Here is a 57,671-nt window from a genome sequence, read left to right on the forward strand (position 1 = left end):
GTGAAGGCGGCCGTACTGTAGGCGCTGGTGTTGTTGCTAACGTATTGAACTAAGATTTAAGTCTCAGTAATGAGCTTATGAGTTAGTCATAAAAAAGGCCATCCTATTTAGGGTGGCCTTTTTTTGTGGAGGGAAGTGAAACATTACTAAAATAGAATAAGAGCTTTAGCGAAATAATAACTCACGATATGTGAGATAGAGATAATTATTTGTTAGATAGCATATTGTAATCTACGCCATAGCTTGTTATATTGTCGCTGCACTTAACGCTAGCAGTTATTTTAGATTGCAGTAGTGCAAAATCAGGTAAAATTAATAATTTTACCGTCAAGGGCTTGCATTCTATGCTAAATATTGTATAATGCTGTCCTTTACACCCATAGGCGATTGGCTCAATTGGTAGAGCATCGGTCTCCAAAACCGAGGGTTGTAGGTTCGAGTCCTACATCGCCTGCCATCTTCTTATCACATCTTTGTTGTACCCCACCATCTCCGAAGCGAGTTCTTTATGAGCAATGATCAAGATAACCTCGAGACTAAGTTATCTGATGCCAAGGCGGTTGCTGGTGGAATGCTGTCTAAAAATAAGCATGTTTCAGCTAGCGGTACTACTGCTGTTGAAGTGGCTAAGACTGGCTCAATAAAAGATTTGATTTTGTGGCTACTTGCCGCAGCTGTATTAATCGGTGCGACTCTAGTAAATCAATACTTACCAGGCTATTGGCAACCTGCCAACGATGTCTGGGTACGTATTGGTATTATTGTCGCACTTGTTGTATTTGCATTAGTCTGTTTGGCGCTAACGCATCAAGGCCGTGCTTTTAAAATATTGCTAAAAGACGCTGCCGTTGAGCTTCGCCGAGTGACATGGCCAGGTAAAGACGAAACCTTTCAATATACATGGCAAGTGATTGTTGTGATTGCGATTGCTGGTTTCTTTATTTGGTTATTGGATAACTTTTTTAATTGGTTCGTTGGTATCTTCATCGGTTAATAGCACGTATTAGTGACTATTAGCGAGACATTTACTCATAACAACTTATTTATAATGATCAGGAGCGTGATATGCGTTGGTATATTGTCCAAGCGTTTTCAGGATATGAAAAACAAGTACAACGTTCATTAACTGATCGTATTAATCGTAGTGACTTTGCTGAGTCATTCGGCGATGTATTGGTTCCTACTGAAGAAGTCGTCGAAATGAAAGACGGCAAAAAACGTAAGAGTGAGCGCAAGTTCTTTCCTGGATATGTATTGATCCAAATGGAAATGAACGATAATACTTGGCACATTGTAAAAGATTGCCCACGTATTATGGGCTTCATCGGTGGTACGCCTGAGATGCCTGCACCGATTACGCAAGTAGAAGCTGATCGCATTTTAAACCGTTTGAACCAGACTGAAACTGACCCACGTCCTAAGACTCTATTTGAGCCGGGCGAAGAGTTGTTGGTTATCGATGGTCCATTTACTGACTTTAAAGGGTTGGTAGAAAAAGTGGATTATGAGAAGTCTAAACTACATCTAACGGTAAACGTATTTAATCGACCTACACAGGTTGAGCTTGAATTTAGTAAAGTTGAAAAACTGGACTAAATTAGCAAAAAATTCATCAACCGGGGAGCTGTTAGTCAATTAGGTATATACCACGTTGATTTGGCGCTATTACCCATTTAGGAGAGTATCATGGCTAAGAAGATTGATGGTTACATCAAACTGCAAGTGCCTGCAGGCAAAGCAAATCCTTCACCACCTATTGGTCCAGCTTTGGGTCAAAAAGGCGTGAACATCATGGCGTTCTGTAAAGAATTTAATGCTGCGACCTCAGGCCAAGAGCCAGGTCTACCGATCCCAACTGAGATCACAGTATACAGTGACAAATCTTTTACCTTCATCATGAAGTCACCACCAGCTGCATACTTACTACGTAAGGCTTCTGGTATTGCTAAAGGTTCAGGTACACCGAACACTGCTAAAGTTGGTAAAGTTGACCGTGCACAACTAGAAGACATCGTTAAGACTAAAAATGCAGATTTAACTGCTGCTGATCTTGACGCTGCTGTCCGTACCATCGCTGGTACTGCACGTTCAATGGGTATTACCGTGGAGGGTGTATAATGTCTAAGCTAACCAAACGTCAAAAAGAAATTCAAAGCCGTATTGATAACGAAAAACAATACACTATTGAAGAAGCGGTTCAAATCCTAAACGATTTGCCAGCGCTAAAGTTCAAAGAGTCTATCGATATCGCAGTAAACTTGGGCGTTGACCCACGTAAATCTGACCAAGTAGTTCGTGGCGCAACCAACCTACCTGCTGGTACTGGTAAAACCAAACGCGTTGCTGTATTTGCTCAAGGCGCTGCTGCTGAAGCCGCTAAAGAAGCTGGTGCGGACATCGTTGGTTTTGAAGACCTAGCAGAGCAAATCAAAGCCGGTAACATGGACTTTGATGTTGTTATCGCAGCTCCAGATGCTATGCGTGTTGTTGGTCAATTAGGTACTATCCTAGGCCCACGTGGTCTAATGCCTAACCCTAAAGTTGGTACGGTAACGCCAAACGTTGCTGAAGCTGTGACTAATGCGAAAGCTGGTCAGGCTCAGTACCGTGTTGATAAAGCTGGTATCATCCATGCAACTATCGGCCAAGTTGGTTTCACTGCTGATCAAATCGAGCAAAACGCGCAAGCGATTCTTTCTGATCTAAAGCGTGCTAAGCCTGCTACTTCTAAAGGTACTTTCATTAAGAAAATCACCTTGTCTAGCACGATGGGTCCAGGTCTAACGATCGATGCTGTTCCTTATCGTACTGCTAAATAATTAAAGTTTTTATCTTCAAATATTTTGAATGATAAACACAAACAGTTTTTAAAGAATTAGGTCAGCGTAGTATTTGCTACGCTGTCTAAGACCGTAGGTAGAGAGTAGTTTAAAGTCATATTTAGCGATCTTCGGATAGTTGCTTATGATAATAAGTCACTTTTGTTAATCGACGACAGATGAAAATCTTAGTTGTCCTACGCAGACGGTGGCCCACACAGTTTAAGACACGAGCGAATAGGGCGATAGGATTATTTATAATCTTCAAACTATTACTCAACGTCATTCTGATAACGGTGCCGTAATCAGTCGTTGCCAGTAGATGCTTTTTTTATTAATTGAATCCGCTGGTAATGTGTCGTATCAAGTCAGTCTTAGCTTACAGTTTGAGCGCATAAAAACCTTGTTTTTGGCACTTTTATTATAAGTCGATTGATAAGATTAAAGGAGTCAACTTATGGCATTAACGCTAGAACAAAAACAACAAGTTGTGGCTGAAGTGTCTGAAGTTGCTGCTAATGCTTACTCAGCAGTAGCTGCCGAATATCACGGTATTGGTGTTGCACAGCTTACTAAGCTGCGCGAACAAGCTCGTGATAAAGGTGTTGTTTTGAAAGTGGTAAAAAATACACTAGCAAAACGCGCTTTTGAAGGCACTAAGTTTGAGAGCATGTCAGACCGTATGACTGGTCCACTACTTTTGGCTTTCTCTATGGAAGATTTGGGATCTGCTGCTCGAGTCGTTTTCGACTTCAGCAAAGATAACAAAGCTTTAGAGACCAAATTAGTATCAGTCGGTGGTGAAGTTTATGGTCCAGAAGAGCTAGAGAGCGTATCGAAGCTACCAACTCGCGACGAAGCAATCTCTATCTTGATGGCTACTATGAATGCACCAGTGACCAAGCTTGTCCAGACTATGAACGCTGTTCCTGGCAAGTTCGTTCGCACTGTAGCGGCAATCAAAGACGCAAAAGAAGCTGCTTAATTGCTTGTTTTAACGTAACTTTAACATCGCTAATTTTGGTTGCATTTTATTGTCACATTAGGCAAGCAATCAAGGCGATATTAGAATCAATTAATTTTTATCAGATAACGGAGAGTTCTCATGGCACTATCTAAAGATGACGTGTTAAATGCAATCGCTGAAATGTCAGTAATGGATATCGTTGAGTTAATCAGCGACATGGAAGAAAAATTCGGCGTAACAGCTGCTGTTGCTGCTGCACCTGCTGCTGCTGGTCCTGCTGCTGCTGCTGCTGAAGAAAAAGACGAGTTTGACGTAGTTCTTGCCAGCTTTGGCGAGAAGAAAGTTGGCGTAATTAAAGCCGTACGTGAAGCTACTGGTCTTGGCCTAAAAGAAGCGAAAGATTTGGTTGAAAGCGCTCCAGCTCCAATCAAAGAAGGCGCATCTAAAGCTGAAGCTGAAGAGTTGAAAAAGAAACTTGAAGAAGCTGGTGCAACTGTTGAACTAAAATAAGTTTAACACTGTACGAAAAAAAAGCTGGTAATGCCTTGCATTGCCAGCTTTTTTTTACTATAATTCGTAGCTTGACCTTTTGTGTCTGCCAACATACGTATGCAACATCACGGTGGATACCCATCAAAAGGACAGACGATATACATGCAAGCACACATGCCAGTTTTTGAAATCAGTTAATATGAGCTAAACGTCTGTAGATGTTTGGCATTTTTTTGTGTCTGCATGCTTTCCTATCAACACTATAGTTTATACTGATTCTAAAAGTTATAGTTACCCCGATTATTAATCCTGAAAAAAGCGGTATTCTTAAAAAAGCTGTTGATCATAAGTTGCCTACTTGGTTTGGCATGACTGTCGATATTTAGTCTTATAGACAGTTTGTATGTGTAGGGAACATAGTTCGGTAATAAGTAGTCTAGATGGCAAGTGGTATGGATGCAATCTTAATAGACATTATTCCCCAGCAATGTATTTGTAAATTATGCCTGATAGGCAATGCGTTATAGATTATATAATATTGAATTTTTTGGTTGCAACAGTCATATAACTGATTCACTTACCATGAATTTAGCAAGCAACGATGAGATTAAGTGAAGTGTGCTAGGTAAGCACTGAAGAGTAAAGTAGTAATTGACAGAAAAGACATGAACTGAACACGAAGACCTGTTTTATATTATCGTTTACGTCGCCACGTTTGCATCGTATTTATGCATACTGGCCACGCTTTTAATTTGTTTCCACGTTTACTGTAAGGACTCTCGATGGCATATTCTTATACTGAAAAAAAGCGTATTCGCAAAAGTTTTGCTGAATTGCCCACTGTAATGGACATTCCCTATTTACTGTCTATTCAAGTAGATTCTTATGAGCAATTTTTGCAAGAGCATAAAAAGCCGAAAGCTCGTGAGAATACTGGTTTGCAAGCTGCGTATTCCTCTATTTTCCCAATTGAGAGTCACTCTGGTAACGCAGAGCTACAATTTGTTGAGTACTATTTAGGCACGCCTGAATTTGATGAGCGTGAGTGTATCTTACGTGGTTCAACGTTTGCTGCGCCTATGCGTGTCAAAATCCGTTTGATTATCAAAGACAAAGACAGCAAAGACAAAGATAGCAAAGCTGCTATCAAAGATATCCGTGAGCAAAGCGTTTACATGGGCGAGATGCCTTTGATGACGGCTAACGGTACTTTCATTATCAATGGTACTGAGCGTGTTATCGTATCTCAGCTACATCGTTCACCTGGTGTGTTCTTTGATCATGATAAAGGTAAGTCGCACTCAAGTGGTAAAGTGCTTTATAACGCACGTATCATCCCTTACCGTGGTTCATGGTTAGACTTTGAATTTGATGCAAAAGATTTAGTATTTGCTCGTATTGATCGTCGCCGTAAGCTACTTGCGTCAATCATCCTACGCGCACTTGGTCTAACAACTTCTGAAATCTTAGATTTATTCTTTGATAAAGTTGCTGTTTATAAAGGCGAAGAGACGTTTGAAATTGATTTAGTTGCTGATCGTCTACGTGGCGAAATGGCTCAGTTTGATATCGTATCACCTGAAGGTGACGTTATCGTAGAGCAGGGCAAACGCATCAACGCACGCCGTATACGTCAGCTTGAAGAAGCAGGTATGACGAAAATTGCTGTGCCTGATGAGTATCTATACGAGCGTATCTTAGCAGAAGACATCGTCGTTAACGACGAAATCATCGCTAAAGCAAACACGCCAATCGACCATGAATTATTGGTTAAATTGAACTCATTTGAAGCCAGTGGTGCCATCAAAGAGTTCAGCATTCTATTCACGAATGATATCGACCAAGGTAGTTATATTGCCGATACGCTACGTGCTGATAGTACCTCAAGCCGTGAAGAAGCGTTGATCGAAATCTACAAAGTAATGCGTCCAGGTGAGCCACCAACGGTTGAAACTGCTGAGAAACTGTTTGAGAGCATGTTCTTTAATGCAGATCGTTATGACTTATCAAACGTCGGTCGTATGAAGTTCAACCGTCGTCTTGGTTTAGAATTTGATAACACTGATGATCCTGATATCCAGCGCGAACGCAGTGTATTGACCAACGATGATATCGTTAACGTTCTAAAAGAGCTTATCGAGATTCGTAATGGTCGAGGCGATGTCGATGATATTGACCATCTTGGTAACCGTCGTATTCGTTCAGTAGGTGAGATGGCAGAAAACCAATTCCGTGTTGGTCTAGTACGTGTTGAGCGTGCCGTAAAAGAGCGTTTAAGCTCAGCAGAATCAGACAACTTGTCGCCACAAGATTTGATTAACTCTAAGCCAGTAGCGGCTGCGGTTAAAGAATTCTTTGGTTCAAGCCAGTTGTCACAGTTTATGGATCAGAACAACCCGTTGTCTGAAGTTACCCATAAGCGCCGTGTATCAGCGTTAGGACCTGGTGGTCTAACTCGTGAACGTGCAGGCTTTGAAGTACGTGACGTACATGATACCCATTATGGCCGTGTATGTCCTATTGAGACTCCTGAAGGTCCAAACATTGGTCTAATTAACTCACTAGCAACATTTGCTAAAACCAACAGCTTTGGCTTCTTAGAAACGCCATATCGCCGTGTGGTTGATGGTAAAGTGACTGACGTTATTGAGTATCTATCAGCAATCGAAGAAGTAGGTACTGTCATTGCACAGGCTGATTCTCCGATGACTGAAGATGGCGCGTTATCTGATGAGATGGTCAGTGTACGTAGCTATGGTGAATTTGTTCGTATGCCGCCAGAAAAAGTGACGCATATGGATGTATCACCAAGTCAGGTAGTATCGGTTGCAGCAGGTCTGATTCCGTTCCTAGAGCATGATGATGCTAACCGTGCCTTGATGGGCTCGAACATGCAGCGTCAGGCTGTTCCTACGCTACGTGCTGATAAGCCGTTAGTAGGTACTGGTATGGAGCGTCACGTTGCTCGTGACTCTGGTGTTTGTGTTATCGCTAAGCGTGGCGGTGTGATTGAAGATGTTGATGCATCACGTATCGTTGTTCGTGTAAACGAAGACGAGATGACTGCTGGTGAAGCGGGTATCGATATCTATAACTTGATCAAATACACGCGCTCTAACCAAAACACTTGTATCAACCAACGTATCATTGTTAACCAAGGTGACGAGATTGCTTTGGGTGACATCTTGGCTGATGGTCCTTCAACGGATCTTGGTGAGCTAGCACTAGGCCAGAACATCCGCATCGCATTTATGCCGTGGAATGGTTACAACTTCGAAGATTCAATCTTGTTATCTGAAAAAGTAGTTAAAGAAGATCGTTTCACTACTATTCATATCCAAGAATTGACTTGTGTGGCTCGTGATACCAAGCTAGGTACAGAAGAGATCACTGCTGATATTCCAAACGTTGGTGAAGCAGCATTATCAAGTCTTGATGAAGCAGGTATCGTCTATATCGGTGCTGAAGTTGACGCTGGTGATATCCTAGTTGGTAAAGTGACGCCAAAAGGTGAAACGCAACTAACGCCAGAAGAGAAACTACTACGGGCTATCTTTGGCGAAAAAGCGGCTGACGTGAAAGACACTTCACTACGCGTACCAACTTCAAGTAAAGGTACGGTTATTGATGTACAGGTCTTCACCCGTGATGGCGTTGAAAAAGACGCACGCGCAAGAGCGATTGAAAAATCGCAGCTTGATAGCTATCGCAAAGATTTGAAAGAAGAGCTACGTATCTTTGAAGAAGCAGCACGTGGCCGTATTGGTAATCTACTAGATGGCCAAAAAGTCAGCGGCGGCGCTGGTCTAAAAGCTGGTACAGTTATGGCATTGGCTGATATGAAAGATATGAGCCTTGAGACATTGCTTGATATTCAACCAGTAGAAGAAGAAATCTCTGAGCGTCTAACGCAAATCGCTGATTACTTGGTTGATAAGCAAAAAGACATCGATGTGAAGTTTGCTGAGAAAAAACGCAAATTGACTGCTGGTGATGACTTACAACATGGCGTACAAAAAATCGTTAAAGTATATCTAGCGGTTAAGCGTCGTATTCAGCCTGGTGATAAAATGGCTGGTCGTCATGGTAACAAAGGTGTTGTATCGCGCATCATGCCAGTTGAAGACATGCCTTATGATGAAAATGGAAATACCGTTGACATCGTATTGAACCCGCTTGGTGTACCATCTCGTATGAACATCGGTCAGGTTCTAGAGACGCATTTGGGTATGGCAGCGAAAGGGTTGGGCGAGAAGATTGACGGTATGCTCAAATCTCAAGCAGCAATCAAAGAGCTACGTGACTTCTTGGACAAAATCTATAACCAAGTAGGCGGTGAGCAAGTTGATCTTGATAGCTTAAGTGATGATGACATCATGGCGCTAGCAGACAACTTACGTGGCGGTGTACCGATGGGCACAGCAGTATTTGACGGCGCAAGAGAAAGCCAAGTTAAAGACTTGCTCGAGCTTGCTGGTATGGATCGCGATGGTCAGCAGACGTTATATGATGGTCGTACAGGTCAGAAGTTTGACCGTAAAGTAACTGTCGGCTACATGTACATGCTTAAGCTTAACCATTTGGTTGATGACAAAATGCATGCGCGTTCAACAGGTTCTTATTCTCTAGTGACGCAGCAGCCATTGGGTGGTAAAGCTCAGTTTGGTGGTCAGCGCTTCGGTGAGATGGAAGTGTGGGCACTAGAAGCATACGGCGCGACTTACACGTTGCAAGAAATGCTAACGGTGAAGTCGGATGACGTTGAAGGCCGTACTCGTATGTACAAAAACATCGTTGATGGTGAGCAGTATATGGATCCAGGCATGCCTGAGTCGTTTAACGTACTGACCAAAGAAATCAAATCACTGGGTATTAATATTGAGTTAAAACAAAGCAACTAGCCCGTTGTTTAACTTAGTTGTCCACTAAAGGCAGTCTGCTTTATTGCTGCTGCTTTTAGTGATTTGTCTCAACCCTATTCATTGCCTTCATTCATCTTATCTGCGTCAATGGTACGCTGTCAGATGATTATAAAGATAACGGAGAAGCAACTTGAAAGATTTACTCGATATCATGCAAAGCCCTACCGGCAACGGTAACCAAGAGTTTGATAGCATTCAAATTACTTTAGCCTCACCTGACGTCATCAAGTCATGGTCGCACGGCGAAGTGAAAAAGCCTGAAACCATCAACTATCGCACGTTCAAGCCTGAGCGTGATGGTCTTTTTTGTGCCAAAATCTTTGGCCCAGTAAAAGACTTCGAATGTTTATGTGGTAAGTATAAGCGCCGTAAGTTCCAAGGCGTTATCTGCGAAAAATGTGGTGTTGAAGTTACCACTGCTAAAGTTCGTCGTGATCGCATGGGTCATATCGACCTAGCCAGTCCAGTTGCGCATATTTGGTTCTTAAAATCATTACCAAGCCGTATCGGTCTATTGCTAGACATGACGCTACGTGATATCGAGCGCGTTCTATATTTCGAAAGCTATATCGTTACTGAGCCTGGTCTAACTAGCTTAGAAAAGTACCAGTTACTTGATGATGAAGATTATTATAAAGCGCTTGAAGAGTTTGGTGACGAATTCACAGCCAAGATGGGTGCTGAAGCCGTTCAAGACCTATTAAAAGACATCGATATCGATCTTGAAATTGATGAGCTACGTGAAGCGATTCCACAAACTGGTTCTGAGACTAAGCTTAAGAAGATGTCTAAGCGTCTCAAATTATTAGAAGCATTCCGTGATTCTAATAACAAGCCTGAGTGGATGGTAATGAACATCTTGCCAGTACTACCACCAGATTTGCGTCCTCTAGTACCGCTAGAAGGCGGCCGTTTTGCGACGTCAGATCTAAACGATCTATATCGCCGCGTAATCAACCGTAACAACCGTCTTAAGCGCCTGCTTGAGCTAAGTGCTCCTGATATCATCGTACGTAATGAAAAGCGTATGTTGCAAGAGTCAGTCGATGCGTTGCTTGATAACGGTCGTCGCGGTCGTGCCATCACTGGTAGTAACAAACGTCCATTGAAATCTTTGGCAGATATGATCAAAGGTAAGCAAGGTCGTTTCCGTCAGAACTTACTTGGCAAGCGTGTCGATTACTCTGGTCGTTCGGTTATCGTTGTAGGTCCAACACTACGTCTACATCAGTGTGGTCTACCTAAGAAAATGGCACTAGAATTATTCAAGCCATTTACTTATAACAAACTATTGTCTCATGGTTTAGCGACTACGATTAAAGCTGCCAAAAAGATGGTAGAGCGTGAAGAGCCACAAGTGTGGGATATGCTGGCCATGGTTATCCGTGAGCATCCAGTACTTCTTAACCGTGCGCCAACACTTCACCGTTTGGGTCTACAGGCATTTGAGCCAGTATTGATCGAAGGTAAAGCCATCCAGTTGCATCCGCTTGTTTGTACTGCATTCAACGCCGATTTCGATGGTGACCAAATGGCCGTTCACGTGCCATTGACGCTAGAAGCACAGCTTGAATCACGTGCCCTGATGATGTCTACCAACAACATCTTGTCACCTGCGAACGGTGATCCGATCATCGTACCATCTCAGGATGTTGTACTAGGTCTATATTACATCAGTCGCTCGTCGATCAATGCCAAAGGCGAGAGCATGATTTTTGCTACCGTTAATGAAGCATTGCGTGCAATTGGTTCAAACGATCTACATGTAAACGCTAAGATCAAAGTGCGTGTTACTGAGACGCAAATTGACGAAGACGGTAACGAGACTAAAGAAATCAGTATCAAAGATACGGTTGCTGGTCGTCTACTTATCTGGAACATCATGCCTAAAGGTATGACGTTTGATGAGTGTAACCAGGAGATGACGAAGAAAAATATCTCTCGTTTGATTAACTCTTGCTACCGTAAAGTTGGCGTAAAAGAAAGTGTTATGTTTGCTGACCAATTGATGTATCTTGGTTTTGCTCAAGCAACACTATCTGGCGTGTCTATCGGTATCGACGACATGGTCATTCCACCACTTAAGAAGCAAATCATCGAAGTGGCAGAAGGCGAAGTTCGCGAAATCGAAGATCAGTTCGAGCAAGGTTTCGTAACTGCTGGTGAGCGCTATAACAAAGTAGTTGATATCTGGTCACGTACCAACGACAAAGTCGCTAAAGCGATGATGGACAACTTGGCAACAGATAAAGTTATCAACGCACAAGGTGAAGAAGACGAGCAGAAGTCATTCAACTCGATCTTTATCATGTCAGATTCTGGTGCTCGTGGTAGTGCGGCACAGATTCGTCAGTTGGCTGGTATGCGTGGTTTGATGGCGAAACCAGATGGCTCAATCATTGAGACACCGATTAAAGCTAACTTCCGTGAAGGTTTGACCGTACTACAGTACTTCATTTCAACTCACGGTGCACGTAAAGGTCTAGCGGATACGGCACTGAAAACAGCTAACTCGGGTTACCTAACTCGTCGTCTGGTTGATGTGGCACAAGATTTGGTTATCACTAGCGATGATTGTGGTACTGAAGAAGGCCTACTCATGAAACCACATATCCAAGGTGGTGAAATCATTGAGAAGCTAGGTGAGCTAGTACTGGGTCGTGTGACTGCTCGTGACGTTACTTACAATGACGATGCTGATAAAGTATTGATTCCAGCTGGTACATTGATCGATGAGTACTGGGTTAACGTCCTTGATAACAACGCAATCGATGATATCTGGGTACGTTCAGTAATTACGTGTGATATCGAGCATGGCGTATGTTCACAGTGTTATGGTCGTGACCTTGCACGTGGTCATAAAGTGAACATCGGCGAATCAGTCGGTGTTATGGCAGCTCAGTCTATTGGTGAGCCAGGTACTCAGTTAACCATGCGTACGTTCCACGTGGGCGGGGCAGCGAGCTCAGCCTCTGTAGATAACAGCATCTCTGTACGTAATGCTGGTCAAGCGCACTTTGAAAACATGAAAACAGTACAGCATACCGATGGTCACTTAGTCATCGTATCGCGTTCAGCTGAAATCGCATTGACCGATGAGCTTGGCCGTGAGCGTGAACGCTATAAAGTACCATATGGTTCAAGCGTACTTGTGAAAGACGAAGAGCAGGTTGAAGGCGGTCAAACTATCGCTAAGTGGGATCCGCATACGCATCCAATCATCACAGAATTTGCTGGTACAGCACGCTTCAGTGACATCACTGATGGTATGACTGCAACAGTGAAGGTTGATGATGCGACTGGTATGAGCTCATTTGAGATTCTAGCCACTCGTGACCGTTCAAGCTCGGCAAAAGACTTACGTCCTGCGATTATCTTGAACACTGACGAAGGCAAAGAAGTGGTTTACTTCTTACCAGCTGAAACTATTATCCGCGTAAGCGATGGTGAGAAAGTAGCAGCAGGTTCGATTCTAGGCCGTGTACCACAAGCGTCTTCTGGTACGAAAGATATTACCGGTGGTCTACCACGTGTTGCTGATCTATTCGAAGCACGTCGTCCAAAAGATCACGCCATCATGGCAGAAATGACTGGTGTGGTAAGCTTTGGTAAAGAGACTAAAGGTAAGAACCGCTTCATTATTACTAATGAAGATGGCGAAGTACATGAAGAGCTAATCCCGAAATGGCGTCAAATAAACGTCTTTGAAAACGAGACGGTAGCACGTGGTGAAGTGATCGCTGATGGTCCACAGAACCCACATGATATCTTGCGTTTGAAAGGTCAGACTGCACTTGCTGATTACATCGTCAACGAAGTACAGGACGTTTATCGCTTGCAGGGTGTAAAAATCAACGACAAGCACATCGAAGTTATCATTCGTCAGATGCTGCGTAAAGTTGAAATCACTGACGGCGGCGACTCAAGTCACTTCAAAGGTGATCAGGTCGAGTATGCAGATATCAAAGCATTGAATGCTAAGCTAGAAGCGGAAGATAAATTCCCAGTACAGTTTGAGCGTCAATTACTAGGTATCACCAAGGCAAGTCTAGCAACTGAAAGCTTTATCTCAGCGGCTTCTTTCCAGGAAACAACCCGTGTACTAACTGCGGCTGCTGTGACTGGTAAAGTAGATGAGCTACGTGGTCTAAAAGAAAACGTGGTTGTTGGTCGCTTGATTCCTGCAGGTACTGGTCTTGCTTATCATAAAGCACGTAAAGAAAAAGCAGATCAGAAGCTACAAGATAAAGATTTGAATGCAGCGTTTGATATGACTGCAAGCACTGATAGCAAAGACTTTGCAAGCTTTGATGAAGCATTTGCTCAAGAGTTAAATCAAGATAATTAATAGCATTAAGTATCCTGATTCATTCTTAATTTGATAAAAAAGCCAGCCTAAGTTGCTGGCTTTTTTGTGCGTATAAAAAGCTGAGAAAGGCATGGTGCTATTATCTAAAAAAATAGTACACTGGAAATAGGCTCTAATTCACTACTCATAGAAGGATAATTAGCAAATGGCAGGTAAAACTCGCGTCGCCAAATATCAAGCAGATCGAACCAATCAAAAGTTATATTTCTGTCGTTTATCTTGCCAATCTGCAGGAAGTACCAATGATAAGCAGTTATATCAAGCACATTGTGAGACTGCTATTTTTCACTTGCATGGTGCGCTGCTGGCATTTATTCAGGAGTTGGGTCATTTCTATAGCTTAAACATGACGGCGCCAACTTTGCTCGATATTGAACAAGCATTGAGCGAGCGTACGCAAGTATCTCCTGAGATTCAGCGTCTGCAGCAATTACAGCAGCAAGGTTTTATTGCCAATATAGAACGTGCTTATCAGCGTTGTCTGTATGCAGTACCGCCAGATACTATCGTTGATGAAGCACCAAGTAGCCAATCAGCGTCGCCAGACTTGATTGTCAATGTTGTCACTTTATCTAATCAATGGCTGCCTGATGAGACTACAATACGAGAATGGCGCAATCAGCTTTTAGAGCTGATTGAACAACTGCGTGCAGGTATGGTTGAATTCTAATAGGAAGTAAACCAGAAGATTTATTCTGTGCTTGCTATTTATTGAACCATTTGAAAGTATGATTAAGTAGGGTAGGTCATAGTCTACAGCGCATAAAAAAGGCTTATTCAGTCATTGCTGAATAAGCCTTTTTCTTATTAACTAAAAATAGTGTTGTTTGTTATTCTGGCATCGGAGGCATACTTTCAACGGGCGTCACTGTTAATGGATTTTCCGGTACGCTGTCATCACTACGATTGCTGCTTGGTTTCGTTGATGTTGGAGTGCTAGTATCTTCAGTAGGCTCTGGAACCGAAGGCTTACGCTGCTGGGTTTGAGTCTTGACTGGCTTGGCTGATTTATTAGCGTCATCGTTAACTAGGACGCCATCATCAGTCATCTCTATGATGCTTTGCTGTTGCTTTCTGGATTTTGAGCGGTTATTGATAGATACCCATTGGCTTGGCGTGTCTTTGAGCTGTGCTTTCATAAAGTCCATCCATACTGGCAGCGCTGCCACACCACCATATTCACGGCGACCCATAGTAGATGGTTGATCAAATCCCATCCATACTACTGTCGCATTGGTAGGATGGAACCCAGCAAACCACGCATCTTTGGCCTGATTGGTAGTACCAGTTTTGCCACCGATATCATTGCGACCTAATGCCTTTGCTCTTACCGCTGTACCGCGTTGGACTACATCGCGTAGTATATCTGCCATCTCAAAAGCGACTCTAGGTTGCAGTATGCGCGGTGCTTGTTTGGCTCTTACATATTGTACGGCAGGCGCTTTTAGGCGGTCTGACTGTGGACCTGCGTTATATACCGTTAAATCAAGCTTTTTATCTGTTGTTTCGCTATTATCATTGCTTTCTGATAATGAATTATTGGCAGTTATTTCATTAGTGCTATCATCAAGCGCTTCAATTGACTTCTCATACTCTTCAACTAAGCTGCTATTAACCTTTTCAAGTTTTTCGTTAAAGCATAGTGCACATGCTTGACGTGGATTAGCCTGAAACAACAGCTCGTTTTTATAATTATAAATTTGTTCAATAAAGTAAGGTTGGACACGATGACCACCATTCGCGAAAGTTGAGTAAGCCGTGGCCATTTGTAATGGTGTGGCTTGTCCTGCTCCAAGTGCTAATGACAAGGTTGTCGGCAGCTTTTCTTTATCAAGACCAAATTCATCTAATAGGTTGCGCGTACTTGAGATACCGATAGCTTGCAACAAGCGAATAGATACGAGGTTACGAGACAAATATAAACCACGACGTAAAGTGATATCACCTAAGAAACGTTCATCAGAGTTTTTGGGTTTCCAGTCACCTACTTGGATAGCTCGGTCAGACACGATGGTATCTGGGCGATAACCTTTTTCTAAAGCGGCCGTATAAACAAGTGGCTTAATGGTAGAGCCAGGTTGACGCCATCCTTGCAAGGCACGGTTGAATTTACTGTGGTTGAAATCAAAGCCACCGACCAATGCATTGACAGCACCAGTCTCTGGATTCAACGAGACCAAGCTGCCTTGGATTTTAGGTATTTGACCTAGTTGCCAGTTGCCATTTGAAGTAGGTATCACACGAACGATATCGTTTTTCTTAACGACTTGACTGGCATTGCTAGGGTAATAACCAATACGGTCGGCAGAAATATATTTGCGCGCCCATTTCATACCAGACCAATTAACGGTCACTTCTTCACCGGATTGAAGGACTGCATTAAAACTACGAGAATTGACTTTAGTCACTTTGGCAGGAGACATATTGCTGTAGCGTCGGAAGTTTTCGAGAGGTTCATCATTTGCTTCAGCACCGCGCCAACCATGGCGATGCTCATAGGCAATTAAGCCTGTTATTACTGCTGCTTCTGCATCTGTTTGCGCTTTACTATCTACTGTGAGACGTACGCGCCACCCACCGTGCATGACTTGATCGCCATAACGTTCGACCAAAGAAGCTCGCGTCATTTCTGCCAAATAAGGCATATTTACATCGAGCTTTTCTTTATATAGGTTGATACCTATAGGGGAGTTGACCGCTTCATCATACTGAGCTTTGGTAATATAGCCAAGCTCATGCATGCGTCCAACGATCCAGTTACGGCGAGTCAATGCACGGCTAGGATTGGCAACAGGATTGTATTTAGAAGGGGCTTTTGGTAGACCTGCTAACATGGCCATTTCAGCAATGGTTAGATGGTCTAATGACTTACTATAATATTTTTTGGCCGCAGCGCGGATGCCATAGGCGCCTTCACCCAGATAAATCTTATTGACATATAGTGTCAAGATGTCATTTTTGCTCAGTTCGTCTTCGATCTTCCGCGCCAAAAACAACTCTGTTAGTTTGCGGTTTAAAGTACGTTCTGGACTTAAGAAGTAATTTTTGGCGACCTGCATCGTAATGGTAGAGCCACCGGTTTGACCATCGTCATCAGTGACTGCTTCGGTGACAGCGCGACCAAGACCTTTAATGCTAATTCCACTATGCTGAAAGAAAGAAGCATCTTCGGCTGCTAAAAAAGCATGAGTTAAATCTTCAGGAATCTCATCAAAACTAACTGGCAACGATAAACGATTGCCATATTGGCCAATTAATTTATCATCACTACTATAAATCTGTAATGGCATTTCTAGTTTAGCTGTTTTAATCTCTTGCGTACTAGGTAGGGTCGGCGATAGATACATGGCCATCCCATAAAAACCAATAGGTACAGCAAGTGCTAGAACAACTGCCAATGCTAGGCAAGCGATAAAGAGTCCCACCAAAAAGCGAATGAGACGAGCGGTAGCATTTGTTTTGGCCATAATAAGACTTATTAGTTAGAATTTGTAGCAGACAATATTATTATACATTGAACAAAATAGGCAGGTCATAATAAATGTGTAAGTTGGTCTTAATATATTTTTAAATGCTTGAATCTATCAATTAAGTAAAGTATTGTATTGAATTATTACAAATAACTACCAGATTGTACACTTAATATAAGGTATAGAGCTAGTGAGGCTATTTACTTCCAAAAGTCGACATTTGATTGGCGTGGATATTTGTGCCACCTCAGTAAAGTTGGTTGACATACAGCGTCAGCAAGGCATGTTCCACCTAAAATCTTATGGTATTGAAAGACTACCGGAAGGTATCGTGGTTGATAAGATTCTAGTAGATACAGAAGCTGCCGGTAATATTATAACGAGCTTGGCACGACGCTGCCAAGTCGCGGGTAGCAATGCTGCGACCGCTGTTTCTGGCTCTGCAGTGATTACTAAAATCATTGATATGGATATGACACTCAGCGATGTAGAGCGTGAGGCGCAAATACGTTTAGATGCTGATCAGTATGTGCCTTATCCATTAGAAGACGTCAATCTAGATTTTGAAGTATTAGGACCGTCTTTGGTTAGTGAAGATATGGTTCAGGTATTGCTTGCTGCTTCTCGTTCAGAAAACGTCGACCAACGTGTTGATGCTTTAGCCTTTGGTGGACTACAAACGAAAGTCATGGATATCGAATCTCATGCAATCGAGCGTGCGTTTGGATTGATGGTAGATAGCCTACCAAATGTACCAGAACTAGTAGCATTGGTAGATATCGGCCATAATCAGACCACATTATATATTGCCAAGAATGGTGAGTTTATTTATAGTCGTGAGCAGTTATTTGGTGGTACTCAGCTGACCGAGGCAATACAAAATCGCTATGGCCTATCAGCAGAAGAAGCGACACTAAGTAAACGCGAACGTACCTTGCCTGATGACTACTATCCTGAAGTACTAACCCCTTTTATAGAAAATACCATTCAACAAATCACTCGCTCTTTACAGTTTTATTTTTCATCAAGTCAATATAGCAGTATCGATCATGTGGTGCTTGCAGGGGGCAGTAGTTCTATTGCAGGTCTCGCTGGTATGGCACAACAAAAGCTGGGTGTAACTGTCAGTGTTGCCAACCCTTTTACCAATATGACTATTGCACCAAATATTGACAATGAGCAACTGGCGGTTGATGCGCCAAGCTTAATGGCTGCATGCGGTCTTGCGTTAAGGAGCTTTGACTAATGGCTCGTATTAACCTTTTACCTTGGCGACAAGAAGAGCGTGAACGTCGTAACAAAGAGTTTATGACATTGATAGTGGCAGTAACGTTACTGACCCTATTAGCAGCTTTTGCTTCATGGAGTTATTTCAATAATGAACTTGATGAGCAGCTTGATGCCAACGCATTGATCGAACAAGAAAACACTCGCTTAGACACTGCATTGACCGAAATTGACAGTTTAGAACAGCGCCGTGAAGACATTATTTCACGCATGCAAGTCATTCAAGATTTGCAGGGACGACGTCCTGTGCCTGTACGTTTATGGGATGATCTCGCTAAAGCTATTCCACCAGCACTTTATCTAAATAACCTCAAACGTGAAGGTGATACGCTAACTTTGACAGGCTTAGCGGACAATCCAAATATTGTGTCCAGCCTGATTCGTAACCTTGATAACAGTAAATGGATGGGCAACTCAGCAGTAAGTAACATTCAACAGAATATTAGCGCTTATGAGGCTGCTCCAGTACTCAATAATACGGTTAATACTGGTGAGCAAGTGCGCCCCGTTTATCCTGAAGACAGTTACGTACAGTTTGTAGTAACGACTAGAGTACAATCGGAAACTCAGACTGCTGCTGATACCGATACTGGTCTAGGAGGTGCATTATGAAGCTTATCCGCAAAAAGAGCCTCTCTAAAACCAAAAAATCTGCTTTAAAGCCAAAAAAGCAATTCGATTTAAATGAGTTTCGTCGTAGTTTTGAGTCGCTAGATTCAGAAAACTATGGCAGTTGGCCATTACCTGTAAAGGTGACAGTGATTGGTCTTATCATCACTTTTATCGCAGCATTGTCATGGGCATTACCCATCAGTAGCAAAATCGATGAGATCAATGCGGCTGAAAGCCAGCAGCAGACCTTGCTTGATAGCTACCGTGAAAAAGAATCTCGCGCACGTCATTTAAAAGCATATCAAGCGCAAGTTGTCCAAATGGAAACTGAATTTAATACTTTGTTAGATCAGTTGCCGAAAGATACGCGTGTGTCAGAATTGGTGGAAGGCATAAACATGACAGGCGTTGGTAGTAATATTCGTTTTCAGGATATTTCAGTAGAGCCTGAAATTGAAAATGAATTCTTTATTGAGCAGCCAATACGTATTGCTGCTTTGGGTGAATACCATCAGTTTGGTAGCTTTATCAGTGGTCTGGCTGCACTGCCTCGAATTATCACGATGCATGATTTTGAAGTCAGTAACCCGCAGCCTACATTAGATGTTTTGCCAGAGCTTAACTTAGTCTTGCAAACTAAGACTTATCGCTCTAAAGAAGCGGCTCCTGAAGGTGATGAAGCCGCTGCTACTGATGCAAATGCAGGAGGCAACTAATGAGTATTCAAAGAATGCCCATGCTATTGGTTTTAAGTGTCGCTGTTTTATCTATGACTGGGTGTAGTGACCGTATAGGTATGGCAGAACAGGCAATGACCGATATCCGTAATCAGCCTGCACAGCCTATTGAGCCGCCGCCTAAAGCCGAGCTGGTAGAGGATTTTGTATATAGCGCTAGTTCGCAGCGTAGTCCATTTTTACCACCGAGTTTAGTCAATGTACAAGGCCCGACCACTCCTATAGATGGTGTACGACCAGATATCAACAGAATCAAAGAACCGCTTGAGCAGTATGAATTGTCGCAATTGGTCTTCCGAGGTGTGGTGATTTCGCCCGAAGGTCAGCGATATGCATTGATACAACGTCCTGATGGTTCGGTTGCCAGTGTTAAAGTAGGCGATTATCTTGGATTGAATGACGGCCGTATTGTTGAAATCACGCCGACCCAGGTTAACTTGATTGAAATTGTGCCAGATAGCCGCGCAGGGTTTGTAGAAAAACCCCAGTCGCTGGTATCCCCTATAAGCTAAGTCGGCAGATTTTTTGAGGAATAAATAATGACAGTACGCAATAACAAGGTAATGATGATGAGCAACCGCATGTCTTCTGCTTTTGCCATTTCAGCACTGGCAGTCAGTATGGTGGCTGTGACTAATAGTGCTCATGCTGCACAGCGCATCGATAATGTCTCTGTAGTACAGACCGCACCTGCAGTGACGCAAATGCGTTTGGGGTTTACAGGATTGCCAGTATTGCCTGCAGCCTATCAGCTTGATGATCCTAGTCGCTTAGTCTTAGATTTCGAACAAGTACAGAATGGGCTTGCTAGCCGCTTCAACGAATATAACATTGGTGCGATTAATGACGTTACGACGCTAAGTAGTGACAGTACCACGCGCCTCATTGTTGGTTTGAAAGAGTCAGGAAATTATACGACGGCGATTGAAGGCAATGATTTATTGCTAACCATCACTGATCCTAATCGTCCCGTCATTACCAGCGACCCGATTCAAGATGTGCTCAATAACAATAATAGTATGACAACGACCGCAATTGTTACGCCTATTGTTGAGAGCTCCACTGTACCAGTAGCACCTGTACGTACTACGAGCAAGGTTGTGGTGAAGAACGAAGTACCAGCTGATACGATGGTGGTCAGAGTCAATCCGCTTTTGAATCCTCAATTGGCAGCTTCGCAAGTAAGCAAGCAGTATAGTTATGATGGGCTAAGCGCAGTCAATTTTTCAGCAGGCAGTGATGGTGGCGGCAATGTCAGCATGGTACTCGCCAACGAAGCCATTCCAGTAGATGTGCAGCGTCAAGGCAATAAACTTGTCGTACGTTTGACTGGTAGTACGGTTCCGAGAAACTTACTACGCCGATTGAATATTAATAGTGGTCTTGTTGGTAGTATTGATACCAAAAACCAAGGACAGAATGGCGTCGTCACCATTAACATGAATGACGATTATGAGTATCAAGCTTACCAATCAGGTAACCAGTTGAATATTGGTATTAAAAAGCCTGAGCTGTTACGTGAGCCGACGCTGGAAGAAAGAGTCTATAGTGGCGAACCGCTATCTATGGAATTCCAAGATGTTGAGGTTCGTAGTGTCTTAGATATTTTGGCGCAGTTTACTGAGATGAATATCGTGGCAAGTGATTCCGTTGCTGGTAACATCACTTTGCGTTTGATTAACGTTCCTTGGGATCAAGCCCTCGATATTATTTTGAAAAGCAAAAACTTGGGTAAGCGTGAGAATGGTAATGTGATTTTGGTTGCGCCTTCTACTGAGCTCGCTGAGCAAGAAGCACGTGAATTAGAAGCGCAGCAAGCTGTTCAATCTTACGCACCTTTGCGTACTGAGTACATTCGTTTAAGCTATGCAAAAGCACAAGATGTCTTAACGCTTATTTCGCAAGGTAGCGGCGCGACCGGTAATAATAGTGGCCTATCAAATCGTGAGGATAATAATACGTTGTTATCCAATCGTGGTACGGTAACGGTTGATGAACGTACTAATACTTTGATTATTAAAGACGTTGCTGACAGTATCGAAAATATCCATAAACTAATCAGCAAAATTGATATTCCTGTTCGTCAAGTCATGATTGAAGCACGTATCGTCAGTGCAACTGATAGCTTCAGTAAAGAGATCGGTGTTCGTTGGGGTATCTTGTCAAATGGTGCAGCCAACAACCGTAGCTTATTGGTTGGCGGTAGCGATCAAACCTTATGGGATTTGAAAGATTTTGATGTAGAGACGACGACGGTAAATGGTCAAACCGTTTCTTATCCTTCTTATGACATTAGTCGTCCTGATAACCTAAACGTTGATTTAGGCGTTTCTAACCCAGCTGGCAGTATCGCTTTTGGTTTGCTCAGTATGTCTGATGTAATGCTTGATCTTGAGTTGTCAGCACTACAGGCGGACAACCGTGGTGAAGTTATTTCTACACCAAAGATTTTGACGGCGGACAAGCAGACAGCGAAAGTTTCTTCTGGTACTCAGATTCCGTATCAAGAAGCATCAGCCAGTGGTGCCACGACAACCAGTTTTAGAGAGGCTGCATTAAGTCTAGAAGCGACACCAAACATCACGCCTGATGGTAAAATTGGTTTGCAATTGGTCATTACCAACGGCACGCCAACTATTATCAATAATCAGGTTGCTATCTCTGAGGACTCTATATCAACCAATGTCATCATTGAAGATGGACAGACAGTGGTGTTAGGCGGCGTCTTTAAAAACCGCACTAGTAATGGCGTAGATAAAGTACCGTTCTTAGGGGACTTGCCTTATATCGGTCGTGCATTCCGTCGTGATGTACGTAGTAATAGTAAGGAAGAGCTACTTATTTTCGTAACTCCAAAGCTTATTAATGATGGTACGAGTCGTCTAAACTAATCATAAATTGTTTAGCTAGTTACTAAAAAAAGTAAGCCATAGTGCTTGCTTTTTTTATGCGCGAAATTAGTGGTTTTAGTGTTGTAATATCTATGTATGTACTGATGAATGGTGTGCTCTAAACTTTACTCACAATAATCACGGCTCATTACTAGCCAGAATAACAATGACGTTGTATCATACCTAATTTAGCTGAGTAAGTATTATGGGGCAGGAATTACCGTCGGTGTTTTTAGTGGGTCCGATGGGAGCAGGGAAGACGACAATCGGGAAACTGCTTGCCAAGCAGTTAGGTCGCACTTTTGTAGACAGTGATTGGTATATTGAATCGCAGACAGGTGCCGACATTGCTTGGATATTTGCCAAAGAAGGTGAAGCAGGTTTCCGTGAGCGTGAAACGCGTGCCATTGATGAATTGACCCAAAACTCTCAAATCGTATTAGCGACCGGTGGCGGTGCAGTTATGTGTGCTGAAAACCGAGAGTTCCTAAAACAGCGTGGCATCGTCGTTTATCTTAACGCACCTGTCGAGGTGCAGCTAGCACGCACCTCTAAAGACAAGTCTCGACCACTATTGCAGCAGCCTAATCCTAGAAAAATATTGCAAGAGTTATACAGTGCGCGCGATCCGCTCTATCGCCAAGTCGCCCATATTATTATGCCTACTGGTCACACGTACCCACGCCATATGGTCAATCAATTGATGCAGCAGCTAGAATCATTTGTTGATTGCACTACGGACTCATCGGCGCACCAAGAAGACTAGTAATAGACTGGTAACTACGTTTGATATGCAGACTCAATTACTTTTACCTCACCGAAAATGCTTTAGGAGTATCACATGGTAATGCCGTTTCATGATGGCCTAATAGTTCATACGCAAAGTCATGATTATCCTATTGTCATTACTGAAAAATCTACGACTGAACATAGCAGTATGGCGAAGCAAATCGCGCCTTATGTCAGTGGTCGTCAGGTTTTGATCGTTACTAATGACACTGTGGCACCTTTATACTTAAAAGCATTAGAAAATGAGCTAGCAGAGCAGTTTACGGTAAAGGTGTGCGCACTGCCAGATGGCGAACAATACAAAAATCAGGCAAGTATTGATCAGATTTACGATGCGCTAATGACAGAACACTTTAATCGCGATGTGACACTTATTGCCCTTGGCGGTGGTGTAATCGGAGATATGACTGGTTTTGCTGCTGCTAGCTTTATGCGCGGTGTCAATTTTATCCAAATTCCAACGACGCTACTGTCACAAGTAGATTCTAGTGTTGGTGGTAAAACAGGTATCAATCATCCGCAAGGTAAAAATATGATTGGTGCTTTTTGGCAGCCGCAAATGGTGCTTGCTGATATGAGTACGCTTAAGACACTGCCTGCGCGTGAGCTATCGGCTGGAGTGGCTGAGATTATTAAATATGCCCTTATCATGGATGAGGCGTTTTTAACGTGGCTTGAAGCAAACTTGCCTGCAATGATGGCGCTTGATTTGGCAGTACTTGGTGAAGCCGTAAAGCGCTGCTGTCAGTACAAAGCCGATGTAGTGGCACAAGACGAAAGAGAGTCTGGTGTGCGCGCGCTATTGAACTTTGGACATACTTTTGGTCATGTGATTGAAACACATGAAGGCTATGGCAATTGGTTACATGGCGAAGCAGTAGCCGCTGGCATGGTACAAGCAGCTGAGCTATCGCAAAAAATTGGCTGGTTAACTGATGATGAAGTCGTACGTATTAAGCATGTTTTAGAGTTGGCAAACTTACCTATTACGCCCCCAGCTATCGATGTAGACACTGCTCTAGATTTAATGGGACACGATAAAAAGGTGAAACACGGACAAATCCGCCTAATTTTGTTAAAATCAATTGGCGATGCGGTAATGACTAATGAGTTTGACGGCCAACTATTGCATGAAGTTTTGTCAAAACATAGCGCGTAACGTCTCAAGAATTTATCGTTTATATATTTATACTAAAATCTCGTACTTATAGCCGACTGGTTAGCTGTACCCCTGTTTAAATAAGCATTTATATCATGCTGTAAAACATGTGTTTACCAAGGACCGCCTCATGGCAACATCAAAAACAAAAACGCGTACTGCTAGCCAATCATACAGTCGTCAAGCACTGATTTGGCTAATAGTGACCTTGCTTTTAGGGGTGGTCACAGCGTTAGTATGGATGTTTAGTCAAACGCCAACCATGGGTGCCAAAATTGAGAATGCACCAATATCAGCGCCAGAGATTTTGAATGAAGAGTTTGAGCAACCACTAAAAGTCGAATCGCTACATGAGTTAGATACGGATGTACAACCGATTAACTTTGATGCAACGATTCGAGATTTGCGCGATTATCCAGACGAGTTCAAAGACAAGCGTTATCTGCTGGCTAATAAAGGCAAGTGGACTGTTCAAGTAATGAATGTCGCTGAAAATGATGTGATTGTTAGTTACTTAGAAGGCCGTAAAGATCGCGATAGATTTGCTTACTTCCGTTATCTTGATGATGAAAAACAAGTCCGTTATATGCTGACTTATGGGATTATGAGTAGCCCGCAAGAAGCGGTAGGAGCCGCAAAGCTAATAGACTTTAAGTTACCTACAAACGTACGTGTACTGCCAGAAGAGATTAATCGGTATGTCAGTATTATTGATAATTATGAGCGTCCTGATCCAGTAAAAGATTTGAGTACGAAACGTACACGTGCCGTCGATTTGAAACCTACTAAGCGCGAAGTGCCAGCTCGTTTGCAAGAAGAAGCTGATGACGCCGCTGCTCAAGCAGCTAGTGCTAACAGTAATCGAAGTAACCAAGAAAGCGCTAATAGTAGCAGCACTCAAGAAAGTATTCGTCAGTCGGTAGATACCTCTGCCACGCTATCTGTTAGCGAAGAGCGTACGGTTGGTGGTGAGACGCAAACAATATCTGAAGCCTCGCCAAAAGATGAAAACAACGCAAGTAAGTCCGCGCCAGAAAACAAAAAGCCTGCGGCACCGGCGGAGAACTCTACTAGTAAGAAGCCACCAGTCGTGCCAACGCCTAAGCCTCCTAGTAACACGAACAATAATTCAAATGCTAATGGCAAAAGTGCTAACGCTAACCCTCCCAAAAATAATAGCGATAGTATAAAAGCGCTAATAGAAGACAAAAGTAATTAATTTTTGCTTGATTAATTAAACCTACTAGCTATTTGGTTAGTGGGTTTTTTTAGCACTATACAAAATAGTTTTATCGTCACAATAAGCGGCAAGCTACTATTGCTAAGTATTATCAAAGCCTTTTGCTAACTGTCATTTATATGGTTTGCATTAAGATTTTAATAGCAGTTTTATTTGTCTCATAACCAATAGTAATAAGTCCTCTTACAATTTATGGCTGATGAATCGATAGAAAAGACTAGATTTTTCGACAATCATTAACTAATATAACTGTGGGCGACGTTCTGTATAGTTATCGTAAAAAATGTCTATTTAACAACTATTTAGTGGTTTTTTCTTAGTTTTTAGAGTTCTTTACTAAATATTATTGTCTCAAGCGCGGTTACTTACTATCTATAATAAGGTTATCGTAAGTGACGCAACCTCTCTTATTGTCACTCTTTTTAGGGTAAACAAAGTGCTTGAATACAGAGCGTCAGATATTCAAGATAAACGAGTGCACCGTTATTAAGTTATTGTATGCGTAGCGCTAAATGCTAGACATGACAACATAACAAATGATGCTTAAATGAATGGCATTAGATATCACTGATTGAGTAACTGGCATTTAAGGGCGTAGATTCTCCCGTTGCCAAGGGCTGCTACTTACTATCTTTTGATACACGGACCACATGTCAAGACATCAGCTAATGACCAGGAGGGTCAAGGGTTTTACTTTCTCTTAGAGTATGATGTCTATCGAGCATTGCACTATTTGCCAATTCGAACACACGAATATCCACTATCAGCCCGTTCTGCTTACGGGTACCAACTTATACTCCGCATTGGAAATGTAAGTTGCCCGTCTACTTAAAAGGACAAGCTATGTCAATGATTTCCTCACAAACACACCTGGCCACGCCAGATGATTTTTCTGATAATTGCGGTTTTGGCCTAATTGCCCATATTGAGGGTGAAGCGAGCCATGATTTGGTAAAAACTGCCATTCATAGTTTAAGTTGTATGACACATCGCGGCGGTGTTGCTGCTGACGGTAGAACTGGTGATGGTTGTGGCTTACTATTAGCGACGCCTACCGATTTCTTTAAACAGATTGCTGACGAGCAGCAATTTGCCATTACGGACAACTTTGCTGTCGGTATGGTGTTCGTGAATTTAGATAGCGATAAAGCCAAGCATAGCCAACAAGTATTAAGCGATGAGATTACCGCCCAAGGATTAGAAGTGGCTGGCTGGCGTGATGTACCACTCGACTTGAGTATTGTTGGTGAGATTGGTCGTGAGACATTGCCAGACTTTAAGCAAGTGTTCGTTAATGCGCCAGATGATCTAGCTGCTGATGACTTCAACCGTAAGCTGTTTGTTGCACGCAAAAAAGCAGAGCAGCGTTTGATAGATGATGAGCTATTCTATGTTTGCTCATTGAGTTGTCAGACCATTATTTATAAAGGCTTGGTAATGCCTTCAGACTTGCCAGCGTTTTTCTTGGATTTGCAAGATGAGCGTTTGGTATCACATATCGTAGTATTCCATCAGCGTTTCTCAACCAATACGTTACCGCGCTGGCCACTGGCACAACCCTTCCGTTATCTTGCGCATAATGGCGAGTTGAATACCATTACGGGCAACCGCAACTGGTCTAAAGCCCGTACGCCAAAGCTAAAATCAGACAAACTGCCTAACTTGAATGAGCTGACACCACTTGTAAATAGTACCGGTTCAGATTCATCAAGCTTAGATAACATGCTTGAAGTGCTCATGTCTGGTGGTATGAATCTGTTCCATGCAATGTCTATCTTGGTACCGCCAGCGTGGCAGAATGTTGATAGCATGGATATGGATCTGCGTGCGTTTTATGAGTTTTACTCACAGCATATGGAAGCGTGGGACGGTCCAGCAGGTCTAGTCATTCAAGATGGACGCTATGCGGTCTGTATGCTCGATAGAAACGGTCTGCGCCCGTCACGTTGGGTAACCACTAAGAACGGTTATATCACTGTTGCATCAGAAGTGGGTGTTTGGGATTACGAGCCACAAGATGTATTGGCAAAAGGTCGCGTTGGACCTGGTCAAATGCTGGTCATTGATACGTTGACTGGTCAAATTTTAGATACGACGGCTATTGCAACTTTATTGAAAACGGCTCATCCATATCGTAAATGGTTGCGTGAAGAAGCGACGCGTGTTCGTGATGATGAACGTCTAGAAGAAACGTTAGCAACGCAAGCGTGCCGCGGTGATAAGCTCAAAGCGCTACAAAAGATGTATCACATCACCAATGAAGAGCGTACAGAAATCATTCGCCCTAATGCTGAAAATGGTCAAGAACCAGTCGGCTCAATGGGTGACGATACGCCAATGGCTGTACTGTCGCAGCAAATCCGCCATGTCGGTGACTTCTTCCGCCAACAGTTTGCACAGGTGACCAATCCGCCAATCGATCCATTACGTGAATCTATAGTGATGTCGTTGCAGACTTGTCTAGGCGCTGAGACTAATGTATTTGCACCATCTGCGAGAGATGCTCATCGTATTATTTTGTCATCGCCAGTATTGTCAGCCAGCAAAATGCAGCAGCTTGAAACTTTGGATGATCCAGCGTTCAAGATGGCTCGGATTGATCTGAACTATGACCGTACTTTAGAGCTATCTGATGCTATCGTGGCTATTTGTGAGCAGGTGGCAGATAACATTCGCTCAGGCAATACGTTGATTGTCTTATCTGATAAAGATATCGATGCAGACAAAGTACCAGCTAATGCCATTATGGTTACTGGCGCTGTGCATCATTATCTAATCGCGCAAGGTATCCGTACCGATGCTAACTTAATCATTGAAACAGGTCTTGCTCGTGACTCGCATCAAATAGCGGTATTGATTGGCTTCGGTGCAACTTGTGTATATCCATATCTGGCATATGATGTCATTGATGATTTGGTCGCTACTGGTGAGTTACTTGGTGATCCGATTCAAGCCCGTGTTAATTTCCGCAAAGGCTTGGATAAAGGTTTGCTAAAAATCTTATCAAAAATGGGTATCTCTACCATTGTTTCTTATCGTGGCGCGCAGTTGTTTGAAGCAGTAGGCCTATCAGAAGAAGTCGTCAATTTGTGCTTTAAAGGCGTACAAAGCCGTATCAAAGGCGCTACCTTTGCAGACCTTGCAGCTGATCAAGCACAATTGGCTGCCAATGCGTTTAAGCGTCGTGCCCCTCTAGATCAGGGCGGTCTGCTCAAGTTTGTCTTCAACAAAGAGTACCATGCCTTTAACCCCGATGTGATTAACAGCCTGCATACCGCGGTACGTACTGGTGATTACGATAATTACCGTAATTATGCTGAGCTAGTTAATAGCCGTCCGGTCGCGACTTTGCGTGATTTGTTGCAACTGAAAACTGACAACAGTATCGATGTCAATGAAGTGGAAGATATCTCTGAAATCTTGACGCGTTTTGACTCAGCTGGCATGTCATTAGGGGCGCTATCTCCTGAAGCGCATGAGTCAATTGCGATGGCTATGAATACCATCGGTGGTCGTTCAAACTCTGGTGAAGGCGGTGAAGATCCTGCGCGTTACGGCACATTGCGCAACTCAAAAATCAAGCAAGTGGCTTCTGGTCGTTTTGGGGTAACGCCTGCATATCTTCGTTCCGCCGAAGTCATGCAGATTAAAGTAGCCCAAGGTGCCAAGCCTGGTGAAGGTGGGCAGCTACCTGGTGGTAAAGTCAATGCGCTGATTGCACGTTTGCGTTATTCAGTACCAGGTGTGACTTTGATTTCACCGCCGCCGCATCATGATATTTATTCTATCGAAGATTTGGCACAGCTGATTTTTGATTTAAAACAAGTCAATCCAGATGCATTGGTATCGGTTAAATTGGTCTCACGTCCAGGTGTTGGTACGATCGCGACAGGTGTTGCAAAAGCCTATGCCGATCTGATTACTATCTCGGGCTATGACGGTGGTACAGCAGCGTCTCCGCTATCGTCTATCCATCATGCAGGCTCACCATGGGAGCTAGGTTTGGCTGAGACTCACCAGTCTCTACGAGTGAATGGGTTACGTGATAAGGTACGTGTCCAGACTGACGGTGGTCTAAAAACAGGACTGGATGTAGTAAAAGCTGCTATCTTGGGTGCAGAGAGCTTTGGTTTTGGTACCACGCCAATGATTGCAGTTGGTTGTAAGTACCTACGTATCTGTCATTTGAATAACTGTCCGACAGGTGTTGCAACTCAAAAAGCCAAGCTGCGTGATGAGCATTTCATTGGCGAAGCAGAAATGCTGATTAACTTCTTTAAGTTTGTCGCAACTGAGACGCGTGAGTGGTTGGCAGCGCTAGGGGTTCGTAGCATGGAGGAGCTGGTCGGTCGTACTGACTTGCTTGATATCTTAGAAGGTAATACGGACAAGCAGCGTCATCTTGATTTAACGCCATTGCTATTTAGTCATCCAGCCAGTGTGGGCAAAGCCCAAACTTGTCAGGTGGAGCGTAATGAACCGTTTGATAAAGGTTTGCTTGCTGAGCAGATGATTAGCGATATGCTTGTGAACATTCGCAAAGGGGCGGGCGGCGACTATAGCTATTTCGTTGGTAACTGTGACCGCTCTATCGGTGCTCGTATTTCTGGTGAAATTGCGCAAGTCTGGGGCAACCTTGGCATGAGCGATATGCCCATTAAGCTGCGTCTAACTGGTACGGCAGGGCAAAGCCTAGGCGTGTGGAATGCTGGTGGCCTAAATATCGAGCTTGAAGGCGACGCCAATGACTATGTGGGTAAAGGTATGGCAGGCGGTGAGATTGTTATCTATCCGCCAAAAGACTCAAACTTTATAGCACAAGAAACGGCCATCATCGGTAATACCTGTCTCTATGGTGCAACTGGCGGTAAGCTATATGCTGCTGGTACAGCAGGTGAGCGTTTTGGCGTTCGTAACTCTGGTGCACATGCAGTCATCGAAGGCACAGGCGACCATTGCTGTGAATATATGACGGGCGGTATTGTCACGATTCTTGGCCGTACTGGACTCAACTTCGGTGCTGGTATGACGGGTGGTTTTGCGTATGTACTCGATATGGAAGGCGACTTCTTTGACCGTTGCAACCATGAGCTAATCGATCTAAACCGTATTTCAAGCGAGCAAACAGAAGAGCATCGCATTCATTTGCAACAAGTGATTGAAGCTCATGTAGATAAAACAGGCAGTGCATGGGGCCAGACAATTCTGAACGACTTTGAGCACTATGTTCGTAAGTTCTATTTGGTTAAGCCAAAAGCGGCGAACATTGCAAGCCTTCTTAAAACTACCATGGCCGACCCACAATAGCCGATACGTAACTGCCTATCGTATCAATGGAGTGCATTGATGGATCGGCAGTCGCTTTAATCAGGTTAGCCAGCGTTCCGTTTTTAGAGACGTTTTAACTCACAGGTTTTCAGCAGGTACGTAACAGCAGCGATACATGTCTTAGATTTTAGACAAACCAAACATCGCTGACTGTCGCCACCCACTGCAAAAGAGCCTTATATAAAAGAGATAGCACCATGGCAAAACGCTTAGAAAATAACTTCCAGTTTTTAGATGTACCGAGATTTGATCCAACCAAAAAAGACATTGCAACGCGTTCAACAGAGTTTGTTGAAATTTATAAACCTTTCGAAAACGAAGCCGTTGCTCAGCAAGCGCATCGCTGCCTTGAATGTGGTAACCCGTACTGCGAATGGAAATGTCCAGTACACAACTATATTCCTAACTGGCTAAAGTTGGCGACAGAAGGTCAGATATTTCAGGCAGCTGAATTGTGCCACCGTACCAATACCTTGCCTGAAGTATGCGGACGAGTTTGCCCACAAGATCGTCTGTGTGAAGGCGCTTGTACGTTAAATGATGGTTTTGGTGCAGTGACCATTGGTAATGTCGAAAAATATATCAACGATACCGCGTTTGCACTTGGTTGGCGTCCAGATATGTCTGAAGTCGTTTGGACAGATAAAAAAGTCGCTATCATTGGCGCAGGACCAGCAGGTTTAGGTTGTGCGGATATCTTGGTCAGAAATGGTGTCAAACCAGTCGTCTTTGATAAGCGCCCTGAAATTGGTGGCTTACTGACATTCGGTATCCCTGAGTTCAAAATGGAAAAAGACGTCATGCGCAATCGCCGTGTAATCTTTGAAGACATGGGTATCGAATTCCGTTTAGAAACAGAGATTGGTACAGACTTCACCATTGATGAGCTATTGGCTGAGTATGACGCGGTATTTATGGGTATGGGTACATACACCTATATGCGTGGCGGCTTCGCTGGTGAAGAGCTGACAGGCGTCTACGATGCGTTAGATTACCTGATTGCCAACGTGAACCGTTGCAATGACTGGGAAAAAGACGCTGAAGAGTACATCGACTTTAAAGGTAAAAAGGTGGTGGTACTTGGTGGCGGCGATACAGCAATGGACTGTAACCGTACCAGTATCCGTCAAGGCGCCGAAAAAGTAGTTTGTGCCTATCGCCGTGACGAAGAAAACATGCCGGGTTCACGCCGCGAAGTGGTCAATGCTCGCGAGGAAGGCGTCGAGTTCTTATTTAATCGTCAGCCAACCGAAATCATTGGCTTAAACGGTAAAGTTAACGGTGTAAAAGTTGTTACTACTCAGCTAGGTGCACCAGACAACCGTGGTCGTCAACGCCCTGAGCCAATTCCTAATTCTGAAGAGATCATTCCATGTGATGCAGTCATCATGGCATTTGGTTTTAGACCAAGTCCTGCTGATTGGTTCGAGTCTCAGCAAGTGGGGATGGACAGCTCTGGTCGCGTACTAGCAGCCGAAAAGCAAACCTTTAAATTCCAGACCCAAAATCCTAAAATCTTCGCTGGTGGCGATATGGTGCGTGGTTCTGACTTGGTTGTGACAGCGATTTGGGAAGGCCGTGAAGCTGCGGAAGGTATTCTAGACTACCTAGAAGTGTAATACGCTAGCGCAATAGACTATTACTCATTAACACTGATGCAGTTCTCAATGAACAATTTGTTGAGTCATTTGATAAATAATCTTCAATAGCGTAGATTTCAATATAGTGTGCTAGGATATTTTTTATAACGCCTTTTACCTGTGAATAATAGGTAAAAGGCGTTATTTTTTGCCCGTCATTTTGCTGATAGAATATCCATTTATATTTACCCTTAGTTATTGAGATATTTTAATAATCCTTTACTAAAATATCTCACCTAAATATTCCACCCAAAAAGAGTAGCCTTGCGTGAAACCCACCCTTTATCAGCGTATCACTGCTCCATTTATCGAACCCTATGTTCGCTACCAACATGCAGATATCCTACATGCCACCCGCCTAGGCACGGCTGTGATACTGGCTTTATTGGTCAATAAAATCACCAATCTTCCGCACGGTGAATGGACGACCATTACAGTATTTATTATTCTAGGGTTATTGCAATACCAAGGCGCTATTTATACCAAGGCTAAAGAGCGCGTGATCGGTACCTTATTAGGTATAGGTACTGCGCTTGGAGTGTTATGGTTTAATCAAAATGCAGGTGCATGGCTATGGGTAGACTATGCGCTTATTGGTCTGCTCAGCGGTATCATTGGCTATCTAGCTGTCAGACAGCTTGGGTATACAGGGCTGCTAACGGGTATCACTATGCTGATGATTGTCTCTGATTTAGGCAATAATAGCATTGGTCAAGATGGTATCTACCGCGCGCTAAATATCTTACTGGGGACAGGCGTTTCGGTAGCAGTAACGCTAATTTTGCCGCTAAAATCGACCTTGATGTGGCGATTTTTATTGAGTAGCAACCTTGACGCTTGTAGTAGCCTTTACGCGGGCGTAGGTCATCATATTGACGCAACGGATGGAGTAGTGGACGACTCTGTTCAAAAGTTAAACCCAGTAGCCTTTCCAGTTAAGGAAGTACCCGTTGACAGAGCGTTGGTCACAGCATTACAACAGATCAATAAACGCTTGCTGGCTGTGCGTCCACATATTGCGGCGACAGCAAGTGAGTCAGGAATCGAAAAAGAAACGCTAGAGACGATCCAACGTACCCACCGTAATATCATCGGGACGATTGATTTATTGTTAAGTGCGGCTCCGCGCTTAGCAAATATCGAAATTGATGAAGAAAACCATGTTTTATTGGTACATTATCAGCATGAGCTAACCCAAGCGATGCAACACATGGCAGCGGTATTACGTAGTCCAAGTGACGAAGTATTCCGGCCCATTACTCGTATTGCCGTCTCAGAGTATCCAAGCGTACAGCACCTAGCATTTGAGTGGCAGGGCTATTTTTGGCTGACCCAAACCTTGCAGACTCAGTTGCAGCAGCTGAGTGATTTACTACAAACATCGAAACCGCATTGGTTTGCTGCATCCGGTCTGGGCTATCAACGCCGCGAGCAGCGCCGAATGAAAGAGCAGGGCGGCGAGACGGATTTACATTTATGACGTAAAAAAACGCTGACCATTTAGGATCAGCGTTTTTTTTCGAAGACTACTTTATTCTAAAATGCTAAATCAAAACTATTAACGACCAGTCTTTAGCTTGTCCCAGTACTGTTGATACACTTGCAATGCTTCGTCGCCCACATCTTCTTGGAACTCAGCTTTTGCCAGTACTTCTTTAGAAGGATAAATCGTTGGATTGTTTTGGACGCTCTCATCCATCAGCTCACGCGCTGCTATGTTTGGTGATGCGTAGCCAATCTCTTCGCTGACGATTTTTGCATTTTCAGGACGCAACAAGTAATCAATAAATTTATGTGCTGCATCAACTTGCTTGGCGTTTTTTGGAATGACAAAGTTGTCCATCCATAAGATAGCGCCTTCGGTTGGATACTTATAAACCAAGCTAGTCAAACCTTCGTCATTGGCCATGACTGCTTCACCATTCCATGTCATACCAAGTGCCGTCTCACCCTCGATATACGGCATACGTGTCGCATCAGAGTTAAAAGTTTTGACGTTTGGCATCAACGTGGTGAGCTTATCGTAAGCAGCTTCGATTTCGTCAGGATTGCTACTATTACCTGAGTAGCCAAGAGTCAGCAGTGCCATACCGAATACTTCACGCACGTCATTGGTCAGCATCACCTGACCCTTATACTTAGGATCCCATAGGTCATTCCAGCTATTGACAGTTTTCGGATCGACACTGTCACCGTTAATGGCTAGACCGGTGCTGCCCCACATATAAGGGATAGAGTATTTGTTATCAGGATCGACTTTGGTATTAGTAAATGAGGTATCAAGGTTTTTGAAATTGCTCAATTTTGATTTGTCTAGCTCTTGCAACAGCCCTTCTTTCGCCATTTTTTCGACATAATAAGTCGATGGAATGGCTAAGTCATACTGGCTCGAATCATCCAACAGTTTGAGCTTGGCATACATGGCTTCGTTAGAGTCAAATGTGGTGTAATTAACTGAGATGCCAGTCTCTTCTTCAAAGCCATCAAGAATTTCTTGCGGCATATATTCTGACCAGTTGTAAAGGTTCAGCGTCTCATTACTCGCCGCAGCACTGCCATCCGCTGCATTGTCAGAGTTGCTACAACTGGCAAGCACCAGGCCGACAGCCACTGCTAATAATGCTTTTGGCACTATGCGACTGACACTAGCCGAGGTGTGAGTAGTGGGATGGGACGATGATAAATGGGTCAAAATATCTCTCCTAAATAAAGATAATGCAAATTAGAAAAATTCAATAAAAAAGCCAAAAAGATACAAGCCTGACATGGCCAATAAAACTATTATGGTCATTAATTTGTACAATTTAAAGGGTTATTATTAAGGCAGTGCTTGACAATACTAATAAAAATAGCCAATTGGGCTAATGAGGTGGGTAGCAAAACTAATTTAATGACAGCTAATTCTGAGTAGAATTGCTAGCGAGCTGCTAACGTCGAATCGAGAAAAGATAGTATATAACCATGCTATGATTGGTGCAGGTCGAAGTATGACGAACATCATTTAAGCAGATATCAACCTTTGGCTTTAAGACACCAACCATACCATAATAATAAAGGATACAGCACAATGACCGAAAGTACCTCAACTCAAAATGCCTTGAATAAAAGCCACTCAGTTATACCGACATTGCTTACGGATAAAGTCGCAATCGTTACTGGAGCCAGTCGTGGGCTTGGTGCACAGATTGCACAGCAAATGGCGGCAGCAGGCGCTATCGTTTGCGTCAACTACCTCAATAGTAAACAGGCTGCTGAGACGATAGTGGCTGATATCATCGCGACAGGCGGTCAAGCATTTGCTTATCAGGCGGATGTCACCGAGCTTGAGCAAGTACAAGCCATGGCAGCTGAAATCATCACTCGTCATGGTCGTATCGATATATTGGTCAATAATGCTTTGCCCAGTTATCAGTTCAATCCAAGCGCTGCGTACACCAGTATCGAAACGGTTAAGTGGACGCATTTTTCACAACAAATGGACGGTATTGTTAAAGGCGCGGTCAATATGGTGCAAGCGGTGCTGCCGCAAATGAAAGCGCAGCAAGTAGGTAAAATTATTAATATCTCAACCAATCTTGTCTACAACCCAGTGGTTACCTATTATGATTACACCACGGCTAAATCAGCATTAATTGGGCTAACGCGCAATCTCGCGAGCGAACTTGGTAAATATGGTATTCGGGTGAATTTGCTAGCAGGTGGCTTATTAAAAACCACCGACGCAAGCAGCTTAACCACTGAAGAGGTATTTGATTATATCGCGACTACAACACCGCTGCGCCAAGCGACTTCAGTAGCTGACTTTGCCAATTCAGTATTGCTCATGGCATCTGATTTGAGCATGGCTATTACTGGACAATCTATCGCCGTCGATGGTGGCTTGACCATGCCTTAATTGAGGCCTTAACTGATTGCTTAACGCTCTATTGGATTTGTAGAAGGTATAAAATGATCATCAATGTATTGAAGTCATCACCGCTACAGTTTTCAGTTGAAACGTCTATATAAAATTAGCCCATAATAAAAAGCCCTTACTAGTCAGCTAGTAAGGGCTTTTTTTAAATAAATATTAATGGTTTTATGTGCCTGAACAGTTTTATGACTTCATTGCTAACTGATTAAGCACGGTTTGAATACCATACTCTTCAATCGTCCCAGTAACGAAGTTAGCGCGTTCTATTAAAGCTGGCTGTGCATCTCCCATGGCCACAGCAAATCCAACCAAGTCAAACATTTCTAGGTCATTCATACCATCACCAAATGCCATACACTCGCTTGCATCTACCGCATAGTACTCGCATACATCTTTGATACCGCGAGCTTTTGATGCCTCTGCTGGTAATATGTCAGCACCAATCTGATGCCAATGTACCAGCTTTAAATCGTATTGAGCAAAATCGATGTCTTGCATTTTTTCTTGCTGATTGTTAAAAAATACCGAACACTGATACACGGTATTTAATTTGTAGTACTCAGGGTCAAGGATCGAATTGGGCGTGACCGCATTGAACTCGCGTAAACGTTCATTTTCGCCTGACCAAGCGATATGAGTGGCAGAGTCAAACTTATGAATCAAATCACTCTGCTGACACAGGCGTACGATTTTATCTGTCTGTTCAGCCGTTAATGGGTAGTGGCTGATTCGGCCGCTTTTATCAAAACTATATTGTCCATTCATACAAATAATGGCGTCCAATATATCTGCATCAAGCAACGCTAGAATATCTTCAGGCAGTATGGCTTTAGAACGACCAGTCGAAATCACTAGTTTAATATCGGTATCTGCAAGCTGCTCAAGCGTCGCTTTATTGTGTTCAGCGATGATGCCGTTACGGCTCAAGGTATCATCGATGTCAAAAAAGATGATTTTTGGGGTCGAGATCTTAGTAGTCATACTTTCTTTGGCAATCTTATCTTCGATAAACATGATAATCCTATTATTTTTAGTCGTGTAGATACAATGATTCAGATACTACTACAACATACCCAATCAGATAAATACCTATCGAGTAACCTATGATGCTACAAGCATGCTTATTAATACAGTATCCGCATAATTGTCTGTAAGGTTGTTCATGGCCTGTTCAGAGGATTAACAAAAATGCTAAACGATATGACTAACTTAACCGTGTTTATTTATTATAAAGTTATATTAAATTATCAAAACCAATCTACGAAATAAGATGGTCTATTCCTATTAATGCATCGGCTACCTAAAGGAACAAGCATGAACTTTTTCACCTTAAAATCGATTACAGTTTTTGCAACATTAGCTTTATCTGCCAATGCTTTTGCAATGGATGTTAAATTTAATGATGCTGCTTGGGATGGCAAGAAAATACCTGAAGGGCAGCAATGTCTAAATTATGATGGCAAAAGTCCAGCCACGCCTAGCATGACTGTTTCAAACATTCCGGCAGGCACGGAGAGCTTGGTATTCGTCTATAACGATGTAAGCAACAAACGTATGCAGCATGGTAGGCATGGTATCGTAGAGTTCGCACTACCAGAGGGCGCTACGAGCGCAGAAGTGCCACAAGTATTTGGTCACACTTACGAAGTACCAGTCGGTATTGAGATGGTCGCAGAATACCGTAATCGTAAAGGCGAGGCAGGCGGTGCATATAAGCCGCCTTGCTCTGGCGGTAAAAACTATCTGTATACGGTAGATGTACAAGCATGGCAAGGTGATTCGGTACTTGCTGAGACAACAGTTGAAATGGGTCGGTATTGATACGTTAGCTATTCAATTAATATGCAACAATTAGTATGCAACAAAGTCGTCTATACAAAACTGTTTATACATAGTGTAGACGGCTTTTTATTGAAGGTAAGTTGTGTTTTATATACCTATAAATACGCTAACTTAATAAACATGATAGACCCTGATAAATGCTTGTAGAGTTTAGTCTATAAGTAAACATGACTTAGTCATATAAGTGCGTTGCGGCAGGGCTATAGGAGAATATAGATTAGGCTTGTTAACTATTTGAATAATGCCAAGATACTGAACGTGACAACTTTGTAGTATAATTTTACTACTATAGATATCGGTATGCTATATCATTGAAACTTCTATGTTATAAATCTAAAAAAATCATAGCAAATGATAAAAATGTTATTAATTATACTTTATCTTAAAGTATACCTTGATTTGAATGAATTATTTTATAAATAAGGTTTCTTATGAACATAACGACAAGCCAACCTTCAGAAGATAGAAAAAGGCATGGCGAGCATATTCTTATCCACATGACATATATCGCCAAAAATGTCGATCTAGATTCTGGGATTGAGCTGACTCGCGCACTTGAGTACTGGCGCAGATATTTTGAAGAGAACGATATCGTTTCAGCTTTAGTCATTAGCGAAGGTTATTTCGTTCAAAGTTTTCAAGGAACAAGACCTGCTATCAATACTGCCTTGGAAAAGATACTTGACGAGCATTCCACTATTGTCCCTAATATTGTGAATATAGAGGAAATCGAATCGCGCCAATGGAAAGGGTTTTTAGTTAAACATCTAACCTCAAGCGTTGAAGATGAAGAGCATGCTCTAAAGAACTTTTCAGCAGGCTCGGACTACAATCCTTATCTAATGAAAAGCTCTCAGATTGAAAGCTTTTTGAAAGCGATATTTGAAGATGTTGAATCTAATTAATTTTAAATGAGTGGCATTTAGTTTTTAAGCTATTACCTCTTAGAATAGGTAATAGCCACTTGCCCTAGCTAAAATATAGAAGCCGTCTATACCTGTGTATAGGCGGCTTTTTGTTGAAAGCAAATTAGCAGTATCGGTACAGGATGTTTTCTTAGCAATTGGACAGAATATTGGCGGATGTTCATAAGTGACTATTCATACCTGACTCTTGCAGGATTTAACTACTAAAAATGACCTAGTGATACCTGTTTTTGCCATGTTATTTTAAAGTATGAATGATAAGAAACTGGTCAATTACCAAGAGTTTTATTGATTATACTTTATGATAAAGTGTATATTAATTTATGTACTTATTATATAAATGGATTTTCTTATGCAAATAACGACCAGTCAAACTTCAGAAAATAGGAAAAGACATGGCGAGCATCTGCTGATTAGCCTAACGTATATCGGTAAAAACATCGAAATGAAAACAGGTATAGAGTTGACTCGTGCTCTTGAGCAATGGCGAAGATACTTTGAGGAAAGTGGGTTAGTTGCAGCGCTTGTGATCAATGACGGTTACTTTGTTCAAAACATTCAAGGCTCAAGACCGGCGGTCAACGCTGCTCTAGCGAAGATAATTGATGAGCATTTCAAGATTGTTCCTAATGTTGTCAAGGTGGAAGAGATAGAAGCGCTTCGGTGGGATGGGTTCGTAACCAAACACCTGACGGAAAGTGCCGAAGATGAGGAGTATGCCTTAAAAAGTTTCTCAGCAGGTTTTGATTTCAATCCTTACCTAATGAAAAGTACTCAGATTGAAAGCTTTTTGACAGCGATATTTGAAGATGGTTAATTCATAAATTATAGATGCGTAGTATGCGTTTAGTATAAAGACTGTCTGCTCTAACCAGCATAAAAAAGCCGTATATACTTGTGTATAGACAGCTTTTTGTCCGATTGAATTTATTATTAAAAATTTATTTTCCTAATGCTACCGATGTTCCACCCCGAAAAATTGACACCATCATCAACTAGTAAATTATCATTATTAGGCTCGAACGGACTTATCCCTGACATAATGAGGTCATTTATTTTATCTGTTTGTTCGTCCGATAAACTGTCCCACCATATAGGTGAAATAAATGTATTTTCAGCAACTCCAAAAAAGAACCTTATTAGCGCACTAAAAGTTTTGTTCTCTTCCAAAGCTAGTAGCGAGTTGATAAAACTTAATACTTTAGTAGAGTTTTTTAGCCAACTAAAAACTACATATCCTTTGCCATTACTAGAAAATGAATTAAAAACTAAGTGCTCAGCAACAATACTTAGATCACCTAAATCTTGGATTAAATTTCCATCAAAGTCATTTAAAGGTGCAACAATTGAAGAAACAGCGATAGGCATAGGTGATGTTGAGTCAATAATGAGATGGCTTAAATTGCCAAATGGTTTTCCTAGGAGCTGATCATCAAGCTCAGACTTAAGTTCCAATAATTCTGCGAGAGCAGCATTGAGAGCTTTCTGTTGATCTGCAACGAAATTTTGAATAGATAATTGACCCAATAGGTGCTTACCTTTATCACCATTTTTAGCAAACTCGGAATTGTTAAGCGCAGCTTCTTTAGCATAAAGCTCTTTCGCTACTGAACGATACATTAGAGCTAAACACTGTTCATCATCTCCAACAAACTCCCTATCTTCAACACAAGAAAAAAGAGACTTATCATGTGTTGAGCAGAATCCTTTGAATGTGGATGCTTGATTAATACCTATCTTTTCAGGAACTAGCTTTCCTTCATTTTTTATAATATTCGCTAAGTTTATTTTTAATCCTAAAACATGACCGCTTTCATCTGCAATTTCTTTTAGGCTGCTACTTTTTGAAACGGTATGAGCATTAATAATTTTTTTACTGCACTCATGTTTTAAATCAGCAGGAACATAACAACACTTTCGCGAAGCATTTTTCTGACTGTAACCTATAGCATCTCCTTTACTTACAGGAGACTCATTCTCACGTCCAAGATGACAATGTTTGAACTTCTTTCCTGAACGACACCAACATTTCTCATTACGTCCCATTTTCATAAATTCCTACTTGTTTTTACTTTAACGACGAAATATTGAATAATAGAGCGAAATTACCAATATCCTATTTAGCAAGAGATGTGATTGTGTGAGCGAGTATTTCTTCAGTAAAGAAGTTCAAACTCCTGCCAGCTACCCAACCTCAACACTCGTGACATTCTGAAAGCCTCTTGGCAACTGCCCACCACGATTACCGCGAACACCCGTATAGTTAGCCAAATCATTTGGCTTGAGTGTCACATGGCGTTTGCCAGCGGTAATGACAAGACTGTCTTGCTGACTAAGTGGTGTGATAGCGAGCACTTCTTCACCGTCTTTCAACTTAATAAGTTTGTTCCCTTTACCGCGAGCTTGTTCAGGCAAATCATCAAGAGCAAATATCAGTAGGTATCCTGCATTGGTTGCAACGGCAATATGATCAGGTGTCACACGTATATTGCTATTTTCACCTTCGGTATTAGCGGCCGTCTCAACTGGTACGTCGATACGTGCAACAGGGAGCAAGCGACTATCAGTTGCTAGGTTAATGACGTTTTTACCAGCTTTTTGGTTGCTATCGAGATTACCAATGGTATTGATAAAACCATAACCTGCTGAACTAGCAAGGATAATGCGTTGCTCGTTATCACCCGTTAGTAGCTGCTCAAAGCTAGCGCCTGCTGGCGGCTTTAACACACTGGTTAGCGGATCACCTTGACCACGCGCAGACGCTAAGTTGTGCGCATCAATACTGTAGCTGCGTCCCGTACTGTCGAGTACGTAAATTCTTTCGTTAGATTTGCCGCGCACGTGCGCTTGATAGCTGTCACCTGAGCGATAACTCATACCAGCGGCATCGACATCATGACCCTTGGCAGCACGAATCCAACCTGCTTTTGATAAGATGGCAGTGACCGGCTCACTCGGTACGAGATCTGACTCTTTCAGTGCTTGCGCCTCTTCACGCTCTGCTAATGGTGATACACGCTCATTGCCATGTTCTTTCATATCGGCGGTAAGCTCGTCAATCATCAGATTGGTTAGACTGTCTGGATTGTCTAAGTACTCTTGAATAATAGCGCGCTCAGCAGCCAATTCGTCTTGCTCGCGGCGCAGCTCAATTTCCTCTAACTTTGCCAACTGACGCAAACGAATATCCAAGATAGCATTGGCTTGAATGTCAGTCAGGTCATAATCCTGCATCAAGGTCGCTTTTGGATCATCCTCTTCACGAATGATGCGAATCACTTCATCAATATTCAGATAAGCAATCAGCAAGCCCGCCAAAATATGCAAGCGCTTATCGATTTTATCGAGGCGATATTGCAAGCGTCGCGTGACCACCGAGCGGCGACAGATTAACCATTCTTCCAGGACTTCTTTTAAGTTTTTTACCTGCGGCTTACCATTTAAGCCAATCATATTCATATTGACGCGGTAATTACTTTCTAGGTCAGTACTAGCAAACAGATGGCTCATGACACGATCGACATCGACTCGCGTTGAGCGCAGCTCAAGGACGATGCGACAAGCATTTTCGTGATCAGATTCATCATGAATATCCGTCACCCAAGGCAGCTTTTTATCGGTCATAAGCTTAGCGATTTGCTCTTGAATTTTGTTGCCTGAAACTTGGTAAGGAAGCGCATCAATGATGACGAGATTCTTTTCTTTAGAGTCAACGTGAAAGGTGGCGCGCATCTTATAACTGCCACGTCCAGTCTCGTACATCGCTTGCAAATCTTTTTTACTAGTGATGATTTCCGCTGGTGTTGGTAGGTCAGGTGCTGGTATCGATTGGGTAAGCTGCTTAACCGACAGCTCTGGGTTTTTGAGCAAACGAATGGCCGCACGTACCACTTCATTGAGATTATGCGGTGGAATATCCGTTGCCATACCAACAGCAATACCTGTCGTACCGTTCAACAGAATATTAGGCAGGCGGGCAGGTAAGGTCGTTGGTTCTTGCATCGTACCATCAAAGTTATCTTGCCAGTCGACTGTACCTTGACCCAATTCTGCTAGCAACGTATTGGCATAAGCCGACATTTTAGCTTCGGTATAACGCATCGCCGCAAAGGATTTCGGATCATCTGGGCTACCCCAGTTACCTTGACCAGTGATAAGCGGATAGCGATAGCTGAACGGCTGAGCCATCAGTACCATGGCTTCATAACAAGCGCTATCACCATGCGGATGGTATTTACCCAATACGTCACCGACCGTACGTGCGGATTTCTTCGCCTTAGCAGAGGACTTTAGCCCAAGCTCGCTCATGGCATAAACGATGCGACGCTGGACAGGTTTTAGACCGTCGGCAATATTTGGCAGCGCCCGATCCATGATGACGTACATGGCATAGTTGAGATAGGCCTGCTCAGTGAACTCTGCGACTGAACGAGTATCCATCGGCTCATTGGGAATAATTGGGGCGATCGTATGATCAATAACATCAGACATAAAATAGGATTCACTTATCAGTTTTAATAGGTATAGATAATTGGTTCAAGCATAAAAATAGGATAGTGCTATCGTAAAGGATATTGCACCAATTAAAAAGACGTATGTCAGAATATACGACATCTCGTGACGTGCTTAAAACAAGCGCTTATAAGGGTTTTTTATAGTGTGTTGACTCATAGCTTTTATAGATCAAGTTAAGTATAGTAAATCTAATATTTGTTTTTTATAGGGTTAATAAATGTCTTAAGGTTTAATCCTTTTTATTTAATATATTTTGTCTATCATCAATCCAAAAACAGTAGGTTCAAAATAGTCTTAATGCAAAATTAATAACTGAAAGTATGACAGTTAGTAGACTAAATAAGGCGTCTGCTTTGCCTATTTAAATAGCATTAACCATATATTGACATGGACAAGTCGCTACTGAATTATCTTACAATAAGGAATTTCTGTTATGTCATTTGACCCTTTATCTAAAATATCTGCCTCTACAATGCTGAAAAACGAAAGTAAGCACCTAGGGAAAAACGTTACTAGAAATGTGCTGTTGATTACTGCTATAGCCAGTCTAGGATTGACAGCCTGTAGCCCTTCACAAATGAGCAAAACGCTACCAGCCGAGACAAGCAGCACAGTCAATCAAGATGCAGCAGTGGTGTCAGAGTTTATCATGGCGTCACCCAGTGTTAAGCACTCAGTCATCAGCCAACAGATGATGATACGTTCTGCGGCGCAGACAGGTATCGTACGCCCATTACCGAGCATCATAGTCACGCCAGAGGCAAAAGACAACTATCAAAAAAACGCAGCCAATCGTGTACATCGAACTACGGATATGGCGGTATCAACCTTGTCTATCGATACCGATACGGGCAGCTACGCCAATGTGCGCCGCTATTTAAACGATGGTCAACTACCACCTGTTAATGCTGTACGCGTAGAGGAATTGATTAATTATTTTAACTATCAATTTGATGATGGCAAACGCTTAGGTAGCGCCCCGTTTGTTGTGTCAACTGAAGTAGTAGACTCACCTTGGGATAGAGCAGATCAGGATAATAAAATCGTCAAAGTTGGTATCAAGGCCGTTGATAGTAGCTGGTCGCAAAAAACGGATAAGCAATCTATGCCACCTGCCAACCTTGTGTTTTTAGTAGATGTGTCAGGCTCTATGTCGTCGCGCGATAAACTGCCATTGGCACAGTCATCGCTCAAGCTGTTGACAGAGCAAATGCGCGCCCAAGACATTATCAGCATCGTGACCTATTCAGGTAGTACTAGTGTGGCATTGCCTGCGACCAATGGTGACCAAAAAGCAAAAATCTTGTCTGCGATCGATGGATTGAATGCCTCAGGCTCGACCAATGGGGAAGATGCTCTTAAATTGGCCTACAGACAAGCTGAGCAAGGACTAAAAAAGAACGGTATCAATCGAATCATGATGTTAACGGATGGCGATTTTAACGTTGGTATTAGTGATGTCGATGAGATGTTGGATTTGGTCAAAGCAAATCGCGATCGCGGTATCTCTTTATCTACCGTTGGCTTTGGTCGCGGCAACCTTAATGATCACATGATGGAACAGATGGCGGACAACGGCAATGGTAATTACAGTTATATTGACAGTCTAACTGAAGCAAAAAAAGTTTTTGGTGATGAATTGGCCGCGACATTTAACACCGTCGCTAAAGACGTAAAAGTCCAAGTTGAGTTTAATCCTGATGTGGTGAGCGAGTGGCGCTTGATTGGTTATGAAAATCGCGTACTGGCTGAAGAAGATTTCAATAATGACAAAATTGATGCAGGTGAGCTTGGGGCAGGTAAGGCGGTTATCGTTTTGTTTGAAGTGACACCAAAAGGTCAAAAAGGGTTATATAGCGATCGTCGATATGCTGACAGCAATGCCAGTATTAGTTCGAATAATAAACAGAACTCTAATGAGCTTGGCTATCTAAAAATTCGTTATAAAGCACCGACAGGTGGTAGCTCCAAACTGATTAGCCAACCGATTAATAAAGCTAGCCACGCTTTAAATAAAGCCAGTATCGATACCCAGTTTGCGATGGCAGTAGCAGGATTCGGTCAACGCTTGACTCAAAGCGATTATATTAATGACTGGCAGTACAGTGATAGCACTAAACTTGCCAAAAGTAGTATCGCAGATAGATCGAGTAGCGATACTGATGGTACTCGTCGCAATTTTGTGACGTTGACTGAGCTGGCGAGTGCGCTAAAAAATAGCCGATAGTGAACAGATATCGTGTCGGGATGGTCATTAGGGAGCAAAAGTCAATGGTCATATTTTCTAATGGTATGACTGGTATTTTTAATCTAATGTATTGATATGTATGGAGATATCGAGCGTCAAGCCTATTTGAGAACTGGTGTAGCAATCTTTTGTATTGAGTACTATGTATAAAGTGTGTATGTTAATGAACAAAGGGCTATTTACCGCTATATTGTTCGCTCAGCACTATACAAATATGTCGCAGCCTTGCTTTTTATCATAATGATAGGCAAGGCTCTGACGTTTTGTATATTTATCACACTGTGATTGGCGTGGGTTGACGGTAATGTATTATTACTAGGAGAGAAAAGATTATGGAAAATCAAGGAAACTTAACCCGTCGTGACGATAAAGTTTGGCTAAAAACGTATGAAGAACTTGGTCTGGAGTATGACATTGAATTGCCAGCCGACAATACGTCACTTATCGATATTTTCGAAAAAAGCTTCGCTGAAAATGCTGATAAAACTGCCTATATCTGCATGGGTTCATCGTTAAGCTTCCAGGAAGTAGATTTATACAGCCGTCAAATGGCCGCTTATCTACAGTCATTAGGATTGGTCAAAGGCGATAAAGTTGCGGTCATGATGCCCAACATTTTGCAGTTACCAATCTCTGTCATCGCTGTACTACGTGCAGGCTTTACCTTAGTCAACGTCAACCCTCTGTACACTACCAGAGAGCTTGAGCATCAGTTGACTGATTCAGAAGCCAAAGTGCTAATCATGGTCGAAAACTTTGCCAAAACCTATCAAGACATCGGTCGCAATGTGGTCGATAAAGTCGTGATTACGGGTATGGGCGATTTGATGGGTACGCTCAAAGGCTTTATGGTCAATACAGTCGTCCGCCATGTCAAAAAAATGGTACCAGACTATAGTATTTCTAATAGCGTTAGTTTCAAAAGTGCATTAAAGCAAGTCACCGCTAGTAAATATAAGCGCCCAACCAATATCACGCTTGATGATATCGCTGTCCTACAGTATACCGGTGGTACGACAGGTGTGGCGAAAGGTGCGATGCTAACGCACAAAAACTTGGTGGCAAACTTAATTCAGTCTAATACCTTTTTGGGCACCGCTTTTGATGATTTCGATCAAAGAGGTGAGCAACCTGTGATTATGACGGCATTGCCGATGTATCATATTTTCTCATTTACCGTATGTGGCATGTTCGGTCTGTATCGCGGTTGTGTGGTGCTATTAGTACCAAACCCACGTGATCTTGATAGCTTGTTAAAAGCATATAAAGCCAATCCACCAGCGTTCTTCCCAGCGGTAAACACGTTGTTCAACGCGCTTGCCAACAACGAAGAATTTATAGCGATGGATCATAGCAAGCTGCGTCAATCGATGGGCGGCGGCATGGCAGTATTGAGCCCAACAGCCGAAAAATGGCGCCAAGTGACAGGTAATATTATTATTCAAGGTTATGGCTTGTCTGAAACATCACCAGTCGCGACCGCTAACCCTAGCAACAGCAAGACATTCACTGGCACTATTGGTGTCCCTATGCCAGCAACCGATGTGGCGATCTTAGATGATGCTGGTAATGAAGTGGCACTTGGTGAGCGCGGTGAGATTAGTGTTCGTGGTCCACAGGTCATGAAAGGTTACTGGAACCGTGAAGATGCTACTGCCGAAGTCATGACAGCAGATGGATTCTTCCGTACTGGTGATATCGGTATTATGGCTGACAACGGATATGTGACCATCGTTGACCGCAAAAAAGACATGATTTTGGTGTCTGGTTTTAACGTTTATCCGAATGAAGTCGAAGAAGTCATGGCTGGACATCCTAAGATTTTAGAATGTGGTGTCATCGGTATCGAAGATGAGAAGAGCGGTGAGATTCCTAAGATCTATGTTGTCCGTAACGATCCAAGTCTGACCACCGAAGAAGTTCTTGAGTACGGTAAAGAGAACCTAACAGGTTATAAGCGTCCTCGTCGTGTTGAGTTTATTGATGAGCTACCAAAATCGAATGTTGGTAAGATTTTGCGTAAAGATCTACGCGTACTTGAAGAAAAGAACCACGGTTAATTTGCTGATACACGTACCTAGAAAGTTGTTTGATAGATGCGTGTATTAACCAAAGATACATGTGAAAGTAACGCACGATTAGATGCTGTAGTAACTAAAGTAGTAACCAAAAATGATAAGGCTGCAACCATGCTGTCTTATCATTTTTTTGTCTTTATCGCTTTTGATATTTGCGGATGACAGCTACTATTAATAGAGAATATCTATTAAAACTGCTATAGTGCCCATCGACGTATTTTTGTTTTTGTCCAAAAAACCGTACTGGTTTTGCTTAAGGTAACTGGTGAAATCATGGTAGTAAATACTGTTCTCGACTTGGTCGTGCTGAGTGGTAGTATTATTTATCATAGACCCAGTAACACACTTTAATTTGCAAAGCTTATGAATGACAAACCCGATCATACTTATCTATTTCTTATTCATAAGCTTCTGCTGTCAGCAATAATCATAAAAAATGGTGTTTCCATTAGCATATTCAATGTTTTTAACAGTAACATTTAGGGAAAATTATGACGGATAATATTAATAAAAAAACGACAGATAATAGCGCTGCAACTGATGATAAAGCCAATACTACCAACGACGTTTATCAAAGTAATGCATTTCCTACTATGCCGACCATCGATAGTGATAGTCCGTGGCTGAGCGCTTATGAGCGCTATAGCATCGATGCTACTATTGAGATGCCAGAAGACAATACCTCTTTACTGGATGTGTTCGAGCGTAATTTTAGCCGTTATGGTCAAAAACCTGCCTATATCTGCATGGGCTCATCGATTACTTTTAAGCAATTAGATCTATATAGCCGACAGATTGCTAGCTATTTGCAGTCAATAGGACTGGTCGCAGGCGATAAAGTTGGGGTCATGATGCCCAACGTCTTGCAGTATCCAGTGGTTGCTTTGGGTATCATTCGTGCAGGGATGGTGTTGGTCAATGTAAACCCTCTATACACTAGCCGTGAGCTGTCACATCAGTTGCATGACAGTGGTGCTAAAGCACTATTTATCGTTGAAAACTTTGCTAAGACGTATCAAGAGGCCGAAGACAAAGGTCAGGTAGAGCATGTAGTGGTGTGTACCATTGGCGATATGCTAGGTACGATTAAAGGAGCTGTGGTCAACCTCGTGGCTCGCCATGTCAAAAAGATGATTCCTGCTTATAGCATACCGAATAGCGTGAGTTTTAAGCATGCCTTAAATGCTGAGTCAGCCAGTAAGTACCAGCGCCCTGAGTTGAACTTAAGCGATGTGGCCTTGCTGCAATATACCGGTGGTACGACAGGAGTCGCGAAAGGCGCAATGCTGTCTCATGGTAATCTAGTCGCCAACATGCTACAGGTCAGTGCGCTGATGAACAGTGCATTTGATGATGATATAGATGGTAGAGATGTGATTTTGACTGCACTGCCGCTATATCACGTATTCTCATTTATGGTCTGCGGTATGTGTAGTATGTACCAAGGTTATGCCTCGCTACTCATTCCGAATCCGCGCGATCTTGATGGGCTTATCAAAGAGATGGCCAAGTACAAGCCAGCGTTTATCCCTGCTGTGAATACTTTGTTTAACGGCTTAGTACACAAAGATAACTTTGCTGATTTGGACTTTTCTAATCTCAAAGCGTCTATCGGCGGTGGTATGTCAGTATTGCCTAGCGTAGCGAAAGAATGGCATAAAATCACTGGTCTGCCTATCGTTGAAGGTTATGGCTTGTCTGAGACCTCACCTGTGGTGGCTTTTAATCCGATGACCATTGCAGAATTTACCGGAAAAATCGGTATTCCTGCGCCTAGTACCGATATCGTACTCATTGATGATGACGAAAATATAGTAGCCATGGGCGATCGCGGTGAAATCTGCGTAAAAGGTCCACAGGTCATGATTGGTTATCAGAATCGTCCGAAAGAAACTGCTGAATCCTTTACAGCTAGTGGCTACTTAAAAACTGGCGATATTGGAATCATGGACGAAAAAGGCTTTATCAAAATTGTCGATCGCAAAAAAGATATGATTTTGGTGTCTGGTTTCAACGTCTATCCAAACGAAATCGAAGAGGCGATGAGTGAACATCCAGCAGTCGTAGAATGCGGTGCTATTGGTGTTCCGAACGATGATCGCGGCGAAGAGCCAAAGCTGTTTGTGGTCAAAAAAGGCGACGTGACTGAAAAAGAACTATTGGAATATGGCAAAAAACAACTGACTGGCTATAAGCGCCCACGTCATATACAGTTCGTTGACGAATTACCAAAGTCGAACGTTGGCAAAATCCTACGTAAGGAATTGCGTAAGATGGAAGGGTTAGAATAGCTTATATTTGACATTCTGTTGATAACGGTGGCGTAATGGCAGGCGCGAATCTTGCTATTGCGCCGTTGTCACGTTAGGATATCTTAAGATTTTAGTCGACTACATACCTATCAATGTGTTTGCTAACGACTGATAGGTAGTTTTATGACACTGCTTTTATAACATTGTACTAGGAATTTTTATGCGTATTGACAATCGTGAGCTTGACCAACTTCGCTCGATCAGCTTTGAGCGCCATTATACGAAGCATGCTGAAGGGTCAGTATTGGTAAGTTTTGGCGATACCAAAGTACTATGTACTGCCAGTGTAGAGTCTGGTGTGCCGCGCTGGCTCAAGGGTAAAGGCAAAGGTTGGATCACAGCTGAGTATGGTATGTTGCCACGTGCGACCAACACGCGCAATCAGCGTGAAGCGGCTCGCGGCAAACAGTCAGGTCGTACGCAAGAGATTCAGCGTTTGATTGGTCGTAGCTTACGTGCCATGATTGATCTGAGTAAGCTTGGTGAAAACACTATCTATCTAGATTGCGATGTGTTGCAAGCGGATGGTGGTACTCGTACGGCGAGTATCACTGGTGCTGCAATTGCACTTATCGATGCGCTAGAGAGTATCCAAAAGGCCAAGAAACTTAAAGCAGATCCACTAATCGGATTGATTGCTGCGGTTTCTGTTGGTATGAAAGATGGCGAAGCATATCTTGACCTAAACTACGAAGAAGACTCTAGCTGCGATACCGACTTGAACGTTGTGATGACCCAAAAAGGTGAGTACATTGAGCTGCAGGGTACTGCTGAAGAAAAGCCGTTCACTCGTGCTCAAGCAGATGCTATGCTGTCATTAGCTGAAAAAGGCATCGCTGAATTGATTGAAATGCAACAGACGGCGCTTGGCTGGTAGACTACCATTTAGATACAACACACTGTCTTTGTTTTTAGTGTCAATAACTGCCTGTTAGCTGCTAATAGGCAGTTTTTTAATAGAAAATATTCGTACATTACGTAATAGGTAACAACACATGCTCAAGCTAACTGATGATGGCGCCAAAATCACCTTACAAGGGCAAGCAAATGCTGCTGATAATGGCATGTTTTGGTTTGGTTCTGCATTATTGGTAGGGGCCGTCGCAGTCGCCATGGCGATGAGCTTGTTACCTGAGCGTTTAGCCATCGGTGCGCTTGCACTGCTTATCATTGGTAGCTTTATTTTCAATAAAAAGCGCCAAAAGCATAAGAAAGCTATGAGCGGTATGGTTAGCAGCGGTACATTGTGGGTAAGGGCTGGCGAGCTGGTCCATGACAATCTAGGTAAGCGTGAGCATATTCATTTAACGGATGGCGATAAGATAACGCTGATTGGCGAGCAATTACAGATTATCGATAGCAGTGACGTCCGCAAATATCATATTACTGGTTTTGAGAGTGCTCAAGAAGCAAAAGCTGCGAAAGCTATCTTAGAAGGGCAAGCGCTAACGAAACGCCATGTAAATATTAAAATGAAGAGTAATTAGTATCTTTTCTTAATTTCATACTTTACCAAAGCATAGCTATTATCTTCGTATTATCCAAACTTCTAACTTAAGTGTCATTTTAAATTTCACTCGATGCGCGTCTTCCCAATATCGTCATCTATCAGTATATTTATACCGTCTATCACCTATCGCAGGCGAATAGTGCTTGCAGATTTGTGCGCAAATGGTTTATAAGTAGGATTATAAAATTTATCCCTCTTATTATTGATACTGTCATTGAGATTTAGTTGACAAGGAGTTAGTCATGTCGTGTTTGTCTATACCGTCAGTCGCCACGTCGTGCGGTTTTTTACTATTTACCTGCGGCATGGTAGGACAAGCCCATGCAGATAGTATGAGTATGCTTATCGCCCAAAAATCTATTCAATCAACGACGAATATGTCCTATCGTTATCCTGAGGTACAGCGTTCAGCACCTACGGTCTTACCGGCGTTTTTATCAGGCAGCTATGACAATGTCGATAGCGAGTATCTACCGCTATTAAGCAATGCCGAGACGCAGAGTAGTATGGCAGCACGCGAAGTGGTCAGTACCGCCCGCAAAATGGCACTTAACGAACGCACGATTATTCAAGGTGGCTGCTGGGATTATTTAAATGCTGTATTTAATCGGGCAGGGGTATCGCGTAATACCATACACAAAGGCACTTATGCACAAGGGCCCTATGCTAGTAGCAGTGAGATTGAAGCAGGCGACTGGCTCTATTATATCAATCATGGGTACAATGGCGTCGAGCATAGCGGACTGTTTGTCGGTTGGATTGATGAGCGTGCCAAGCAAGCTTTGATACTGAGCTATGCTGGCGAAAATCGCCGTGAACCAGCTCGTTATCGCGTGTACGATTTAAGCAATGTTTATCAAATTATGCGCCCTAGTGTTTAGTGTCTGATATTTCCAGTTTGACAACCTGTTCTATAAGTGAATAAAAAAGCGTCCGCAACTCATTGAAGTTACGGACGCTTTTATTTTGCATATTTGATTGGTTTTTCTGATATTAAAACGGTTTTACCACAACTAGAATCACGATAATCACTAAGGCAAAGACAGGCACTTCGTTAAACCAGCGCCAGAATTTATGCGTTTTATAATGTGGATTATCTATCAGCTTTTTACGATAAAAGCCGCAAGCGCCATGATAGCCTGACAGTAGCACTACTAATAGCAATTTGACGTGTAGCCAGCCTTGGGTTTTATAGACATCCCAGCCCAGTCCTAACATCCATAGACCAAAGATCCATGTCGCTATCATCGATGGTGTCATGATGCCGCGATACAGCTTGCGCTCCATAATGGCAAAGCGCTCATGACTGATACTATCGTCGCTCATCGCATGATAGACAAACAAGCGCGGCAAATAAAATATCGCCGCAAACCAGCAGACCATCGAGATAATGTGTGCCGCTTTAATCCAGTTAAAATAATCTGCCATCATAGTTTCTCTTGCTTAGCTTGTATTTTTTAGCGTAGGCTTACTCTGCCAATACAACTTGTGTTTGATGACCATTCATCGCATCCATAACAGGCAGTACTTTAGGCGCTCTTGGTGCGGCAAACTGTTTGGTTAGACCAAGCTCACGCATGAGTCTGTCGTCACCTGATTGACTTGCATTACCGGTGGTAAGAAGCTTGTCACCATAAAAGAATGAGTTGGCACCTGCCATAAATGCCAAGGCTTGCTCAGAATCTGACAGACTTTCGCGGCCAGCAGATAGACGCACGTAGCTAGTCGGGCAGCAAATACGGGCGACCGCAATAGTACGAATCCACTCAAGTACAGACAGCTGACCTTCAGCCAATACTTTGTCACCAATCGGTGTCCCTGCAATAGGCACCAGTAAGTTGACTGGAATTGACTCAGGCGCTTTTGGCATTTTTAGCAGCTCAAGTACCCAATCGATGCGATCATCACGGCTTTCACCCATACCAACGATATTACCACTACAGACATTAATGCCAGAGTTACGCACGTTTTCTATTGTATCTAAACGCTCATCATAGCTACGCGTGCTGACGACTTGTTCATAGTAGCTGCGCGAAGTATCTAGGTTATGGTTGTAGTAATCCAATCCTGCATCGGCCAACTGCGTTGCTTGATTGGTATCGAGCATACCCAGTGTCATACAAGTTTCGAGTCCCAATGCTTTCACTTCTTTAATCAGCTCAACCACATAAGGCATGTCTTTGGCACTTGGATGTTTCCACGCGGCACCCATGCAGAAGCGCGATGAGCCACTGTTTTTGGCACGTTTGGCCGCTGCGATGACTTTGTCAACTTCTATGCGCTTTTCTGCTTGTAGTTTGGTGGTGTCGCGATGATGACCTGACTGTGAGCAGTAGCCACAATCTTCAGGGCAGTTGCCTGTTTTGATAGAGAGTAGCGTGCTGATTTGTACTTCATTGGCAGTAAAATGCTTTCTATGGATGGTCTGTGCTTGTAACAGCAAGTCCATCAAAGGTAAATCAAACAGTTGCGCGATTTCTTCACGGCTATACGTGGTGGCAACTTTATTATCAGTTTGAGTCGCGTCTGTGGCTAGATTGGCCAAAAAATCACTGTTGGTCGTATCTGGCTGAGTGGCTACATCAGTTGGCTGGGTGGCGTCAGGTTCGGAGATGCTAAGCAATCCTGCCATAAGGTAAGTCCTTTTATAAGAATTAGAGGGTATTAAATAAAACCAATGTTTTTATCTATTGTCATTTATAAGGTAACAAAAAAGGTTGCCGTATAGTATACCGCAACCTTTTTAGAAAATCAGAACACTGCTAGACAGTATGTGTAATTGTCACAGTAGCGCACATAAATAGTAACTATACGTTTGGCTATCTAGTTCTATATCATCCATTCTACCAATGACTACCGCTCAGTGCACCATTCTTTTTATTTACCGAGTTTGTGCTTGGCAATACCAACCCAATGCTCAGCAAATTTCTGTGCTTTATAGGCGTAAGGTTTGGCTTTTTGGATATATGGTTTGCACTCTTCTGGAATAGCTGGGACGATATGCTTAGCAAGTTTGTTGAACCACATCATTAGGCTATAGTCGCCTTCGATGCTCAAGTTACCTTCTTGTACAGCAGTCATAAAGGCAGGCAAGCTACCTTTGGTTAGCAGTCTGACGCCAGTCATAGAGTCTTTAAAAGTGATGGTCAAATCGGCTTCTTTTGCATGACCGCTTTGTTGACTAAACTGTCCATTGTCAAAGCTAAAAAAACGGGCGATATCAGACTCAGTACTAGCAAATTCAATCGTAACTTGACGATCAGCGAATAACGCTTTGACGTCTTCGTTATCGCTATCAGCTAACATAGACAAACGATAGCCAACGACAGCCAATAAAGCATCTAATGGATCAGATTTGATATCTAATACAGGAACAGTAAACATAGCAGAACTCCTAAAGAAATGAGGCATAAAAATAAAGCGTACTTTATACCAGTTTTTATGACAAATATATAACTGGATTATAAACTATCATAGGGTGCCAACTCTTTAGGAGTTAAGTAGAGAGCGTTAAGTATCTTGTAACATTCGATGTCACTGACGTAAGTAAGGTGTTGATATAGACAAACAGAGGTATAAATAGGACAGTTTTAACGGAAACGTGGCTGATAATTATCATCATAGACAGGAGTATGCTCGATATAGCGTGCGGCTTCTAGCTCACGTTGCTGGCTAACTGTCTGACTCACATCATCATAGCGTAATGCCCGATACAGTACCCAAGCTGCCAACGGTAACCAACTGATGCCCATAGCGATGATATAGCGATGCCATGACGATAGCTCAATCAACATAGGGCGACCTGCTAATATATTTTGAATCAACTCAACGGTGAACCAATAGGCCATCCCGCCAAACAGATATAGCAGTAGCCAACGATATGACGATACGGCAAGCACCACTACTAAACTGGCTAGCAGTCCATAACCAAGCCATGCCGCGCCGCTCCATGCCTCTACACCGATAAAAGAAAATATAGTCATTAACATCATTCATCTCGCTATTCATAAGGTGAATTCCAATAAGACTATTATGAGAGGTTATTGAGTAAAGCTGAAGAGGGTGCAGGCGACTTTGCGACAACCGTTGACGTTTGGTTTTTTGGCTTGTTTTGCGATATTTGATGGCTAGGTTTTAGGCTAAGCGCCGTAAGGAGTGGCGCTTATTTTGAGCGATATGGAAATTGTTTTGTTTGCTCGGGAGGGTGTTTGTTAGCTAGCAAAGTAAAATAGCAAACAGGATTGACAGTTTGCTAAATACTTAGACTCGGTTGGTGCGATTACCCCACCACGATAATAACGAAACTAGAATAGCACCGAGCAACATAAGTCCTACTGTCGTTGACCACTGTGCGCCAGTAGGGTATTGCCATGGCATGACATTATGGACGGCTTCAGTATTTAACGAGCCTAGCGCATCTACTTTCCATGGCCATACTTTTATTAGAGAGCCTGCGATAAAGCCTGTCAGCAATGCCAAGGTAGCCTGATAATAATGTGAGAGTAGCCACTTGAGTGCACGCGTGAATAGCAATAGCCCAGTCGCCATACCCGCAATGACTGTGAAAATGGCGCTCAAATTCATCGTATCGACTGCTTCTAATACTGCATCGTAAGCGCCTAGCAATAGCAAAATAAACGACCCTGATATCCCTGGTAGGATCATGGCACAAATAGCAATTGCCCCTGCAAAAAACAGATACGGTAAGCTAGGCGTGGTCGTGAGTAACGGCATACTACTAATGACCACAGCGGCAATAAGCCCAGTCGCAAACAGTGCGACACGTCCTATATTCCAGCGCTTAATTTCACTAAGTAAGATAAACACCGTTGCGACGACCAGTCCAAAAAAGAACGACCAAATAAGCAATGGTTGATTGTCCAATAAATGCTTAATGATACCGGCTAAGGTCGCAAAGCTAGTAGCAATACCCAGTAGCAAACACAATAGAAACGTCGCGTCTACTTGTCGCCAAATCGCCGCGAATCCTTTGATGCCACCTTCTTGTCGAAAGATCGCCCAAAGATTGGGGCCGATGCTGCCAAGTGCGTTAATCAAGCGCTCGTAAATCCCTGCAATCAGCGCAATAGTGCCGCCAGAGACGCCAGGCACAATATCAGCTGCTCCCATGGCCATCCCTCTGACATAGATACCTACCAGCTGCTTGGGGCTATCGGTACGTACAGGTACCGTATCTTGCTCTAATGGTGTTGGCGCTGACGGCTGAGTTGGCCGTGGAGATTGTGATGCCGTCATGGGTATTCCTTTATCATTTAAAAATAAGTGTTATCTGAAAGTAAGCATTGGCTAAAAACAGGCGTGAGCTAAACATCAGTGTGCATAGCAGATTTTATTAATTATCATCACGTACTAAGGCATGTCTTCAATTCATTTGATAGTCATTTAACTGAACTAAAAATGGATAAATCTTGTCAGACATCGTCAAATAGCTAGTTAATATATCGGTACTATCTACGCTATTTTTCTTGTCTAAGCCGCGCCCTAAAGCATAAAAGCCAGATTAATGACAAAACATTAACCTAGCTTATTGAATGGCATAAAGCGTTCTGCAATTACTCAGTAGGCGCCAGTGCCGGATAGCCAA

Annotated in this window: 41 protein-coding genes and 1 tRNA gene (1 of these 42 running past the window's edge); 31 read left to right on the plus strand and 11 right to left on the minus strand. The window is 42.8% G+C overall.

Annotated elements, in window-relative coordinates; translation table 11 throughout:
- The first annotated feature begins 381 nt into the window (after positions 1 to 381).
- The 10 genes from QL886_RS09875 (at position 382) to QL886_RS09920 (ending at position 14,239) form a co-directional block, all read left to right on the plus strand.
- Positions 382 to 457, plus strand: a tRNA-Trp gene (locus tag QL886_RS09875).
- Positions 458 to 508: 51 nt separating this feature from the next.
- Positions 509 to 994: a preprotein translocase subunit SecE gene (gene secE / locus QL886_RS09880; RefSeq protein ID WP_057761731.1), complete on the plus strand. Its 486-nt coding sequence runs from the start codon at positions 509 to 511 to the stop codon at positions 992 to 994.
- 71 nt (positions 995 to 1,065) lie between these two features.
- Positions 1,066 to 1,596: a transcription termination/antitermination protein NusG gene (gene nusG / locus QL886_RS09885; RefSeq protein WP_057761729.1), complete on the plus strand. Its 531-nt coding sequence runs from the start codon at positions 1,066 to 1,068 to the stop codon at positions 1,594 to 1,596.
- A gap of 90 nt (positions 1,597 to 1,686) precedes the next feature.
- Complete coding sequence (gene rplK, locus QL886_RS09890; RefSeq protein ID WP_290178580.1) at positions 1,687 to 2,118, plus strand: 50S ribosomal protein L11; 432 nt, start codon at positions 1,687 to 1,689, stop codon at positions 2,116 to 2,118.
- Positions 2,118 to 2,819, plus strand: a complete 702-nt coding sequence (gene rplA / locus QL886_RS09895; RefSeq protein ID WP_057761725.1) for a 50S ribosomal protein L1 — start codon at positions 2,118 to 2,120, stop codon at positions 2,817 to 2,819. Before rplK ends, rplA begins: the two co-directional genes overlap by 1 nt.
- 457 nt (positions 2,820 to 3,276) lie before the next feature.
- Entirely contained in the window at positions 3,277 to 3,804 is a 528-nt protein-coding gene (gene rplJ, locus QL886_RS09900; protein WP_290178581.1) for a 50S ribosomal protein L10, read from the plus strand.
- Positions 3,805 to 3,924: 120 nt separating this feature from the next.
- A complete protein-coding gene (gene rplL / locus QL886_RS09905; protein ID WP_057761722.1) occupies positions 3,925 to 4,296 on the plus strand; it encodes a 50S ribosomal protein L7/L12 in 372 nt (123 codons plus the stop codon).
- A gap of 764 nt (positions 4,297 to 5,060) precedes the next feature.
- On the plus strand, positions 5,061 to 9,179 hold the full coding sequence (gene rpoB, locus QL886_RS09910; protein ID WP_101204292.1) for a DNA-directed RNA polymerase subunit beta: 4,119 nt from the start codon (positions 5,061 to 5,063) through the stop codon (positions 9,177 to 9,179).
- A 151-nt stretch (positions 9,180 to 9,330) separates the two neighbouring features.
- Positions 9,331 to 13,548, plus strand: coding sequence for a DNA-directed RNA polymerase subunit beta' (gene rpoC, locus QL886_RS09915; protein WP_057761718.1), 4,218 nt, complete (start codon positions 9,331 to 9,333; stop codon positions 13,546 to 13,548).
- Positions 13,549 to 13,714: 166 nt separating this feature from the next.
- Positions 13,715 to 14,239 (plus strand): DUF6586 family protein, encoded by a 525-nt coding sequence (locus QL886_RS09920; protein WP_290178582.1) that lies wholly within the window; start codon positions 13,715 to 13,717, stop codon positions 14,237 to 14,239.
- 160 nt (positions 14,240 to 14,399) lie between these two features.
- On the opposite strand, the gene QL886_RS09925 is transcribed toward QL886_RS09920, so the two are convergent.
- Positions 14,400 to 17,036, minus strand: coding sequence for a PBP1A family penicillin-binding protein (locus QL886_RS09925; protein ID WP_290178583.1), 2,637 nt, complete (start codon positions 17,034 to 17,036; stop codon positions 14,400 to 14,402).
- 193 nt (positions 17,037 to 17,229) lie between these two features.
- On the opposite strand from QL886_RS09925, the gene pilM reads away from it, so the two are divergent.
- The 11 genes from pilM (at position 17,230) to QL886_RS09980 (ending at position 34,202) form a co-directional block, all read left to right on the plus strand.
- Positions 17,230 to 18,285: a type IV pilus assembly protein PilM gene (pilM, locus tag QL886_RS09930; protein WP_290178584.1), complete on the plus strand. Its 1,056-nt coding sequence runs from the start codon at positions 17,230 to 17,232 to the stop codon at positions 18,283 to 18,285.
- Entirely contained in the window at positions 18,285 to 18,938 is a 654-nt protein-coding gene (locus QL886_RS09935) for a PilN domain-containing protein (RefSeq protein ID WP_290178585.1), read from the plus strand. The genes pilM and QL886_RS09935 overlap by 1 nt, the downstream gene beginning before the upstream one ends.
- A complete protein-coding gene (gene pilO, locus QL886_RS09940; RefSeq protein WP_102090383.1) occupies positions 18,935 to 19,654 on the plus strand; it encodes a type 4a pilus biogenesis protein PilO in 720 nt (239 codons plus the stop codon). The genes QL886_RS09935 and pilO overlap by 4 nt, the downstream gene beginning before the upstream one ends.
- Entirely contained in the window at positions 19,654 to 20,187 is a 534-nt protein-coding gene (locus QL886_RS09945) for a pilus assembly protein PilP (RefSeq protein WP_160023655.1), read from the plus strand. The genes pilO and QL886_RS09945 overlap by 1 nt, the downstream gene beginning before the upstream one ends.
- A 27-nt stretch (positions 20,188 to 20,214) precedes the next feature.
- Complete coding sequence (pilQ, locus tag QL886_RS09950; RefSeq protein ID WP_290178587.1) at positions 20,215 to 22,566, plus strand: type IV pilus secretin PilQ; 2,352 nt, start codon at positions 20,215 to 20,217, stop codon at positions 22,564 to 22,566.
- A 205-nt stretch (positions 22,567 to 22,771) separates the two neighbouring features.
- Entirely contained in the window at positions 22,772 to 23,332 is a 561-nt protein-coding gene (gene aroK, locus QL886_RS09955) for a shikimate kinase AroK (protein WP_201549312.1), read from the plus strand.
- Between the two features lie 75 nt (positions 23,333 to 23,407).
- Positions 23,408 to 24,514: a 3-dehydroquinate synthase gene (aroB, locus tag QL886_RS09960; RefSeq protein ID WP_290178588.1), complete on the plus strand. Its 1,107-nt coding sequence runs from the start codon at positions 23,408 to 23,410 to the stop codon at positions 24,512 to 24,514.
- A gap of 130 nt (positions 24,515 to 24,644) precedes the next feature.
- Positions 24,645 to 25,733 carry a hypothetical protein gene (locus QL886_RS09965; protein WP_290178590.1) on the plus strand — a complete coding sequence of 363 codons (1,089 nt, stop codon included), beginning with the start codon at positions 24,645 to 24,647 and terminating at the stop codon, positions 25,731 to 25,733.
- Between the two features lie 864 nt (positions 25,734 to 26,597).
- Positions 26,598 to 31,061, plus strand: a complete 4,464-nt coding sequence (gene gltB, locus QL886_RS09970) for a glutamate synthase large subunit (RefSeq protein ID WP_290178591.1) — start codon at positions 26,598 to 26,600, stop codon at positions 31,059 to 31,061.
- A 218-nt stretch (positions 31,062 to 31,279) separates the two neighbouring features.
- Complete coding sequence (locus QL886_RS09975) at positions 31,280 to 32,701, plus strand: glutamate synthase subunit beta (RefSeq protein ID WP_290178592.1); 1,422 nt, start codon at positions 31,280 to 31,282, stop codon at positions 32,699 to 32,701.
- A 289-nt stretch (positions 32,702 to 32,990) separates the two neighbouring features.
- Entirely contained in the window at positions 32,991 to 34,202 is a 1,212-nt protein-coding gene (locus QL886_RS09980; protein ID WP_114701635.1) for an FUSC family protein, read from the plus strand.
- Positions 34,203 to 34,280: 78 nt separating this feature from the next.
- Here the strand turns inward: QL886_RS09980 and QL886_RS09985 are convergent, their stop codons facing one another.
- Positions 34,281 to 35,414 carry an extracellular solute-binding protein gene (locus QL886_RS09985; protein WP_290178594.1) on the minus strand — a complete coding sequence of 378 codons (1,134 nt, stop codon included), beginning with the start codon at positions 35,412 to 35,414 and terminating at the stop codon, positions 34,281 to 34,283.
- A 375-nt stretch (positions 35,415 to 35,789) separates the two neighbouring features.
- Here QL886_RS09985 and QL886_RS09990 point away from each other — a divergent pair, with 375 nt between their 5' ends.
- Entirely contained in the window at positions 35,790 to 36,617 is an 828-nt protein-coding gene (locus QL886_RS09990; RefSeq protein ID WP_290178595.1) for a 3-oxoacyl-ACP reductase, read from the plus strand.
- Positions 36,618 to 36,818: 201 nt separating this feature from the next.
- Here the strand turns inward: QL886_RS09990 and QL886_RS09995 are convergent, their stop codons facing one another.
- Positions 36,819 to 37,649: an HAD family hydrolase gene (locus QL886_RS09995; RefSeq protein WP_290178596.1), complete on the minus strand. Its 831-nt coding sequence runs from the start codon at positions 37,647 to 37,649 to the stop codon at positions 36,819 to 36,821.
- A gap of 300 nt (positions 37,650 to 37,949) precedes the next feature.
- Between QL886_RS09995 and QL886_RS10000 the strand changes: the two genes are divergently transcribed.
- The 3 genes from QL886_RS10000 to QL886_RS10010 all read left to right on the plus strand — a co-directional run bounded on the left by QL886_RS10000 (position 37,950) and on the right by QL886_RS10010 (position 40,220).
- Positions 37,950 to 38,456: a hypothetical protein gene (locus tag QL886_RS10000; protein ID WP_290178597.1), complete on the plus strand. Its 507-nt coding sequence runs from the start codon at positions 37,950 to 37,952 to the stop codon at positions 38,454 to 38,456.
- 452 nt (positions 38,457 to 38,908) lie between these two features.
- On the plus strand, positions 38,909 to 39,382 hold the full coding sequence (locus QL886_RS10005; protein ID WP_201568660.1) for a BLUF domain-containing protein: 474 nt from the start codon (positions 38,909 to 38,911) through the stop codon (positions 39,380 to 39,382).
- A gap of 373 nt (positions 39,383 to 39,755) precedes the next feature.
- A complete protein-coding gene (locus QL886_RS10010) occupies positions 39,756 to 40,220 on the plus strand; it encodes a BLUF domain-containing protein (RefSeq protein WP_290178599.1) in 465 nt (154 codons plus the stop codon).
- Between the two features lie 116 nt (positions 40,221 to 40,336).
- Here the strand turns inward: QL886_RS10010 and QL886_RS10015 are convergent, their stop codons facing one another.
- Both QL886_RS10015 and parC read right to left on the minus strand, forming a co-directional pair.
- Positions 40,337 to 41,455, minus strand: a complete 1,119-nt coding sequence (locus QL886_RS10015; protein ID WP_290178600.1) for an SEC-C domain-containing protein — start codon at positions 41,453 to 41,455, stop codon at positions 40,337 to 40,339.
- Between the two features lie 132 nt (positions 41,456 to 41,587).
- The gene (parC, locus tag QL886_RS10020; protein ID WP_290178601.1) at positions 41,588 to 43,894 is read right to left on the minus strand and encodes a DNA topoisomerase IV subunit A; all 2,307 of its coding nucleotides are present in this window, start codon (positions 43,892 to 43,894) and stop codon (positions 41,588 to 41,590) included.
- A gap of 457 nt (positions 43,895 to 44,351) precedes the next feature.
- Between parC and QL886_RS10025 the strand changes: the two genes are divergently transcribed.
- From QL886_RS10025 to QL886_RS10050, 6 genes are all read left to right on the plus strand, one after another.
- Positions 44,352 to 46,145, plus strand: coding sequence for a von Willebrand factor type A domain-containing protein (locus QL886_RS10025; protein WP_290178602.1), 1,794 nt, complete (start codon positions 44,352 to 44,354; stop codon positions 46,143 to 46,145).
- A gap of 353 nt (positions 46,146 to 46,498) precedes the next feature.
- Complete coding sequence (locus QL886_RS10030; RefSeq protein ID WP_201572724.1) at positions 46,499 to 48,226, plus strand: AMP-binding protein; 1,728 nt, start codon at positions 46,499 to 46,501, stop codon at positions 48,224 to 48,226.
- Positions 48,227 to 48,735: 509 nt separating this feature from the next.
- Positions 48,736 to 50,535: an AMP-binding protein gene (locus QL886_RS10035; RefSeq protein WP_290178603.1), complete on the plus strand. Its 1,800-nt coding sequence runs from the start codon at positions 48,736 to 48,738 to the stop codon at positions 50,533 to 50,535.
- A 181-nt stretch (positions 50,536 to 50,716) separates the two neighbouring features.
- Positions 50,717 to 51,433: a ribonuclease PH gene (gene rph / locus QL886_RS10040; RefSeq protein ID WP_290178605.1), complete on the plus strand. Its 717-nt coding sequence runs from the start codon at positions 50,717 to 50,719 to the stop codon at positions 51,431 to 51,433.
- Positions 51,434 to 51,551: 118 nt separating this feature from the next.
- Positions 51,552 to 52,043 (plus strand): hypothetical protein, encoded by a 492-nt coding sequence (locus QL886_RS10045; RefSeq protein ID WP_290178606.1) that lies wholly within the window; start codon positions 51,552 to 51,554, stop codon positions 52,041 to 52,043.
- Between the two features lie 265 nt (positions 52,044 to 52,308).
- Entirely contained in the window at positions 52,309 to 52,947 is a 639-nt protein-coding gene (locus tag QL886_RS10050; RefSeq protein WP_290178607.1) for a hypothetical protein, read from the plus strand.
- Positions 52,948 to 53,059: 112 nt separating this feature from the next.
- Here the strand turns inward: QL886_RS10050 and hemJ are convergent, their stop codons facing one another.
- From hemJ to serB, 6 genes are all read right to left on the minus strand, one after another.
- Positions 53,060 to 53,494 carry a protoporphyrinogen oxidase HemJ gene (gene hemJ, locus QL886_RS10055; RefSeq protein ID WP_057762639.1) on the minus strand — a complete coding sequence of 145 codons (435 nt, stop codon included), beginning with the start codon at positions 53,492 to 53,494 and terminating at the stop codon, positions 53,060 to 53,062.
- A gap of 40 nt (positions 53,495 to 53,534) precedes the next feature.
- Positions 53,535 to 54,698: a biotin synthase BioB gene (gene bioB, locus QL886_RS10060; protein WP_290178608.1), complete on the minus strand. Its 1,164-nt coding sequence runs from the start codon at positions 54,696 to 54,698 to the stop codon at positions 53,535 to 53,537.
- Positions 54,699 to 54,943: 245 nt separating this feature from the next.
- Positions 54,944 to 55,450, minus strand: coding sequence for an SCP2 sterol-binding domain-containing protein (locus QL886_RS10065; protein WP_290178609.1), 507 nt, complete (start codon positions 55,448 to 55,450; stop codon positions 54,944 to 54,946).
- Positions 55,451 to 55,656: 206 nt separating this feature from the next.
- Complete coding sequence (gene aciT, locus QL886_RS10070) at positions 55,657 to 56,058, minus strand: AciT family ciprofloxacin tolerance protein (RefSeq protein ID WP_290178610.1); 402 nt, start codon at positions 56,056 to 56,058, stop codon at positions 55,657 to 55,659.
- A 268-nt stretch (positions 56,059 to 56,326) separates the two neighbouring features.
- The gene (locus QL886_RS10075) at positions 56,327 to 57,322 is read right to left on the minus strand and encodes a DUF368 domain-containing protein (RefSeq protein ID WP_290178611.1); all 996 of its coding nucleotides are present in this window, start codon (positions 57,320 to 57,322) and stop codon (positions 56,327 to 56,329) included.
- A 317-nt stretch (positions 57,323 to 57,639) separates the two neighbouring features.
- On the minus strand, positions 57,640 to 57,671 hold the final stretch of the coding sequence (gene serB, locus QL886_RS10080) for a phosphoserine phosphatase SerB (RefSeq protein ID WP_290178612.1). Its footprint extends 1,159 nt past the window's final position; 32 of the gene's 1,191 nt are visible here — the last part of the coding sequence; the start codon falls outside the window, past its right edge; the stop codon is at positions 57,640 to 57,642.

Origin of the sequence: Psychrobacter sp. APC 3281 (assembly GCF_030407815.1) — a bacterium.
Lineage (GTDB): Bacteria > Pseudomonadota > Gammaproteobacteria > Pseudomonadales > Moraxellaceae > Psychrobacter.

Bases quoted from the DNA above. Each gene is read 5' to 3' on its own strand.
- secE (WP_057761731.1), top strand. From the start codon at position 509: ATGAGCAATGATCAAGATAACCTCGAGACTAAGTTATCTGATGCCAAG.
- nusG (WP_057761729.1), top strand. From the start codon at position 1,066: ATGCGTTGGTATATTGTCCAAGCGTTTTCAGGATATGAAAAACAAGTA.
- rplK (WP_290178580.1), top strand. From the start codon at position 1,687: ATGGCTAAGAAGATTGATGGTTACATCAAACTGCAAGTGCCTGCAGGC.
- rplA (WP_057761725.1), top strand. From the start codon at position 2,118: ATGTCTAAGCTAACCAAACGTCAAAAAGAAATTCAAAGCCGTATTGAT.
- rplJ (WP_290178581.1), top strand. From the start codon at position 3,277: ATGGCATTAACGCTAGAACAAAAACAACAAGTTGTGGCTGAAGTGTCT.
- rplL (WP_057761722.1), top strand. From the start codon at position 3,925: ATGGCACTATCTAAAGATGACGTGTTAAATGCAATCGCTGAAATGTCA.
- rpoB (WP_101204292.1), top strand. From the start codon at position 5,061: ATGGCATATTCTTATACTGAAAAAAAGCGTATTCGCAAAAGTTTTGCT.
- QL886_RS09920 (WP_290178582.1), top strand. From the start codon at position 13,715: ATGGCAGGTAAAACTCGCGTCGCCAAATATCAAGCAGATCGAACCAAT.
- QL886_RS09925 (WP_290178583.1), bottom strand. From the start codon at position 17,036: ATGGCCAAAACAAATGCTACCGCTCGTCTCATTCGCTTTTTGGTGGGA.
- QL886_RS09935 (WP_290178585.1), top strand. From the start codon at position 18,285: ATGGCTCGTATTAACCTTTTACCTTGGCGACAAGAAGAGCGTGAACGT.
- pilO (WP_102090383.1), top strand. From the start codon at position 18,935: ATGAAGCTTATCCGCAAAAAGAGCCTCTCTAAAACCAAAAAATCTGCT.
- QL886_RS09945 (WP_160023655.1), top strand. From the start codon at position 19,654: ATGAGTATTCAAAGAATGCCCATGCTATTGGTTTTAAGTGTCGCTGTT.
- pilQ (WP_290178587.1), top strand. From the start codon at position 20,215: ATGACAGTACGCAATAACAAGGTAATGATGATGAGCAACCGCATGTCT.
- aroK (WP_201549312.1), top strand. From the start codon at position 22,772: ATGGGGCAGGAATTACCGTCGGTGTTTTTAGTGGGTCCGATGGGAGCA.
- aroB (WP_290178588.1), top strand. From the start codon at position 23,408: ATGGTAATGCCGTTTCATGATGGCCTAATAGTTCATACGCAAAGTCAT.
- QL886_RS09965 (WP_290178590.1), top strand. From the start codon at position 24,645: ATGGCAACATCAAAAACAAAAACGCGTACTGCTAGCCAATCATACAGT.
- gltB (WP_290178591.1), top strand. From the start codon at position 26,598: ATGTCAATGATTTCCTCACAAACACACCTGGCCACGCCAGATGATTTT.
- QL886_RS09975 (WP_290178592.1), top strand. From the start codon at position 31,280: ATGGCAAAACGCTTAGAAAATAACTTCCAGTTTTTAGATGTACCGAGA.
- QL886_RS09990 (WP_290178595.1), top strand. From the start codon at position 35,790: ATGACCGAAAGTACCTCAACTCAAAATGCCTTGAATAAAAGCCACTCA.
- QL886_RS09995 (WP_290178596.1), bottom strand. From the start codon at position 37,649: ATGTTTATCGAAGATAAGATTGCCAAAGAAAGTATGACTACTAAGATC.
- QL886_RS10000 (WP_290178597.1), top strand. From the start codon at position 37,950: ATGAACTTTTTCACCTTAAAATCGATTACAGTTTTTGCAACATTAGCT.
- QL886_RS10005 (WP_201568660.1), top strand. From the start codon at position 38,909: ATGAACATAACGACAAGCCAACCTTCAGAAGATAGAAAAAGGCATGGC.
- QL886_RS10010 (WP_290178599.1), top strand. From the start codon at position 39,756: ATGCAAATAACGACCAGTCAAACTTCAGAAAATAGGAAAAGACATGGC.
- QL886_RS10015 (WP_290178600.1), bottom strand. From the start codon at position 41,455: ATGAAAATGGGACGTAATGAGAAATGTTGGTGTCGTTCAGGAAAGAAG.
- parC (WP_290178601.1), bottom strand. From the start codon at position 43,894: ATGTCTGATGTTATTGATCATACGATCGCCCCAATTATTCCCAATGAG.
- QL886_RS10025 (WP_290178602.1), top strand. From the start codon at position 44,352: ATGTCATTTGACCCTTTATCTAAAATATCTGCCTCTACAATGCTGAAA.
- QL886_RS10030 (WP_201572724.1), top strand. From the start codon at position 46,499: ATGGAAAATCAAGGAAACTTAACCCGTCGTGACGATAAAGTTTGGCTA.
- QL886_RS10035 (WP_290178603.1), top strand. From the start codon at position 48,736: ATGACGGATAATATTAATAAAAAAACGACAGATAATAGCGCTGCAACT.
- rph (WP_290178605.1), top strand. From the start codon at position 50,717: ATGCGTATTGACAATCGTGAGCTTGACCAACTTCGCTCGATCAGCTTT.
- QL886_RS10045 (WP_290178606.1), top strand. From the start codon at position 51,552: ATGCTCAAGCTAACTGATGATGGCGCCAAAATCACCTTACAAGGGCAA.
- QL886_RS10050 (WP_290178607.1), top strand. From the start codon at position 52,309: ATGTCGTGTTTGTCTATACCGTCAGTCGCCACGTCGTGCGGTTTTTTA.
- hemJ (WP_057762639.1), bottom strand. From the start codon at position 53,494: ATGGCAGATTATTTTAACTGGATTAAAGCGGCACACATTATCTCGATG.
- bioB (WP_290178608.1), bottom strand. From the start codon at position 54,698: ATGGCAGGATTGCTTAGCATCTCCGAACCTGACGCCACCCAGCCAACT.
- QL886_RS10065 (WP_290178609.1), bottom strand. From the start codon at position 55,450: ATGTTTACTGTTCCTGTATTAGATATCAAATCTGATCCATTAGATGCT.
- aciT (WP_290178610.1), bottom strand. From the start codon at position 56,058: ATGATGTTAATGACTATATTTTCTTTTATCGGTGTAGAGGCATGGAGC.
- QL886_RS10075 (WP_290178611.1), bottom strand. From the start codon at position 57,322: ATGACGGCATCACAATCTCCACGGCCAACTCAGCCGTCAGCGCCAACA.